The sequence below is a fragment of the Thalassolituus pacificus genome (assembly GCF_025318105.1).
GTDB lineage: Bacteria > Pseudomonadota > Gammaproteobacteria > Pseudomonadales > Oceanobacteraceae > Venatoribacter > Venatoribacter pacificus.
Genome location: NZ_JAOANI010000028.1, coordinates 577,227 through 633,955 on the forward strand (window position 1 = coordinate 577,227; position 56,729 = coordinate 633,955).

Sequence of the window (56,729 nt, forward strand, 5' to 3'; positions counted from 1 at the left end):
AACGCTTGTTTCGGTAACGGAACAGTTTGTAACGTTGACGGTGAAGGCGGTACTGGTATTGGTAAATTCGGTGGTAACGATACTGCCGATAACAGCGGTGTGATTAAGTATGTTCGTATTGCTGAAGCTGGCCGTGTAGCCGGTCCTAATAACGAAATCAACGGTCTGACTCTGCAGGGTGTTGGTTCTGGTACCACTCTGGAATACATCCAGATCCACAATAACCTGGATGATGGCATTGAGTGGTTTGGTGGCAACGTTAACCTGAAGCATGCTGTTCTGACCGGTAACGACGATGATGACATCGACTTCGATGAAGGTTATCAGGGTAACATGCAGTATGTACTGATTGTTAAAGATCAGTCTAAAGATAAGCCAAGTGGTTCTAACGATCCTCGCGGTGTTGAGGCAAACTCCAGTGGTGCGGATGCTGTATCGCAAACTACAGCTGCTCTGGCCAACTTCACCGTCGTTGGTGGTCCACTGAACAACAACGATACCTATGAAGTTGAAGTTAAGGGTGAAATGACCAAGATTGGCTATCAGCCAGGTCTGAAGCTGCGTGGTAAGGTGAACGTTGAGTTTGTAAATACTGTAGTAGCTAATTGGGACAAAAACTGTGCCGAAGCGGATGACGTGGTAGCTACCTTCACTCAGGTCGAGTCTGACTGTACTGCAGCCAACGTTCTGAAAACGAAGAACTCTCCAACTGTAACCGGTACTATTGCGTCTGATCTGACCATCAGCTTCGACAGCAAACTGGCGTACAGCTCTAACTCTACTGTTAACTCCATCAAGCCAACGGCTGTTGGTACTGGTAACGACAGCTTCTTCGAAGCAACCGACTACATCGGTGCTGTTGATCCGGATGCTGCTACCGCATGGTGGTCTGGCTGGACTCTGCCAAACACTGTACCAAGCCTGAATAACTGATTTCAGTTTCAGGTTAAAACGGCGCCTTCGGGCGCCGTTTTTTTATTTACGAATTAAATCTTCTCCGTCAGCCCTTCGTAATTCCGTTGTGGTTTCCGATAACACAGCGTTCGTCTCTTAATGGTTTGTTGTCATAAAAATGCAGCCTTTCTGTCATGTAATAGAACTGTCACAGAACTGCAGTATCTTGCGCTCTGAATTTGGGGAGTCTGCGTCACGCAGACGAATTGAGAACAAAACGGGTAATACACATATGCCGATGCAACTGCGAACTCGCAACCTTCTGGCGGCCGCCATGCTCAGCGCAGGCGTGGTAATGGGTGCTTCTGCCGCCACGGTAGACGGTGCTCTGGATCAGGGCGTTAATCGCGCCAACAAAGCACAACAATCACAGCAGAAAATTGATTCTGTTGATAACAGTATCCGCGCCTCGGAGCGTGAATACCGTGGTCTGGTCAAAGAGATTGACGGTCTGAATGTTTACGTTACTCAGCTTAATAAGCAGCTGAAAGCTCAGCAGGATGAGCTGGCCAGCATTGAAGCCAGTATTAAGAACGTTACCCTGGTTGAGCGTCAGATCACGCCGCTGATGCTGCGCATGATTGATGCCATCGATCAGTTTGTAGCTGCCGATGTGCCTTTCCTGGCCGAAGAGCGCAGCAAGCGCGTTGCCAACCTGAAAAATATGATGGGCCGTTCTGATGTAACCGTTGCGGAAAAATACCGCAAAGTTACTGAGGCGTATCAGGCTGAAGTGGATTACGGCCGTACCATCGAATCGTACCGTGGCACGCTGGATACTAATGGCCAGAGCCGTGAAGTGGACTTCCTGCGCGTAGGTCGTATCTCGCTGATGTATCAGTCACTGAATGGTCAGGAACTGGGCGTGTGGAACACTACGTCTAACCAGTGGGAAGCACTGGATGCATCATTCAAAAGCAAGCTGATGGCCGGCATCCGTATTGCCCGTGAACAGGCTGCACCGGATCTGATTAAAGTACCTGTCGCCGCGCCTTCTTCAGCACAGCAGGAGACCAAATAATGAAACTGCAATCTTTGTTTTTAAGCGCTGCTATGGTGCTGGGTCTGAATGTACACGTTCAGGCTGCGGAACCCGTCAGTGTTGATTCTCTGCTGAATCTGGTGAAGCAGGGTCAGGCCCGTGACGATAAAGAATTCAAGCAGCGTCTTGCACGTTTTAACCTGTCCAAAGCGGAACAGGAAAAAATGGTCGCCGATGCGCAGAATGAGCGCAGCCGTCTTGAACAGCTGAGCGCGCAGAAAGAAAAAGAATTTCAGCAGAACGAAACCGCAGTCGCCGAAGCGCAGGAACGCCTGAATAACCGTCTTGGCAGCCTGAAAGAATTGTTTGGTGTACTGCAGCAGGTGGCCGGCGATACCAAAGCGGTGTTTGAAGGTTCTGTTATCAGTTCTGAATTACCGGGCCGTGAACAATTCCTCACCGACCTGATTAAAACCGCCGGTTCTTCTTCCAAGTTGCCATCGATCGAAGAACTGGAACGCCTGTGGTTCGAAATGCAGCGTGAAATGACCTACAGCGGCCGTGTATCGACTTACAACGCGCAAGTGGTACTGCCAAGCGGTGACACCACCGAAGAGCAGGTTATCCGTGTTGGCGGCTTTAACGTGGTCGCCGATGGCAAATACCTGAACTGGGATCTGGAAGCTGGTCGTCTGGTGGAACTGGATAAGCAGCCAGGCAGCCGTTACACCGATCCTGCTGCCGAACTGGCCTCCGCCAGCGGTACCGACCTGACCGGCTTCTGGATTGATCCTTCACGCGGCCAGCTGCTGAAAATTATGGGACAGTCACCGGAACTGGGTGATCGCGTCGACCAGGGTGGTGTTGTGGGTTACATCATTATCGTTCTGGGCGCGATTGGTATTGCTCTGGCTCTGTGGCGCATGGTTGTGCTGTACAGCGAAGGTGCAAAAATCCGTGCGCAAATGGATAACGAAACCGCAAACGAAAATAACGCTCTGGGTCGTGTAATGGCAGTATTTAATGCCAATAAAAATGCTGATACCGAAACCCTGGAGCTGCATCTGGGTGAAGCCATCGCCGCTGAAATTCCACGTTTAACCCGCGCAATCGGCTGGATCAAAATTATCTCCGTGGTTGCGCCATTGCTGGGTCTGCTGGGTACGGTGACCGGTATGATCGACGTATTCGAAACCATGTCGCTGTTCGGCACCGGTGATCCGAAGCTGATGGCTGGCGGTATTTCTCAGGCGCTGGTCACCACTGTTCTGGGTCTGGTAGCGGCAATTCCTTGTGTGTTCCTGCATACCTTAACCAATAACCGCTCACGTGAGCTGATGATGATTCTGGAAGAGCGCGCCACCGGTATTCTGGCGCGCCAGTCAGAAAAGCAGACCAAACCTCAGGCAACAGCGGCGTAAATCATTATGTTCGGTGAATTGTACGAACCGGTATATCTGTTTATGGAACGTGGAGGCGATGTCCTCTACGCCATCTTCGGATTGATATTTATCCTCTGGTTACTGGTACTCGAACGCGCCGCTTATTTTATGTTCTCGTACCGTCCGGCTCTGGCCGCGGCGGTGCAGGAATGGGAAGCGCGCAGCGAGCGTCGTTCCTGGTATGCGCATCAGATCCGCCAGGATCTGATCAGCCAGCTGAACATTAATTTAAGCGCCAACATGAGCACCATCAAAATGGTGATTGGTCTGGCGCCTTTGTTCGGCCTGCTGGGAACCGTAACCGGCATGATTGAAGTATTTGATGTGATGGCTTTTCTGGGGAATGGCAGTCCGAAAGCCATGGCCTCCGGTATTTCCAAAGCCACCATTCCAACCATGGCCGGGATGGTCGGCGCACTGACCGGGGTATTTGCTCAGTCACTGCTCGATCGTTTTATCAAGCGTGAAAAAATTCGCCTTGAAGACCAGTTAACTTTTGACCACTAATTCAGGACAAACATTATGAGACGTGGTTTTTCTAATTTAACCCCGCAGGCAGAAGAAGGCGAAATCGACATCACGCCAATGCTCGACGTGGTTTTTATCATGCTGATCTTCTTTATCGTAACGGCCTCGTTCGTTAAAGAATCGGGCATCGAAGTGAATCGTCCGGATGCCAGTACCGCGCAATCCAAACCGCGCGCCAACATCTTAATTGCCATTAATGATCAGGGTGAAATCTGGATCAATAAACGCAAAGTCGATGAAAGCCAGGTACGCGCCAACATCGAACGCATGCACGCCGAAAACCCACAGGGCACCGTCGTGATTCAGGCCGATGAAGAAGCCAAAACCCGCCAGTTGGTCGCGGTAATGGATGCTGCCCGTCAGGCCGGAGTGTACGACGTCTCACTGGCGACTGAGGAGCGGTAATGATGCAATCCAGCTTGCTACGCTTCGGCGCTGCGCTGGCGGTTGCAGCCGTCGCCACCTTTGCGGTGTTCTGGATGATGCAAAGCCTGATCAGCACCGGTGGATCGGTGCTGAATGAGCAGGACTTCGGCCGCATTCAGAGCTTCGTAATGGATAAACCCGACGACGAAGTCCGCACCAAAGAGCGTAAGCCACAGAAGCCACCAACGCCGCCGGCCGAACCACCCAAGCCGGATATGCCGCGCCCGGATATGGCGCAGGCCAATACCGATGGCTTTGATATTGGCGGATTTGATCTCGGCGCCGACCTGAACGTCGATGCCGGTCTGAGTGGCGGCAGTGGTGATGGCGAATTTTTACCCATCGTAAAAGTCGCGCCGAATTATCCACGCCGTGCCGCCCAAAAAGGTATTGAAGGTTATGTGGTGGTGGAATTTACCGTAACCACACTGGGCACCGTAACCGAGCCACACGTAATCGAAGCCGATCCTCCGGGCATCTTTGATCGTGAAGCGATGGCCGCGGTGAGCAAATTTAAATACAAGCCTAAAATCGAAAACGGTAAGGCCGTTGAGGTTAACGGCGTACGCAACATTATCCGCTTTGAGCTGGATAAAAGTGGCAGGTAACAGGAGTCCGTTATGACCATTGCGATAAAACATCCCGTTGCTGTATTGATGACTGCGGTACTGGTATATGGCGCAACCCTGGTTGCGCCAATGACCGCTTGGTCTCAGACCAAACCGCAGGCAGAAGATCAGGCGCCGGCCGTGGAAAAGAAACGCGTGCGCCGCGCGCAGACTTTACGCCCGCATATTTATAAAAAGCTGGATGCTGCGCGTGCTCTGGCGGACGAAAAGAAATACAGCGAAGCACTCGATGCACTGAACGCGGTTGAAAAAATCAAACGCAACAGCTACGAGCAGGCGATGACACATAACATGTTCGCTTATGTGTACTTTAATCAGGAAGATTATAAAAACGCCATCGGTGCTTATAAGAATGTGGTAGAAACCAAGAACATTCCGGAAAGTCTGGAGCAGACCACGCTTTACAGCCTGGCCAAGCTCTATCTGATTCAGGAAGACTATAAAAATGCCCTGGTGCAGTTGAATAACTGGTTCGCGATGGTTGAAAAACCCAATGCCGAAGCCTTTATTCTGCGCGCACAAATGCAGTTTCAGCTGGAAAAATATCAGCAGGCTCTGCCGGATGTGAAAAAAGCCATCGCCATGACCAAAGAACAGGGCAACCAGCCAAAAGAAAACTGGTTGTTGCTGGAGCGTGCGGTGTATTACCAGAACAAAGATTTCAAAAATCTGGCGCGCTGTCTGCAGGATTTATCGACCCTGTATCCCAAGTCTCAGTATTGGGTACAGCTGGCAGCCGTTTACAGTGAACTTGGCCAGCCGCTGAAAGAACTGGCCGCGCTGGAAACGGCACATGAGCAAGGATTGCTGAACAAGGAAAGCGAGCTGGTGAATCTGGCGCAGGCATTACTGGGGCAGGAAATTCCATATAAAGCTGCCGCCATTCTTGAAGACGGTATGAAAGACAAAAAGATTGAAGCCAGTGCTAAAAATCTGTCTTTGCTGGGCGATGCCTGGATGCTGGCGAAAGAATACGATAAAGCCATTGTAGTCATGGCCAAAGCAGCTGAAGCCTCACAGGCTGGCAAGGATTTCTACAAGCTGGCGCAGATTCATACCGAGCGTCAGGAATGGAAACAGGCGCTGACTAATGTCGATAAAGCTCTGAAGCTGGGCGAACTGCAACAGCCATACTCTGCGCATATCCTTAAAGGTCTTATCCTGTTTAATCTGGATGATCTGCCGTACGCACGCGACAGTTTTGAAGAAGCGCAGAAGTTTGCCGAAGCAGAAAAGATGGCCGACCAGTGGTTGCGTTATATCGACGGCGAACAAAAGCGCCGTGAGTATATGGCGGCGAATAACTGATCCTGTTATTGCTTATTTAAAAGCCCCGGCCGGGTAATCCTGCCGGGGCTTTTTTTATCGAGCGTTTCAGGTATTTATCCTCTGGTTTTTCAATAAGCAGACATCCTTGTCCGACTACCGACTCAGTGATTAACCTTGCCCGGTAAGCTCAGATCACCCGAGGCAATATCCATGACATTCACTACGCACAGCAGTGGCGAATGCACACTCTGATTAACCCGTAAACCTGCGGTTACACCATCAAAATTTGCCTGTTCAACAACGGCCATATCAGCAAACGGGACACGAACCTCCACATGCTCGGCGGAGAAGACCGGGTCCCAGCCCGGGCTGTCGAGCAGAATTGGCAGACCCGGCCAGGTTGCCGGCAAACGCGGCTTAACACCTTCCGGAATATCGGCAACGCCCAGTGCACCTTTGCCACAGCGTTCATCGGGATGTAACACCACCCAATGACTGTGCCAGAGATTGCCGTCGTTGCCGGTATCGCCATCATTGTTTTCATCGTACAGCGGTGTGTCGTCAAAATCCGGATGGCTGGTTACCGCCAGAGCCAGAATACCGGCTTGTTTGTCAAAACCCACCTCGTAGCTGTCAATGGTTGTTGGCCAGACATAAGAAAATACATGGCTGCCGGCAAGCTGTCCGCTCGCCGTGGGAGTATTGTCTCCGGCATTACCGGATACCGCCATATGGAAGGTTGCGATGCTGCCTTCAGTGGTGATTTTGGTATGAATAATATCGAAAGGAGCCAGCTCAATATTTTTCTTTTCTGCCTGTATGCCGCCGTGATGGTGGCCGCCTGCACAGGCTGTGGCAGAAAATCCCGCCGCTATAAAGGCCAGCAACAGTGAATGATTAGCCATTATTGCGCTCCTTTTAAATCGTCTAATGAGGCTCCGAAATTGATATGGAGCACCTGACCGTTGAGCAGCAATGCGGGTACCGATTTTACGCCGGCTAATTCCGCAGCTGGGATTTCGGTGGGCTCTTCACCCAGATGGACGACTTTCAGATTCAGGCGCTGCTGATCCAGTGCGGCCAGCAGAGCCTGTTCTGCGCTGACACATACCGGACAACCGGCGTGATAAAAAATGGCGTTGTTCATTATCTCTCTCCAAAGTTAAGTATCGACTCGATACCTTTTAAACCCTAAGGGACGGGTTGCCCTGTTGTCAATAAAGTTTTTAGTCGATACTATGTGCCAATGATGACTGATCTGATTTACAACCACGTTGAACGGCTTGGGGAATTACTCCGGGTTGACGCACGCCAGTGCGGCGCAGAATTCGGCCTGTTGCCGGTTCAGCTGGAGGCGCTGCATTATCTGTCGATCTGCAATCGCTATTCGGATACGCCAATGGCGGTGAGTGAGTATCTGGGGCAGACCAAAGGCACTGTGTCACAGACGCTGAAAGTGCTGGAAAAAAAGGCATTGCTGCAAAAGGTTGCGGATACCGCGGATAAGCGCGTAACGCATCTGCGCGTGACTGAGGCGGGTCAGCAGCTGTTGCAGCAGCTGATTCCCTCTCCGATGTTTGCTAAAGCCTGTGCGCATTTATCAGTTGCTGAGCAGCAACAGGTCAGCGCCGCCCTGAAATTATTGCTGGCAGGATTTTTAAGCGCTAATCAGATGAAATCATTTGGTATATGCCGTTCGTGTCGCCATAACAGTGAGACAGAATACGGCTATTTCTGCAATCTGCTGCAACAGCCACTGTCAGCAGAAGATGCAGGACTGATTTGTAAGGAGCATGAACGGCAGTAGCGTTTTGCTCCCGCGTAATGGCTGCGGCAATTCCTTTGCCGCTGCATCACATACTTACTTCTTCTTCGGCGTCCACGCCCAGATCATGGTCGCTTTAACCGTTTCAGTGCCGCTGGCGTCGGTAATAACCACTGGCACTTCAATATCGCCTTTTTCGATATTTTTGACATAGTCGAGCTGCTCATCGCTGAAGCTGGCCACGGCTTTCATATCGCCGCTGGCACGCTTGAGGTATTCCAGTTGCATGGAACGGATAACGATGATGCGGTTATCGGGCACGCTCATGCCGGTCATAAAACCGGTGGCGGATTCGGCCAGCAGGCCCATGGCGGCGGCGTGTACGCTGCCGATATGGTTCTGCACTTTTTTCTTGTTGCGCATCACGATCACGCATTCCTGCGGGGTCAGCTTTTCAACGCGGGTTCCGGCGGTCCCGGCGAAGGGGATGACCCGTCCCATCATCAGAGACAGCGCTTTGGCGCGCCATGCCACTGGCAGTTTATTCACTTTGCTGACCACGGTTGTGAGTCGGTTAGGGCGGTTTGCGGTATTTGTGTTTGCCATAGCTGGGTTCTTCGGTGTTTGTTATAAAGGCGCGCAGTGTAGAGTGCCTGGCCTGTGTTGAATATGGCCGAAATGACGCGCAGCATCACGGCCAGCGCAGCGCTGAAGAGCGCCGTTTGGCTGATCGGCTGTAGAGGCTTAACGGACGGCACTGGCCGTCAGTGTCCTTTCTGAGTTGGTACCTTTGTGCTGTTATCTGCATTGCCATAAAACAAAAACAAAGCTGTAACATGGTGCCACTATGCTGCGGCGGTTCTATAACGATGCACTCACCGCTATTGAAGGAGATACCCATGAACAAAATGATGCTTCCTGTACTGCTGAGCAGTGTGGTCGCGGCTCAGGCGCTGGCCATGTCGAAAACCCCGGAGCCGCTGCCGGATGTTGGCACGGTGAACAAAACCGTGCGCTTTATTGCCATCGGTGACATGGGTACCGGTGACGATGGTCAGTACAAAGTGGCAGCAGCGCTGGAATCGGTGTGTGCCGAGCGCGGTTGTGATTTCGCCATCGGACTGGGCGATAACATTTATGAAGCCGGCGTCGATTCGGTATCGGATATTCAGTTTCAGACCAAATTTGAAGACCCGTATAAAAACCTCAACTTCCCGTTTTATATGACGCTGGGCAACCACGATAACTCCTGGTTATTCGGTGGTGATGGTCTGGATAACGATAAAGGCGATATTCAGGTGGATTATCACTACCAGCAGAACCGCCCAAGTAATAAGTGGCAGATGCCGGCACGTTATTACACCTTCTCCGCGCCGTTAAACGAAGAGCAGCCACTGGTTAACTTTTTCTCCCTCGATTCTAATCCGCTGGCCGCAGTCGGTGATGCCGATGCAGAATACTGGCAGCTGCCGTACAAAAAAACGCAGGCCAAATGGATTGATCGCGAGCTGAATAACGCTTCCGCACCATGGAAAATTGCCTTTGCCCATCATCCGTTTCTGTCCAACGGTAAGCACGGTAATGCCGGAATGTACGATGGTTTCCCCGGTGCTGGTGTGGTGTATTACGACATGCTGAAAGATCATGTCTGTAACAAAGTGGATGTGATGATTGCCGGTCACGATCACGAACTGCAATTCCTGAAACCAGTCGATAAATGCGGTAAAACCCTGCACATGGTGTCCGGTGCCGGTGGTAAGAGCCGCGAGTTCAAAGATACCGAACGCAACGCCGCTTACTGGCAGCAGGATAAAACGCTGGGCTTTTTCTATATCGAAATCGCTGGCGATGAATTCCGCGCAACCTCTTATACCGTTGATAAAGTCAGCGGTGAAGTGACCCGCGCCTTTGATAAAACCCTGACCCGTCAGTAAGCTTGCGTGTCGTGATAGCGGGCGTCAGTTAACCGTACGTCAGTGATCCGTCGCAGACACAAAAATCCGCTGCCACGCTTGTGGTAGCGGATTTTTTTTGCCTGTGTTGTTATGGACTGAGGATCGTACAGGCTACTGAACCGGCCTTATCTCACTGCGGAGAATGGATTATGGACACGATAGCAATCGACGAACTGAAAGTACTCATCACCGGCGGAGCCAGCGGTATTGGCGCGGCTACCGCCCGCCTGCTGGCGGCCGATGGTGCGCAGGTGGTTATTGCCGATGTGCAGGATAACTCCGGACAGGCATTGGCCAACGAACTGGGATCGCGGGTGCATTATCAGCACCTGGATGTGGCCAGCCCGGAAGATTGGGAAAGGGTCATCGCTTTTGCTGTGGCCGAATTTGGTGGTTTGAATGCACTGTTTAACAACGCTGGGATTGTTGGCTTTACCGGGTTGGAAAACAGTTCGCCGGAAGAATTTAAACGCGTAACCGATATTAATTTATACGGTGTTTTTCTCGGTATTCATTTTGTTACTCCGGTGTTGAAAAAGGCCGGAGGCGGGACGATTGTGAATACCTCGTCGACCGCGGGTTTGCAGGGCTATGGCGGCCTTGCGGGGTACGTTGCCAGTAAGTGGGGTGTACGCGGGCTGACCAAGGCCGCGGCGCTGGATCTGGCACCATATAATATTCGTGTTATGTCGTTGCATCCCGGACCGATTCGCACCTCAATGACCGATGGCTTGCCGGATAATATTGCAGCGGCTCAGCCGATTCCGCGTTTTGGCGAAGCGGTCGAAGTGGCACGTATGGCGCGCTTTATGTTTACCGAAGCAACCTACTCAACCGGCAGTGAATTTGTCATTGATGGCGGCGCCGTTACCGGGCAGGTATTATCCTGGGCGGACGAATAACTTTGTCATCGCCGGTTTCCGTCAGGAAATACGGTTGTATCCCCAGATAGGTATGCGGTTTAAAACAGTATGAAAATTACTCTGGAAATGTGGCGCACTTTTGTTGCGACGGCTGAGCAGGGCAGCACCATTAAAGCAGCAGAATATCTCTGCAAAAGCCAGTCGGCGGTGGTGCACAGTCTGAAAAAAATGGAATCTTTATTAAATCAGCCCTTATTTCAGGTTCAGGGGCGTCAGTCGCAGCTGACTCTGGCCGGGGAACAATTGCTGGTGCAGGCACGGGCTTTACTGGCCCGCGCCGAATCACTGGAAATAAAAGCCACCGACAGCGCTCTGGCACAGCGTCAGGATATCGCCCTGGCGGTGGATGTCCTGTTACCTCCGGCATATTGGTTACCGCGACTGGCGCAGTTCAGCGCAGAAATGCCACAGGTGTCGGTACAGATTTATGAAAGTGCGTTATCGGGTGCCGCGCAGCTGCTGGAACAGGGGCTGGTTGCTGTCGCCATCGCCAGTCAATTACCCCATGACATACTGAGTGAGCCTTTACTGGCGGTGCGTAAACACTGTGTCTGCGGTTTATCTCATCCGCTTGCGAGCGCCGGGCAACTCACTGACAGCGACCTTAAACAACACTGCCAGATCGTGTTGCGTGATAGTGGCAGCGCCAATCGCGACAGTGGCTGGCTGGCAGCACAGCAGCGTCTGACCCTTGATTCTGCAGCACTTGCTCAGCAGGCGGTAGAAGCCGGAGTGGGCTTTGCCTGGCTGCCGGAATATCTGATTACCGGGCAGATGCAGCGCCTTACTCTGGCAGCCGGCAATGAGCGGGAAGTGGCCTTGTATATCGGTCTGAACCCGGAGCTTGCACATCTGACTGCCGTTGCCCGATTGTATGAATTGCTGACCCAGACCCTACCCGCCGAATAAACATGCAAAAAACGGCGTATATTCAGCCGTTCTTTTCATTATTTTTTATTTTCCCCTGGCCGTAATCTGCTCTCCGTCCAATATCTGCAACAGGAGAGCAACAATGATCACAATCGATTTTTTCCACGATGCTGTTTGCGGCTGGTGCTATGTGCTCAGCCCACGTTTACGCCGCTGGGCGGATCATCCGCAGGTTCAGATCCGTCAGCGCTGTTTTGTATTGCAGCGCAATGAGCAGGAAATGATTGAGCGCTTTGGCTCAATGGCGTTGGCAAAAGCCGAAATTCTGCGCCACTGGCAGCAATGTCAGGCAGCTGCCGATGATCCGGCCCGTTTTAATACCGAGGGCATGCGCGCCAAGCCTTTTTCTTATCCGTCCGGTTGGCTGGCGGCACTGTTCGCCAAGGCCGCAGAAATAACCTACGGCACTGCTGCCCACTGGGATATGTTCGACGAAATTCAGCGTCGTCATCTGCTGCTGAATGAAAATATTGGCAGTGAAGACACTCTGATAGCCGCAGCCAATACGCTGGGATTTGACGGTAAGGCTCTGGCGGCACAGGTAAAAACGGAAGAGCTTCGCCTGCAGGTGGAAGATGATATAGCGCTGGCACGGCGACTGAATGTTCGTTCGATTCCAACCTTGCTGATTAATGGTAAAACGCTGGTTTCCAGCACGTTAACCAATGAGCAGTTAGAACAATTAATTGAACAGCAACTGGCGGAGGCCGCATGAAAAAATTACTGGTTTTATATTATTCAAGTTATGGCCATATCGAAACCATGGCACAGGCTGTCGCAGAAGGTGCCGGTAAAATTCAGGGGGTCGACGTCAGTCTGAAGCGTGTACCGGAAACCCTGAGTTCTGATATAGCGGAAAAAGCCGGTATTAAAATGCAGCAGGTCGGAGATGAAGCCAGCGTTGCCGAATTAGCCGACTATGACGGTATTATTTTTGGCACGCCAACCCGCTTCGGCAATATGGCAGCGCAGATGCGTAATTTTCTCGATCAGACCGGCATTCTGTGGATGCAGAATGCACTGGTGGGAAAACTGGCCAGTGTGTTTACCTCAACCGGCACCGGCGGTGGCAATGAAACCACGATACAGTCGTTTCATACCACGCTGCTGCATCACGGTATGTTGATTACCGGCCTGCCGTATACCGCCCCGGGATTAACGGATATCAGCGTGGTAAAAGGCGGCTCACCGCTGGGCGCTGCCTGTATAGCCGGTGCTGATGGCAGTCGTCAGCCGTCAGAGCTGGAGTTGAGTCTTGCCGCTTATCAGGGAGAATATATGGCGCGGACACTGTTGCGTTTGCAACCGGTTTAAACGTTATTAAAAAACATAAAAAAGCCCCGGGTAACGGGGCTTTTGGGCCTGCATTCTCTCTTTTGCAGAATTATTCCGCGGTTGCAATAAAACGGCTGTACAGTTCTGCGGTTTCAGCCGGAATTTCTACCATCGGTAAATGGCCGATGCCGGGGTAAATTTTTACCTGCGCTTGCGGTAATTTTTCTTTAAATACCTGCGCGGCAGAAACGTCCAGCACGCGATCTTCCTCTCCCCAGATAATCAGCGTTGGCATGGTGACTTTTTCGCTCAGCTGTTGTTCAAACTGGCTGGCTTCCAGTTCTTCGCGGGTAGCGAGCATATCGCTGAATATTTCGCGGTTAATACCTTCGCGGGCGATGGTTTTTCGCACAACCACCGGACGCAGCGGCCATGGCAGCAGTGGTGGTTCGCTCATGACGAAATTCCAGCGATATTCAAAACTTTCTTCGTCGGTGGCAATTAACGGATTTTTACCTTGCGCCAGTGCCTGCATATATTCGCTTTGTTCCGGTGCATCAACACCGGCGGCATCCATTAACGTCAGGCTCAGAATCTGTTGCGGGTAGCGGGTGGCATAAATAGCGCTGATCGCGCCGCCCATGGAGTTACCGGCAATGTGAAACTGGTTTACCCCGGCAATCGTCATCAGCTGGTGCAGGCGCTCGGCCTGACGGATTAAATTATAATCCTGATTTAGTGGTGCCGGTGTTTCACCATGGCCGGCCAGGTCAGGAATAATCAGGTGATAATCCTGCGGCAGTTCGGCGGCAAATTTCAGCCAGGTTTCTTTGTTGGCTGAAAATCCATGCAGCAACAGCACGGTTGGTCCTGTGCCCTGACGTTCCAGGTAGCTCATATTGACGTCGCCGGTATCCGCGGTTTTCAGTGTCAGGTCAACGGCGCTGCGGGCAAAATCAATGGCTTTGTCGTAAATTACTTCCTGTTGACCCGCAGAGCAGCCGCCGAGCAGCAAGGTGGCCAGTGTTGCTATGCTGGCAAGCCAGCGTGTTGAAGGTTGAGCGCGTGTGGACAATCGCAACATAAAAAAATACCTGTTGTTATTTATTATTGAAATGCTGACGAGTGGTCAGATCGTTTTGGCGTTGTGTTGCAGACACTGAATAAATTGCAGGGCATGCTGCAGGGCCTCATTAACCTGAGCCGGCGGCAGAACATGATGTGGCCGGCAGAGCAGCAGAATGCCATCTGCCCATTCAATGTGAAGGTGAGGATGCGCCAAAAGCCAATCGCAGACCTCCGGTTTCAGCAAAGCCCATAAACGTTCGCCATAACTGCTGTGTAATTGCCATTGACGCAGCAGCAGGGGTTTTTGCTGTTCCGATAAGGGTTCAAGTTTCTTGTGCTGGCTTTCGGAAAAAACGTCTTCCTGCAGCCAGCGTTTGCGACAGATGCTGAACGCACAGCCCTTGGGTATTGGGCAGGGCAGCAGAATGACGGTTTGCGTGGAAGCGCCACCGGCGGTAATCAGGCTGTAGTCGAACAGGTTAAGATAGCGGCTGTCATCGTCGTCCAGCCGCCCTTCGAGCAGGTGGCGGAAATTACGGAACTGACCAATATCGAGCAGTTGGAAGTGCGCATCACGGATGCGCTGGCTAATGGAGGCGTAGGGGCGATAGGCAAGCCCCAGCTGATCGGCCAGGCTGGATAATTCAGCGCCTCTGCTACCTCGGTCGACTAGCATCAGGGTCAGCAACAGACCGATAATAGCGGCAATTATGATCAGACTCAGTAATGGCGTCATGCTGGCGTTCACTCTGGGGCAGGCTGTGGCTTTCCGTGCGAGTGTAACACTCCTGTATGATGTGTGGGTGCCAGGGCTTGTTTGCCACGAACTCTGCGCTGCTGAGCATTATCAGAACCTGTTTAATGAATATGATCAGGCTATGAGACCATTTAAGGAGACTGTTTTGACTGCTGAATCCCCGGTTCTGTTTGACACCCTGACCACCCGTTCCGGCCATAAAATCGGTGTGCTGACCCTGAATGCGCCCAAAGCCATGAACGCTGTCGATCTGACCATGGTCAACCTGATCGACAAGCAACTGAAGCGCTGGGAAAAAAGCGACAAACTGGTCGCGGTGCTGATGCGCGGTGCCGGTGATAAAGCCTTTTGTGCCGGCGGTGATATCCGTCAGCTGTATGACAGCATGCAGGCCGAAGGCGAGGACCATTGCCGTTATGCCGACAATTTTTTCAGCGGCGAATATGGCAAAAACTACCGTGTTCACCTGTTTTCCAAGCCGCTGATTGCCTGGGGAAATGGCTTTGTCATGGGCGGTGGCTTAGGGCTGTTTATCGGCGCTAATCACCGCGTTGGTACTGAGACACTGAAGCTGGCCTGGCCGGAAGTCCGCATCGGTCTGTTCCCGGATGTTGCTGCCAGCTGGTATCTGTCACGCTTGCCGTATCCGGCCGGTCACTGGATGGGGTTATCCGGCAGCCATATGAATGCAGTGGATTGCAAAGATCTGAAGCTGACGCACTATTGCCTGACGCATGCGCAACAGGATGAGGTGCTGGCGCAGCTGCGTCAGCAGGACTGGAGCGATAACCAGGCCGCAAATAATCATACGGTACGCGCGCTGCTGCATGCTCTGGAAACGCCAGTGGTGGAGAGCATGCCAGTCAGTCAATTGCAGCCGGTGCAGGCCGAGCTGGATGAATTGTTCGCCTGTGATGACCTGAGCAAAATTGCCGCGCGCTTTGCGCAGCACCGCAGTGAGAATGTCTGGCTGCAGCAAGGGCTGGATAACTTTAAAGCCGGTTGTCCGGCAACTGCGCACCTGATTATGGAGCAGTTGCATCGTGGCAAGCAGATGAGTTTAAAAGAAGTGGTGCAGTGGGAGCTGGTGCTGGCCTATCAGTCGGTACGCCATCCGGACTTTGCCGAAGGCATTCGCGCGATGGTGGTGGATAAGGATTTTAAACCGCGCTGGCAACACGCTCATGTTGATGATGTTCCGGCCAGCTGGATTGAAGCGTTGATGCACTCTCCCTGGCCACAGGATAAACATCCGCTGGCCCATATCTGAGGCCAGCGCAGGTACTTATCAGCGCAGGGCGGTTTGGGTGGCTTCGGCTTCATCGTTCAGCTCCTGCCACTGCGTGACTTCTTCGTCGGCATCCAGACCCAGGCGCTGATAGGAACCCAGCTCGCCTCGGTTGATTTTGGCCAGTGGGTGGTCGGAGCCGTCGTAGCTCTGCAGAGTCGCCACCTGCACCAGATCGCAGTAATCGGCACTGTCAGCCTGATGCTGCAGATTCAGATACTCCTTCGGCACATTGACCAACTCCGGTGAAAACTCCCAACTGCGCAGAATATAGCTGCCCAGTGACGGGTGCAGTTTTTCCAGCACCATATCCAGCGAGAAACTGTCGTTGAGCAGATCGCTGTGATTTTCGGCATAGGCCAGAATCGGCAGCATACCAATCTGGTGTACCAATCCGGCGAGCATAGCCTGATCCGGCTGCAGCTTGGTGAAGTGGCGCGCCAGCACCTGAGCTGACGAAGCTATTTCCATGGCCCGTGCCCAGCATTCACGCATACGTTTATCGATAATGTCGTGGGTTGCCTGAAACATCTGCTCCATCGCCAGACCAATAGCCAGACTGCTGGTGAAATCGATGCCCAGGCGCGATATCGCCGTACTCAGGTCGGTGACCGGGCTGCTGGCACGGATTAACGGGCTGTTGGTGACTTTAATAATGCGGGCACTGAGCGCCGGGTCCTGAGCAATAATCTGGCTCAGCTGGGGAATGGTGGCGTTGGCGTCTTCGGCCACTTCGCGTACGCGCAGGGCAATTTCGGGCAGGGTAGGCAGCACCAGTTCGTCATTCTTGATCTGGGCTACGATATCGTCTTTTACCTGTTGTGCCAGGTTACTCATGGGCCGGCCTCTCATTGGTCCGGCCCATCTGGCCGGATCAGTCGTTTGTTTCTGCAGGGTCAGCAGCGTTTGCAGGGGCGTCGCTGTTATTCTGCTCAGTTGTGCTGTCAGTATAGGAAAGACGAGCGAGAGTGACGGGAATTTCCCCGGCTTTTATACCGTCTTCCGGCCAGTCGCTGTTCATCACCGCCAGGCCAATACGGCCGTACCAGGCGGCAATGTCGCCCAGCGTCTTACCCTGACTGTCCTGCAGAGGGGTCATCAGCGCGATTTCGCTGTCAGTGGTCGCGGTTACCGCAACCAGATTCTTTTTGCTTTTTCCCAGATATTGCAGGCGGGCGACGATTTCCTGGCCGGTATAGCAGCCTTTACGGAAGCTGATTCCGTCGTGAATATGCCAGTCAATAAACTGTGGCACCCAGGCCTCGCGGCTGGCCTCTTCGACCCAGACAATGCCTTCGGCCAGATCGGCCTGCCACCAACGGTATTCGTCCGTCAGTGCGGCCGCCTGTTGCAGTTGTTCGCTGGCTTTTGCTGTCGGTTGCCAATATTCCACCCGGCCATCGGGCCAGTGCAGGGTCAGGCTGTTATCGGCGCTGTTGTGCTGCAGTTGACGCTCGGGTAACTGGCTGGTGCTGTCGCTAACGGCAGAGGCGGGCAGGCTGGCGGTAATCAGCCAGTCGTCCAGATGCTCGGTCATGGTGACTTTAAAAAACACCGCGTAGCGTGCCAGATGCTGGCGCAATGTTGAAACCTGCGCCCGTGGCAGGCGCAGCCAGACGTTATCGCCATGGCGGGCGATAACAAAGTTCGCCACCATGCGTCCTTTGGCGGTGCAGCAGGCACCCAGCGACCAGAGCTCGTCGCTGAGGTTGGCCATATCGCAGGTCAGCTGTCCCTGCAAAAAGCGTTCGCTGTCCGGGCCGCTGATTTCCAGCAGCGCAAAAGCGGATAACCAGGTTAATCCGTGTGTGGCGCTGTTAGCGGGGATAAACCCCTGAGGGCCGGTCTGAGCAGGGATGACGATGGATTCTGTAGACATAGTGGTTACGGATCTTGTGTCGGTGATAACGAATATAACGCGCAGTTTACTACAAATCGGCGGTTCACTTAACGACGCAGATTGTGTGGCTATCGGCGTAATTCCTTCGCCGCATAGCAGTATCGGCATTCAGCTTTGATATACTGCGTTTTTATCGTTGCCGTGGCGGCCATCCGCTTGCTGGCAGCCGGGTGTTGTACCCGCCGCGGATTATTAAATGAGGAACTCTGAGTGTCTGACGAAATTGAAGCAAAACGCGTCCGCTGGCACAGCCGTCGTGGCATGCTGGAGCTGGATGTACTGTTGGTACCCTTTGCCGAGCAGGCTTTCACCAGTCTGAGCGCGGAAGATAAAGTCCGTTACCGCCAGTTACTGGAGCATGAAGACCCCGATCTGTTCACCTGGTTTATGGAATCCCAGACGCCGGATAATGCCGACATGGCGCGCATTGTAGAGCTGGTGCTGGAGCATGCCCGCAAGCGCTGAGTGGCTGCTGCAGCCATCGCGCCGGCAGCGCTGGCTGGATGGCGCTTTTCTGCTCATGGTCTTACTGCTGCTCGGTTGTCTGCTGTCGCCGCTAGGCTGGGCTATTTCCAGTGTCTTGCTGTTGTCGCTGATGCTGCTGGGCTGGCGTCGCTTTGCAGTACATAAAATTGGCTATGATCGCCGTGGCTGGTGGCTTGAGCAGCGTGGCCGCAAGCTTCGGGTGCGCTGGCGTTATGGCAGTGTGCGCCGCGCCGATGTGCTGATTCTGGAGTGGTCGTTCTGGCCCTGGCAGCGGCTGATGATCCGCCCGGACAGTGTTGGCAGGGCGGAAGATTACCGCCGCCTGACGGCAGCGTTGTATAACGATCTGCACTGATTACCAGTAGCAACGACCCGCTTCAGGCCGTTGCTTTTTACCCTTTCAAAGCAAGCATCTTTAGTCAGAGTTCGCCCAGTTCCTTCAGGTACTTAGGTGTCAGGACGGTGTCAAACGCGCGTGGCAGTGGGTGCGGATAATCGCGGCTGAAATGCAGACCCCGGCTTTCTTTACGCAACAGCGCTGAGCGGATAATGACATCCGCTACGTCCACCAGATTACGTAACTCAAGTAAGTCATTACTAACCCGGTAGTTACTGTAAAACTCCTGAATTTCCTGGCGCAGCATCTGCACCCGGTGCTGGGCGCGCACCAGGCGTTTGGTGGTGCGCACAATACCGACGTAATCCCACATAAAGCGCCGTAATTCGTCCCAGTTATGGGCAATCACCACATCTTCATCGGAATCTGTGACCTGGCTGGCATCCCAGGCCGGAGCCTGAGGTGCCGGTGTTTCACGGTCAATGTTGGCGGCGATATGAGCTGCCGCCGAGCGCGCAAACACCAGACACTCGAGCAGGGAGTTACTGGCCAGACGGTTGGCACCGTGCAGGCCGGTGCTGGCGGTTTCGCCAATGGCGTACAGATGTTCAATATCGGTACGGCCATGAATATTGGTGACTACGCCACCGCAGGTGTAATGCGCCGCCGGAACCACCGGAATGGGCTGGCGGGTGATGTCGATGCCCAGTTCCAGGCAGCGCTCATAAATAGTCGGGAAGTGCTCTTTAATAAAGTCGGCCGGCTTGTGGCTGATATCGAGGAACAGGCAATCGGCACCAATACGTTTCATTTCGTGGTCGATGGCGCGGGCGACGATATCGCGCGGGGCCAGCTCGGCACGCTTATCGAAACGCTGCATAAAACGTTGGCCATTGGGCAGCAGAAGTTTGCCGCCTTCACCGCGTACCGCTTCGGTAATCAGGAAGGATTTGGCCTGCGGGTGATACAGACAGGTCGGGTGGAACTGGTTGAATTCCATATTGGCGACGCGACAGCCCGCACGCCAGGCCATGGCGATGCCATCGCCGGAGGCACCATCGGGGTTGCTGGTGTACAGGTACACCTTGCTGGCGCCGCCGGTCGCCAGTACCACCGAACGGGCGGTAATGACGTCGACATCGCCGGTATCGTTATTGAGGAAATAGGCACCGATGCAGCCATGACCGCCACTGCCGAGTTTTTCGCGGGTGATCAGATCAATGGCGATGTAGTTCTGCAACAGCTTGAGATTGGGCTTTTCTTTCGCCCGCGCCAGCAGTGTATCGGAGATGGCATGGCCGGTGGCGTCGGCGGCGTGAATAATCCGTCGCGCGCTGTGGCCACCTTCGCGGGTCAGATGAAAATGATCCGGGCTGTCCTGGGTAAACGGCACGCCGATATCAATCAGCCACTGAATCGCGGCGGTGGAGTTTTCCACGGTAAAGCGCACGCTGGGCTCATGGCACAGACCGGCACCGGCGATCAGGGTGTCCTGCACGTGGGCTTCAACGCTGTCGTCTTCATCCAGCACAGCGGCCACGCCGCCCTGGGCCCAGCGGGTAGAGCCGGCATCCAGGCTGTCTTTGCTGATAATGGCTGCGTTGATATGGTCGGGCAGTGACAACCCCAGCGTCAGGCCGGCGGCACCGCTGCCAATAATAAGAACATCGAAAGAGAAAGATTGGCTCATGCTGTATTGTACGTATCAAAGTGGTGGGCACTATAATGCCGCCACGGTGGCAGATGCCAGTGCCGGACGGGCCATAACGGACGCTGTACGGGGAATAAGTTTCTGTCCGCCATCGGCCACATTTGCCGCCCATGATACACTCTGGCGGAACTAATCCGAATAAATCCCCTCTATCCTCCCAGAACCAGGTCGACACACTGGCATACAGGAGGCTGGGTAGATGAGCTTAGCAATGGCTGTAGAGACACAGCGCACGACAGCGGAAAACAGCATGACAGATCAACAACATACAGATCGACAACTGGTCGCCCGCGTACAAAAGGGTGACCGGCGAGCATTCGATCTGCTGGTCATCAAATATCAGCACCGCATTCTGGCGCTGGTCGGACGCTTTGTATCCGACTTTGCCGAAGCTCAGGACGTGACTCAGGAAGCCTTCATCAAAGCGTATCGCGCGCTGCCCGGCTTTCGTGGCGAAAGTCAGTTTTATACCTGGATGTACCGTATCGCGGTGAATACGGCGAAAAATTATCTGGTCAGCCGCGGGCGTAAAACACCGACCCGCGACATTGATCTGGAAGATGCCGAGTTTTTCGCCGACGAAGCTAACATGAAAGATATCGAAACCCCGGATGGTTTGTTGCAGCGCGACCAGCTGCAAAAAGTGGTGTTCGATGCCATTGAAGCTCTGCCGGAAGAATTGCGTATGGCGGTAACCCTGCGCGAGCTGGAAGGCATGAGTTACGAAGAAATCGCCGAGGTGATGGAATGTCCAATCGGCACTGTGCGGTCGCGGATTTTCCGCGCCCGTGAAGCCATTGACCGCAAAATGCAGCCGCTGCTGGCCGATACAGCCAGCGCCATCGCCTGACCGGGAGGATAGCAACCGATGAATGAACGTATAAACGAATCCTTATCCGCCCTGATGGACGGTGAAACCGACGAGTTGGAAGTTCGCCGCATACTTAATCAGCTGGAGCAGGACGACGAACTGCGCGGCACCTGGCAGCGTTATCAGATGATGGGCTCACTGATGCGCGGCGAACCGGCTGCTGCGGTGGATCTGTCGCGTGGCATTATGCAGGCGCTGGACGGTGAACCGATGGATGAAGTCAGTCGCCCTCAGCCGTTGGCGGCTAATGGCCATAAATTACGCTGGCTGGCCTCTGGTGCCGTGGCTGCATCAGTAACACTGGCTGTGCTGGTCGGCGTGCGTATGAACAGTGCAGAACCCGATGCTCTGGTTGCCGAACAACAAACGATGCAGCCTGCCGCCGTACAATTGGCTTCTGCTCCGGTTCAGACACTGTCAGAAACTGATGCGGCACAGCTTGAAGCCGCCCAGCGTAAGTTGCAGGAATACGTCCTGCAGCATACTGAGCAGGCCACCATGAGCGGTAGCCGTGCCGCCATTCCTTTCGCCCGCGTGGTGGATTTTCAGCAACCGGCTGAGGGCGGCAAATGAGGGCAGGCAGATTACTGCTTACCCTGAGCTTCAGCCTGCTGGCTCTGAATTTCAGTCTGTTTACTGCAGGCGCGCAGGCTGAAGAAGGAGCCCGGGGCTGGCTGGAACGCATGACCCAGGCTTTTCAACAACAAAATTACCGTGGCGTACTGATTTATGGCGATGGCCAGCAATGGCAAACGCTGGCTATTACCCACGGTATGCTTGATGGGGTGGAGCAGGAAAAGTTGCTGCACCTTACCGGCCTGCCGCGCGAAATGGTGCGTCATGGTCAGGATATTATTTGCATTCACCCCGGTGAACACTCCCCGCGTTTTAACAGTGAACTCAGCAATCCATTACACGGCTTCTCGCGGGTGATGGATGTTGAAGACCAGTACCATTTCACCTTAGGTGGCGTTGAACGCATTGCCGGTCGGTTTGCTCAGCGCCTGCAGGTGACTCCGGTGGACAATGACCGTTATGGCTATCAGTTGTGGCTGGATCAGAATACCGGTCTGCTGCTGCGTTCTGATCTGCTCAATAACCATCAACAGGTGCTGGAACGGTTTCAGTTTGCCCAAATTGAGATTGGCCTTGATCTGTCTGCGGCCGCTTTCGAGCCCGATGATCAGGGCCATAAGCTGACGCTTTATCCCGTTTCTCCCGATCAGCAAGCAATCAGTACTGAGGGTATTGGCTGGCTGCCGAACTGGATTCCGGCAGGTTTTCGTATTACCGCTGTAATTCAGGCCGGTTCTCCGCGGACGGCGGATGCTGACGCTGAACAGCACACCGCAGATACGCTGCCGGTGCGTCTGATGTACAGCGATGGGTTAGCGGCGTTTACCCTGTTTATCGATCCGGTAAACCAGGAACAGATGCCGGAAATCACCCGTCGCTGGGGCGCCACGGCGGCGGTTGTGCGCTACCGGGACCATACTGCAGGCGCTGCTGATGGCGACGGCAGCAGTCATGGCCGTTTACGGGTGACGGTGGTGGGCGAATTGCCCGCCGATACGATGATTCGTATCGCCACATCGATCGTGCCGGGTGCGCTTGCAGAACATCATGTCGATGCTGTAAACAGTGCGCTGTCGGTGACAGAGGAATAAACAGACGATGAGTCAGGAAATCGTTGAAGTCATAGAGCAGGGCGATGGTGGTATCTGGGTTGAAGCCGTCCAGCGCAGCGCCTGCAACAGCTGCAATGCCCGTTCTGGCTGTGGCCAGCACAGTATGAGCAAGCTGGGGCGACCAATGCGTCTGTGGGTTAACACCGAACAGAAACTTCAGCCTGGTCAGCAGGTGGTGCTCAGTCTGCCGCAAGGCAGTCTGGCGCTGAGTGCTCTGGTTATGTACGGCCTGCCATTGCTGGGGTTGATTGGCGGTGCAGTGGCCGGCCAATTGACGGGCAGCGATGGTTGGGCCGGTCTGGCCGCCATTGGCGGTTTAGGTGCGGGTTTTATGCTGGCCCGCCGGCTGGCAGAGCGTTATCAGTCGCAATGGCAACCGGCGTTAAAGCCGGGTTGTGAACGAATCCCTATGATCCACTCAGAACATGTTTGAGCAAGGAAAAACCATGACACAGATGATCCGTATGTTAGTGCTGCCTCTGCTGTTACTGGCCTCTGTGGCCCGGGCGGAGCTACCCGATTTCCGCGAGTTGGTGAAGGAAACCTCACCAGCGGTGGTTAATATCAGTACCGTGCAACATGTGCAGAGTAACGGCTTTCAGCAACGCTATGGCCTGCCGGAAGATGTGCCGGAAATTTTCCGCCACTTCTTTGGTGCGCCGGGGCAGGGTCCCCGTGGTGGCGGTGAACAGGAGCGGGCATCGCTCGGCTCCGGTTTTATCGTCTCCAAAGATGGCTACATCCTGACCAATAATCATGTGATCAAAGATGCTGACGAAATTGTTGTACGTCTTAATGATCGTCGTGAGCTGGAAGCCAAATTGATTGGTGCCGATGAAAGCTCCGATCTGGCCCTGCTGAAGGTCGAAGCCAAGAATCTGCCTATCGTGGAACTCGGCGATTCGGATGCGCTCGAAGTCGGCGAGTGGGTGGTCGCCATTGGTTCACCTTTTGGTTTTGATTACTCGGTGACGGCCGGTATTGTCAGCGCCAAAGGCCGCAGCCTGCCGAACGAAAATTATGTCCCCTTTATACAGACCGACGTGGCTATCAACCCCGGCAACTCCGGCGGCCCGCTGTTTAATCTGGATGGCAAAGTCGTGGGTATCAACTCCCAGATCTACACCCGTTCCGGCGGTTTTATGGGGGTGTCCTTTGCTATTCCCATCAATGTGGCCATGGATGTTGCTGATCAGCTGAAAGATAAAGGCAAAGTCAGCCGCGGCTGGCTGGGTGTGGTGATTCAGGAGGTCAGCAAAGATCTGGCGGAGTCCTTTGGTCTGGAAAAAGCAGCCGGTGCGCTGGTCGCACAGATTGTGCCTGGCAGTCCGGCGGAAGCGGCCGGCCTGAAAAATGGCGACATCATTACCCACTTCAACGGCAAGTCAATTTATCTGTCGTCCGATCTGCCGCATCAGGTCGGACGGGTGAAGCCGGGCAGCAGCGTTAAGCTGGACGTGGTGCGCAACGGTAAGCGTAAGAAAATCAACGTAACCATTGGTGTGCTGCCGGATGGCGATGGCGCGGAACTGGCACTGAACAATGCCAGTCCGAAAGAAAGCACCAGTAACCGTCTGGGTGTGGTGGTCAGCGAGCTTTCCGAAGCGCAGCGTAAAAGCGTCGGTGATGGCGTGGTCGTGCGTGATGTGAAACGTGGTCCGGCGGCGTTTGCTGGCCTGGTCAACGGTGACGTCATTACCATGATTGCCGGTGAACCGGTACGCAACATGGAAGAATTTGATCGTGTGGTGGCCGGTATCCCGGCTAATCGCAGTGTGCCGATGCGCATTGTGCGCCGCGGTGCGGCCATGTTTATCCCGCTGCGGATTACTGAGTAATTGCCATAAACGACGAAGCCCGGTTCTCACCGGGCTTCGTCGTTTATGGCTGTCAGCCAACATAACCTGCGCCAGATAGCGTACAAAATAGCCTTTACCCCGCCTTTCAAGTAAAATCGCCCACCATTTCAATTAACAACCGGGTTGTATTCTGTGAGCCAGCTGGACCACATTCGTAACTTTTCCATCATTGCCCATATCGACCACGGCAAATCCACTCTTTCAGATCGTTTTATTCAGGTATGTGGCGGCCTTTCCGACCGGGAAATGCAGGCGCAGGTACTGGATTCAATGGATATTGAGCGTGAGCGTGGCATTACCATCAAAGCCCAGAGCGTGACGCTGGACTATAAAGCCCGCAATGGTGAGGTTTACCAGCTGAACTTTATTGATACCCCGGGACACGTTGACTTCAGCTACGAAGTCAGCCGCTCGCTGTCGGCCTGTGAAGGGGCGTTGCTGGTGGTGGATGCCGCTCAGGGCGTTGAAGCCCAGTCGGTCGCCAACTGTTATACCGCCATTGAGCAGGGGCTGGAAGTTCGCCCGGTTCTGAACAAGATGGATCTGCCGCAGGCCGATCCGGATAAAGTGGCACAGGAAATCGAAGAGATTATCGGTCTGGATGCAACCGATGCCGTGCGTTGCAGCGCGAAAAGCGGTCTGAATATCGAAGATGTGCTGGAAGATCTGGTGGCTAATATCCCGCCGCCGGAAGGAGACCCGGATGCGCCGTTACAGGCGCTGATCATTGATTCCTGGTTCGATTCTTATCTGGGCGTTGTTTCCCTGATCCGGGTGAAGAACGGCAGCATCAAGAAAGGCGACAAAATCCGCATGAAATCCACCGGCCGCGACCACCTGGTGGACGGCATTGGTATCTTCACCCCCAAGATGACGGCAACCGGTGAGCTGGGAACCGGCGAAGTGGGTTATATGGTCGGCAGCATTAAAGACATTCATGGTGCGCCGGTGGGCGATACCATCGTCAGCACAAAATTCCCCGATGTGGATGCGCTGCCGGGCTTCCAGAAGGTAAAACCCCAGGTGTATGCCGGTTTATTCCCGGTGTCTTCCGATGATTTTGAAGCCTTCCGTGATGCGCTGGAAAAGCTGTCGCTGAACGATGCATCTTTGTTTTATGAGCCGGAAAATTCCGATGCTCTGGGCTTCGGTTTCCGTTGTGGCTTCCTCGGTATGCTGCACATGGAAATCATTCAGGAGCGTCTTGAGCGTGAATACGATCTTGACCTGATCACGACAGCACCGACGGTAATTTACGAGGTGCTGAACAGAAAAGGCGAAGTGCTGATGGTGGATAACCCGTCTAAGCTGCCTGATCCCGGCGTGATTGAAGAAATGCGCGAGCCGATTGCCGAATGCAATATTCTGGTGCCGCAAGAGTATCTGGGTAACGTGATTACGCTGTGTATCGAAAAGCGCGGTGTGCAGATTGATATGCAGTACACCGGGTCTCAGGTGGCGTTGAAATATGAAATTCCGCTGGCCGAAGTGGTGATGGATTTCTTTGACCGTCTGAAATCCGCCAGTCGTGGTTTCGCCTCGTTGGATTACAACTTTGTCCGCTTCCAGGAAGCACCATTGGTGCGTCTGGATGTGTTGGTGAATGGTGAGCGGGTGGATGCACTGGCGGTGATTATGCACCGTGATAACGTTCGCCGCCGTGGTGCGTCGCTGACCGAAAAAATGAAAGAACTGATTCCGCGGCAGATGTTCGACGTGGCGATTCAGGCTGCGATGGGCAATCAGGTCGTTGCCCGTACGACGGTTAAAGCGCTGCGTAAGAACGTAACCGCCAAATGTTATGGTGGTGACGTCAGCCGTAAGAAAAAACTGCTGCAGAAGCAGAAAGAAGGTAAAAAACGTATGAAACAAATCGGCAACGTGGAAATTCCACAGTCTGCCTTCCTCGCCGTTCTGAGAGTGGATGATTAATATGCGTCGTCAGCGTGGAATGTCTTTTATATCGGTATTGGTGGTCGTTTTTATTGCCATCGTTTTTGTTAAAGCGGCCATTACGTTAGTGCCAATGTATTGGCAGAACCAGATGCTGACGACCATCATCAATACGATGTACGAGTCCGGCGATGTCAAAAGCGATACCCGTCCGAATCAACTAAAAAAGCTGCTCGAAGAACGGCTCAGTAAGAACGATATCCGGATGGCTTTTGATGATCTTAATATTCATACCAGTAACCGTGGGCTTACCCTCGACTGGCCCTATGAACAACGCGGTACTCTGTTCGGTAATATCGACCTGGTTGTGCGTTTTTATCAACAGAAAGATTTTACTCAGTGAATAATCCCCTCGTTAAATTATCCCAGCGCCTGGGTTACAGCTTTCGCGATGAATCGCTGGTGATGCTGGCGCTTACACACCGCAGCAAAGGCATCAGCAATAATGAACGGCTGGAGTTTCTCGGTGATTCCATCCTCAATTTTGTCGTCGCCGACGATCTGTACCGCCGTTTTCCGCAGGCGAAAGAAGGCAAGCTGAGTCGTTTACGCGCGCGCATGGTAAAAGGCGAAACGCTGGCCATCATTGCCCGTGAGTTTGATCTTGGCGACTTTTTATTGCTGGGTTCCGGCGAATTAAAAAGCGGTGGGCACCGTCGTGATTCTATTCTGGCCGATACCGTAGAAGCGTTAATTGGCGCTATGTATCTCGACAGTGGCCTGGAAGCGGCACGCGAGCGTATTCTGTCCTGGTACGCGACCCGTCTGGATGCCTTAACGCTGGAAGACCCGATTAAAGATCCTAAAACCCGTTTGCAGGAATACCAGCAGGCACGTAAATCCAGCCTGCCCAAATATGACGTTATGAGTGTAGAAGGCCCGACCAATGAGCAGGTTTTCACCGTCGAATGCCGCATCCCTGAGCTGGATAACGCTATAGTCGCTCTGGGCAGCAGCCGTCGCGGTGCCGAACAAACCGCGGCCGCGCAGGTATTAACGATACTGGGCATTGATGATTCAGCAGAACTTGCGCATGACGCAGGAGAGGAAAAACAATGACGCAACGTACCGGCTATGTCGCCATCGTTGGCCGCCCGAATGTGGGCAAATCCACGCTGCTGAATCGTATTCTCGGGCAGAAATTATCCATCACCTCGCGTAAGCCGCAGACGACCCGCCACCAGATTCTGGGCATTAAAACCGAGGGTGATGTGCAGGTGGTATATGTCGATACTCCGGGAATGCATAAGCATCAGGAAAAGGCGATTAACCGCTATATGAACAAAGCGGCCACCACGGCGGTAAAAGACGTCGACCTGATCCTGATGCTGGTTGACCGTACGCGCTGGACCGAAGAAGACGAAATGGTTCTGCAGGCGGTTAAATCGCAGCGTGCACCGGTAGTGCTGGTGGTGAATAAAGTCGATTTTGTGCGTGAAAAAGAAGAATTGCTGCCCGTGCTGCAGCAACTCAGCAGCCGTCATAATTTTGATCAGATTATTCCGGTCAGCGCCAAGACCGGCCATAACATTGAGCGACTGGAAAACCTGATTGAAAGCTATCTGCCGGAAAACCAATACTTCTTTCCGGAAGATCAGATTACCGACCGCAGCTCGCGTTTCCTGGCGGCTGAACTGGTGCGTGAAAAAATCATGCGCCAGCTGGGCGATGAACTGCCCTACGCCATGACGGTTGAAATCGAAGAGTTTGTGCACACCGGTACGCTGATCGAAATCAGCGCGCTGATTCTGGTGGAGCGTGCCTCGCAAAAAGCCATTGTGATTGGTGATGGTGGTTATCGTATCAAGCAGATTGGTCAGGATGCCCGTAAAGATATGGAGCTGCTGTTCGACTGCAAAGTCATGCTTAAGCTGTGGGTTAAAGTCAAAGCGGGCTGGTCCGACGACGAGCGCGCACTGCGCAGTCTGGGTTACGACGACCGCATCGGCTAGCCATGAAAACGCTGTTTGTATTGCAGCGTCAGCCCCTGCGCGAGCAGGAATGGCTGCTGGATATTTTCAGCGCCGGGCAGGGGCGGCTGAGTGTGGTGGCTGGCCGCACGCAACCCGCTGCCGATTTACACCAGCGCTATCAGGGCGACTGGGCTCATGCCGAAGACTGGCCACAACTGCGCGGACTGCGCAGTCTGCAGACCTATTCCCTGCAAGGCCGTAACCTGTATTGCGGTCTGTACCTCGCCGAATTACTGGTGCGCCTGCTGCCGCGCCATGAAGCTCAGCCAGAGCTGTTTCTTACCTACGCCAAAACCCTCGAAGGCCTGCAAAACACCGAATTACCGGACCCCTGGTTGCGGCTGTTCGAATACCAGTTACTGCAGGCACTGGGTTATGGTTTTTCCTGGCAGCAGGATCGTGAGGGACGCCCGATTACCGCCGAGGAGTCCTACCGCTTTATTGCCCGCGAAGGTTTTGTACGGTCGGATGCGGCCGTGATCAGCCCAATAAAACCGCCATCGTTACCCGGTGAGTATTTACTCGAGCTTGGACAAGGCCGGGCTCAGCGGCCACAATGCTGGGCGGCGGCCAAACAGGTGTTACGCTGCGCACTGGAAGACCTGCTGGAGCGGCCACTGGTCAGCCGTGAGCTGTTTCAATCCGGAATGTAACTCAGCCCAATCTCTAAAAGCCCATTCAGACAAGAGGGAAGTCCCCGTGAAAAATGCTCAACGCGTCCTGCTGGGCGTCAATATCGACCACGTTGCCACCTTGCGTCAGGCGCGCGGCACCATTTATCCGGACCCGGTTCAGGCCGCATTTCTGGCCGAAGAAGCCGGTGCAGACGGCATCACCATTCACCCGCGTGAAGATCGCCGCCATATTCAGACGCGTGACGTCTATGTGCTGGCGGAAACCTTATCCACGCGCATGAATCTGGAAATGGCCGTGACCGAGGCCATGCTCGAGCTGGCTGAAGAAATCTGCCCGCCCTGTACCTGTCTGGTGCCGGAAAAACGCGAAGAGCTGACCACCGAAGGCGGTCTGGATGTAATTGGTCAGGAAGCTCATATCCGTGCAGCGGTGGCGCGACTGCAAGCCATTAACAGTGAAGTGTCGTTGTTTATCGACCCGGATTTCTCCCAGATTGATGCCACTCTGCGCGTTGGCGCACCGGTGATTGAACTGCATACCGGACGCTACGCCGATGCCAAAACGGAAGCAGAGCAGCAGCTTGAGCTGAAGCGTATTCAGGACGCTGCTGCCTATGCGCACGAGCGCGGTCTGATTGTGAACGCCGGTCACGGTCTGCATTATCACAATGTCGAAGCGATTGCGGCGATCCCCAGCATGAATGAGCTTAACATCGGCCACGCCATTGTTGCGCGGGCACTGTTCGTTGGCCTGAAAGAAGCGGTGCGCGAAATGCGTGACCTGCTGGCTGCGGCAACAAACCGCGGTTGATGGTGGTTGATCATGACGCAGGCTGAAGCCTTTCAGCAGGTGCCGGGGGTGATCGCCATCGGCACCGATCTGCTCGATAGCCGTCGCATCGAACAGGCGCTGGCGCGTCACGGTGAGCGCTTTGTGCAGCGTATTCTGACCCCTGCGGAGCAGGCGTTGTATCGCTCGCGGGCCAATCCGCTCAACTTTCTGGCCAAGCAATATGCGGCCAAAGAAGCACTGGCCAAAGCACTGGGCACCGGTATTGCCAAAGGCGTGGGGTTTCAGCAGCTGCAAGTGCTGCGCGATGATCTGGGCGCGCCGCACGTGCTGTTGCAGGGTGCCGCCGCCGAGCGCTTACAGGCTCTGGGCGGGCAGCGGGCGTTGGTGAGTTTGTCGGATGAGGGTGAGTGGATTCAGGCCTTTGCTTTGCTGAGCTAGCGTCAGGCGTTGCTGACCAGAGTATGATCCGCCCGCTCGGCGGCCACGGTGATCAGTGTGGCTGACCAGTCATTGCTTTGCGCCCATTGTTGCAGGTTGGCAACATCTTCCACCAGTTGCCGCATCAATGCCGGTAACTCATTCTGTTTGTTGGCTTTCAAGGCTGTTTCAAAGGTTTCCAGAGTGCTGCGCAGACAAGGAACACCGCAGTAGCGTGTAGCGCCGTGAACCCGGTGCACACGTTCGAGCAGATTTTCCATATCCTCTTCTTCCCAGGCATCGACAATGTGCTGCATATCGTTGTGCAGCGAGTCGAGCAGCATGCGGAACATATCCTGGGCCAGATCGACTTTATGATTGGCGTGGCGCAGGGCTGTGGCGGCATCAAAGACCCACTCGCACTGGCTTTTCGATGGCGCTGGTGTTTCTGCCACTGCAGCTTGGCTGAGCGAACGATAACCGGTCCAGCGTTCAACGCAGGCCGACAGCTGTTCCTGACTGATGGGTTTGGTCTGGTAGTCGTTCATGCCGGCTTTAATCAATGCTTCTTTTTCATCGGCCATGGCATGAGCGGTGAGCGCGATAATCGGCAGTGAGCCTCGGCCCGGCAGCATGCGGATTTGCTCGGTGGCTTCCAGGCCATTCATGCCTGGCATCTGAATATCCATAAAAACCATATCGACAGCTTGCAGCTGCACGATATCAATGGCATCGCGACCATTGCTGGCGGCAATGACCCGGATTCCCAGTTCCTGTAATAACGTCACCACCAGTTTCAGGTTGGCGCTGTTATCGTCCACCGCCAGTACGCAGGGGGGCTCGCGTAAAGGGAGGGTTCCTGGCGCTGCCGGATTGTGATCAGAGGCTTCGCTGGTGTCCTTGCCAAGAGCACGGCGCAGCGCCTGATACAAGCGCTGATGCAGAAATGGCTGACTGATACTGAGGCTGGCGCCCTGTTGTTTGAGCTGGTCGAGATGCTCGTGGCTGACACTGTCGATCAGCGTGATCAGTGGCAGCTGATATTGCGTTAACTGCTGCATAAACAGCCGTTGTTGCGGGTCGTTAATGTGTTGACGGCTGACGGCAACAATCAGCGCCTGCAGGTTGTGTTCGTTATTGGTCAGCAATTCCAGCAGCTGCTGGCGGTTCTCACAGTCGTGATGTTCGACCTGCCATTGATTGAGCAGCGCGCCGGTATTCATCCGGTTGAGTAACGAGGGTTCCAGCAGGGCGACCTGATAGCCACTTAACGCTGGCGGCTGGTTGGTTACCTGCGTCTCGGCTACACCGACTTTGATATGGAAACTGAACGTCGAGCCACGGCCCTCATGGCTGCTGACCAGAATTTCACCGTGCATGGCTTCAACCAATGCGCGGGAGATAATCAGTCCCAGCCCGGTGCCGCCAAACTGGCGTGCGGTGCTGGCATCCGCCTGGGTAAAGGCGGTAAATATTTTGCTGATCTGGGCGTCGGTCATGCCGATACCGGAATCCTGAATTTCAAACTTGATGCTGGCGCGGTTATCGCCCTGGTTAATCAGCGATGCACGCACACTGACGTTGCCGCGTTCGGTAAATTTAATAGCGTTGTTGATCAGGTTGGTCAGCACCTGCTTCAGACGTAACGGGTCGCCTTCAACCTGCAGCGGTACGTCAGAATAAATCAGATGGTTCAGTTCCAGGCCTTTGTTAAAGGCTTCGGGGGCCAGTACCGTGAGTACGTCTTCCACAACGTCACGCAGATTGAAGCTGGTGTGTTCAATAATGAGTTTACCGGCATCAATCTTAGACAGATCAAGGATATCGTTGATGATGTTCAGCAGATCGCCGGAGGACTTACGGATGGTATCCAGATAGTCGGCCTGGCGCTCATCAACCCGGGTGCGCACCAGCAGGTCACTGAAACCGATAATGCCATTAAGCGGGGTGCGGATTTCATGGCTGACGTTGGCCAGAAACTCGGATTTCATGCGGCTGGCTTCCAGTGCTTCTTTACGGCCGATGGCCAGCTCCCGGTTACGGATCTCCATTTCATCCAGGGTTTCCTGCAGATCCTGTGTTGCCTGCTCCAGATTGTGTTGGTGTTCTGTATTGACGCGTTGCAACGCGCTGGCCATCGCATTGATACCGGAAGCCAGTTGCTGGAATTCGCCACCACTGTTGATATGAACACGGCTTTCGAGCTTGCCGTCTTCTAAATCGCCAATGGCTTTAACAATGTTGCTCATCGGTTCCGACACCTGACGGCTGAGGCGGATAGCAACAAAGGTACAGGTCAGCAGAGCCAGCAGGATGACGCTCAGAGAGGAGGCAATATGCTGATAGCGCATCAGCTGGGTATTGGCATTCGACAGCTCCAGCTCGGCCCAGCCCAGCAGTTTGATCTGGCGGCTTTCCTCAGCATAAAACTGATCAGACAGCTGGTCAGGAATGACCAGGTTCTGGGCAAAAATCGGCGCGCGGACACGCACCGAGCCTTCGGTGCGCAGCAGTTGTAGCTGGTTATCCTGCAGCTCGGCTGAGCCAATACGTTCGGTCAGCATCTTCGGGCCGGAGTGGGCAAGGATCTCTACATCCTGGTTATAAATACTGACCGAGCGGACGTCTTTTTCTTCCAGCATATTGTTGGCGATGTTTTGCAGGATGCCGACATTGCCGGTCATGACACCGTATTCGCAGGTAGGAGCCAGCTGTTTGGCCATCGCCAGTGAACGCTGATCGAGTAAGTCATTCAGGTCGCGCGCACGCTCGGCCATAAAGAAAATACCCAGCACCACCGAGACGATAACGCCGGGCAGTAAGGCCAGAAACAGAATACGGCTCTGGATGGTCCAGTTTTTCATGCACACAACTTAAAGAAAGATAAAGCCGTAGAGTAAAGGGCGCGCCGGATGGGTGCAATCGCAGCCTTCAATGCGGCTTGTTGGTCTGCACTGCGATATAACGAAATCACCAATTGATATTACGTTCAGGTGAGGTGCAAAGGTAAACTACGCGCTCTTTGGTTATAAGTAGAGATCGCCGTGACCGATATTCAGTACCCGACCATCGCCGATTGTGTGGGCAATACACCGCTGGTGCGTCTGCAGCGTCTGTTGCCAGCCGACAGCAGCAACACCATTCTGCTCAAGCTGGAAGGTAATAATCCGGCCGGATCGGTAAAAGATCGCCCGGCATTATCGATGATTGAGTGTGCGCAGCAGCGCGGTGATATTCAGCCCGGTGATACCTTAATTGAAGCCACCAGTGGCAATACCGGTATCGCGCTGGCGATGGCGGCTGCCATTAAAGGCTACCGCATGATTCTGATTATGCCTGACAGCGCCACCATGGAACGGCGCTGGGCGATGGAGGCCTATGGTGCTGAGTTGATCCTGGTCGACAGCGGCATGGAAGGCGCGCGCGATCTGGCGTTGGCGATGGAGGCCCGTGGTGAAGGCAAGGTGCTGAATCAGTTCGGCAACGGCGACAACCCTGAAGCGCATTATCACAGCACCGGGCCGGAAATCTGGGCGCAGACCGGCGGGCGCATCACCCACTTTGTCAGCTCGATGGGTACCACGGGAACCATTATGGGAACCTCGCGTTACCTGAAGGAACAGAATCCGGCAGTACAGATTGTTGGTCTGCAGCCGGCGGATGGTGCCGCCATTCCCGGAATCCGTCGCTGGCCGGTGGAATATCTGCCGACTATCTATGATGCCCGTCAGGTGGATCTGGTGATGGATATCAGCCAACAGGAAGCCGAACACTGCATGCGTGAGCTGGCACGGCGCGAAGGTATCTTCTGCGGCGTTTCTTCTGGCGGATCGGTGGCCGGTGCTTTGCGTCTGGCACAAACGCTGGAAAACGCGACCATCGTGGCCATTATCTGTGACCGCGGTGACCGTTACCTGTCTTCCGGTGTTTTCGCCCCGCAGGCCTGATCGTGTTTGTCGGTGGCTGCTGCATATCAGCCACCGGACGCTGTATTTGTTCCTTCTCAGCCCTTGAATATCCCCCACTTTGCCCCAATCTTGTGCGCCAGATGCCACGTCGTGCTGCTGTGCATGATACTGGCTGGTCATTAAAGGAGTGCCTGGTGAAACCAGCAGATAAACAACGGCGCCTGACGCTGTCGGTGGATAACCTGACCTCGGAAGGGGAAGGGGTGGCGCGGCTGGGTCGCGATGTCTATTTCGTTCCCGGTGCTTTGCCCGGCGAAGAAGCCGAAGTGGTGCTCGATGGCCGCCGCCGCAAGGTGTGGCAGACCCGTTTGCTGAACCTGATCAAAACCTCCCCCGATCGCGTAACCCCCGACTGTCCGCATTACCAACGTTGTGGTGGCTGTGACCTGCAGCACCTGGCCTATGACGCGCAGGTGGCTTTTAAGCAGGAACGCGTGGCGCGTGAGCTGAGCCGTCAGGGCGTTGAGGTGCCAGAGTGGTCGGCGCCGATTGTGGCGGAGCCCTGGCACTATCGCCGCAAAGCGCGCCTCGGTGTGCGTTATAGCAAAGACAGCCGCGAGAACTTTGTTGGCTTCCGCGAAGCCTCGTCTGCGCATATCAGCAATGTTGACCGTTGTCTGGTGCTGCCCGAACACCCGGCCCTCGACTGGGCAGCCTGGCGTGAACAGATTAACCGCCTTGATGCTCGGGCAGTCATTACCCAGATTGAAGCCATTGCCGCCGATAACGCGCTGGCACTGGTATTGCGCATTCTGAAACCTTTATCGCCGGGCGATGAGAAAAAACTGTGCAGCTTTGCCGCCGGGCTCAATATGGATGGCCTGCTGCCGTTACAGCTGTGGCTGAAAAGCGAACGCGATGCGCCGGCGCAGCTGCTGTGGCCAGAACAGGCTGAGCCTTTGCATCATCAGGTTGATGATCTGGCACTGCGGCTGGAACTCAGCGACTTTGTGCAGGTCAATGGCGCGGTCAATCGTGCCATGGTGCAGCAGGCGCTGCACTGGCTGCAGCCCGGTGCTGATGAAGTGATCTGGGATCTGTTTGCCGGTCATGGCAACTTCAGTATGCCGCTGGCGAAACGCTCGCAGCAGGTACTGGCGGTGGAGGTAGAGCAAAGTATGGTAGACAGTCTGGCCGCACAGGCGTCCAATCTGGCCTTACCTTTGCAAGCGATTCAGGCCGATTTAAGCGGCGCGGGCGGATTGGCTGATTTGCCCGAGCCTGATGCCGTGCTGCTCGACCCGCCACGGGCGGGGGCCGCCGGCGTTATGAACGAACTTATTGCGCGTCGGGTACCACGTATTCTGTACGTATCCTGTGATGCGGCGACTCTGGCACGGGATCTTAATGTGCTGGCGGCGGCCGGTTATCAGGTCCGGCAGGCGGGAATCATGGATATGTTTCCGCAGACACACCATGTAGAAACCATGGTATTACTGGAAAGAAAGGCTAAACGTCATGGTTAAGGTCAGAGATGATCATCCGTTGTTACATGATGGATCGCTCGATGTTTCACGTTGGCTGGACAGTATCCAGCAGGCGTACGATGTAAAAGACCCGGAAACACTCGGGCGTGCCCTGACACTGGCCAAACAGTTGTCAGATGAAGCCATTGTGAACCGTACCTACTGGTCGATCGACAGTGTGCAGATGGGTATTGAGATGGCGCAGATTCTGCTCGATCTGCGTCTGGATACCGAATCGCTGGTGGCTGCCATTCTGTACCGTGCGGTGCGTGAAGGCCGGTTGGCGTTGCAACGGGTCGAGCGCGATTTCGGCGCCGAAGTGGCCAAGCTGATCGAAGGCGTGCTGCGCATGGCGGCGATCAGCGCAATCCAGAACTCCCGTGATGAAGTGGTGCTGGGCCAGCGTCAGGCGCAGGTTGAGAACCTGCGTAAAATGCTGGTGGCGATGATCGATGATGTACGTGTGGCGCTGATCAAGCTGGCTGAGCGGACCTCGGCCATCCGGGCGGTAAAAGATGGCCCGGAAGACAAACGCCGCAAGGTCGCCGAAGAAGTCTTCAATATCTACGCGCCGCTGGCCCATCGTCTGGGTATTGGTCATCTGAAGTGGGAGCTTGAGGATCTGGCGTTCCGCTATATGCAGCCGGAAGCCTATAAGAAGATTGCCGGCCTGCTGGATGAAAAGCGCCTTGCCCGTCAGGACTATATCGAAACCGTGGTACAGCGCCTGCGCGATGACCTGCTGGGTGCCGGTATCAAATGCGACGTCTACGGCCGCGCCAAACATATCTACAGCATCTGGCGGAAGATGAGCCGTAAGAATCTCGATTTCTCGCAGATTTACGATATCCGCGCGGTGCGTATTCTGGTGCCGGAGCTGCGTGATTGTTACGCCGCACTGGGGATTGTGCATACGCTCTGGCGTCATATTCCCAACGAGTTTGATGACTACATCGCGAATCCGAAAGAGAACGGTTACCGCTCGCTGCATACCGCGGTTGTGGGTCCGGAAGGCAAGGTGCTGGAAGTTCAGATCCGAACCCACAATATGCACGAAGATGCCGAGCTGGGCGTCTGTGCGCACTGGCTTTATAAGGGCACCGACACCAGCGCCAAAGATCAGGGCTATGAACAGAAAATCGCCTGGTTGCGGCAGGTACTAGAATGGCACGAAGAGCTGGACGATTTACCGGAGCTGGTGGGTGAGTTACGGGCTGACATCAACCCTGATCGTATCTACGTCTTTACACCGGAAGGTCATGTGGTCGATTTGCCGCCACGCGCTACACCGGTGGATTTTGCCTATCGCGTGCACACCGAAGTCGGTAATAAGTGCCGTGGTTCGAAAGTGAATGGCCGTATCGTACCGCTGACCTATTTGCTGAAAAATGGCGAACAGGTCGAGATTCTGACCAACGCCAATGCGCACCCGAGCCGCGACTGGCTGTATCCGGAATCCGGTTATATTCACACCACCCGTGCGCGCGCCAAAGTGGCGCACTGGTTTAAGCTGCAGGCGCGCGATCAGAATATCGATGAAGGCCGCCAGCTGGTATTGCGCGAACTGGATCGCCTTGATCTGGTAAACGAACCGCTGACCGATGTTGCCAAAGACATGAACATGAAGTCGGTCGACGATATGTTTGCTGCTGTGGGGGCCGGTGATCTGCGCGTCGGCCAGATTGTGCACACCGTGCTGAAAAAGTCCGATGCCGGCAACAGTCAGCAGGAGCTGCCGCTGTCGCGCAAACCGGAGCACGCAGAGCGTAATACCAAAGCGGACGACATTTATATCGACGGTGTCGGCAATCTGTTAACCCAGTTGGCTCAATGCTGCCAGCCGGTACCGGGTGACGATATCCGCGGTTATATCACCGTTGGCCGTGGTGTCACGGTGCATCGCAGTGATTGCGACAACCTGCTGCACCTTGAAGCGGTAGAGCCGCAACGCTTGTTGCAGGTGAGCTGGGGGAATAAGCCGAACAGCACGTATCCGGTGGATATGCTCATTCAGGCATACGACCGCACCGGTCTGCTGCGTGATGTCAGCTCGGTGCTGGCTAACGAACGCATCAATGTGATATCGGTGAATACCCAGTCCAATCAGGGCGAAAATACCGCCAATATGCAGCTGACCGTTGAAGTGGAAAGCCTGGAACGCTTTGCCCGGCTGATGAGTAAAATTGCTCAGCTGCCTAACGTCGTATCCGCCCGCCGGGTGCGTGGAGGTCATGGTTCATGAGTTACTGCCTTGATGACCTGCTGTATCTGATGCGCCGTTTGCGTGATCCGCAAACGGGTTGTCCCTGGGATCTGAAACAGGATTTCGCCACTATTCTGCCGCATACGCTGGAAGAAGCTTATGAAGTGGCTGATGCGATTGAGCGTCAGGACTGGCCTCATCTGGAAGAAGAGTTGGGGGATTTGTTATTTCAGGTGATCTTTTACGGCCAGATGGGGGACGAGCAACGGCAGTTTAATCTCAATTCGATCATTCACCGTCTGGTCGAAAAACTGATCCGTCGTCATCCTCATGTTTTCCCACAGGGAACGCTGCACAGCGAACGCGATCCGTCTGTCAGCCCGGAAGAAGCGGAAATTAATGCCAACTGGGATCGGATTAAGCAGCAGGAAAAAGCGCTCAAACCGGCGGCACAGAATACAACCGACGGGTTACTGGCCGATGTGCCGGTCACTTTGCCGGCACTTAACCGGGCCGTCAAACTGCAGAAAAAAGCATCCAGGGTCGGCTTTGATTGGCCGGATGTGCAGGGTGTGCTGGATAAAATCCGTGAAGAGCTGGCTGAGGTCGAGGCAGAAATTGCCGGAGCCGATCCAGAACGTCTCGAACACGAAGTAGGCGACCTGTTATTTGCAGTCAGTAATCTGGCGCGGCACTTAAAGGTCGATGCCGAAGTGGCACTGCGCGGTACCAACACCCGTTTTTGCTCACGTTTTGCGGTGGTGGAAGCGCAGGTTGAGCAGCTCGGCGGCTGGGACAAAGCCAGTGCCGCTGAGATGGAAGCCGCCTGGCAACGTGCCAAACAGAAGGAGAACCACTGACGGCAGTACTGCTTAGTGCTTGCCTTTTTGCAGGCTGTTCAGATGTTTACGGGTCAGTTGCAGAAATTGCGGCGTTGGCCCGATATCTTCAAACACCGGATAACCTTCCTCATCCTGAGCAACCACTTTATCGCCGGCTACATACGGAAAGCCGCTGGTCAGGTCGGATAATGCAGCACTGACCAAATCACGCAGAATGCGCTCTTTGCTGCTGCCGGGAAACATTTCGGCCAGAGCCTCCAGCCGTGCGGCGTCTTTGACGTTTAACGGTAACTCATAGTGGGTGGCGCTCAGCGGCTCGCCAAATTCTTTTTCCCAGTGGCGTAATAATTCAGAAGCTTTCATCGGATGTCCTTTTTCTCTGGCTGTTTAATCAGAATAGAATGAAAAAAACACTCCGGCCTGCCATTAAACAAAGTGTTACCAAAATCCTGTTAAAGCCGCGTTGAGTAACTCTGTTCTCTTGCTATCTGTCTGTTTTTCCGCACACTGAATAAAACGATCTGACAGGAGTGGTTATGAGCGCGACGGATGCTTTTGAATTGGATGCTTTGTTACGCGACAAAGTGAAACTGTTAGGCAACCTGCTGGGTAAAACCATCGAAAATCAGTACGGCAGCAGCATGCTTAAGCGTATTGAAGATATTCGTAAGCAGGCCAAAAAAGCCCGTAATGGTGATGATGCTGAACGCGACCGGTTACTGGCACTTTTGAAAACCATGCCGGATGATGCGCTGGTGCCGGTGGTGCGTGGTTTTAATCAGTTCCTTAATCTGGCCAATATTGCCGAGCAGCAGCACGGTGCCAGCTGGCGGCGCAGCGATTTTCTGCACGACGATGTCGAGCAAATGTTCAGCAGCCTGCTCGACCGCTTACAACAGAAAGGCATCGCCGGGCTGGATCTCAGCCAGAAAGTGGCCGATGTTAATATTGAGCTGGTGCTCACCGCTCATCCGACCGAAATTACCCGCCGTACCCTGATTCAGAAATACGATCTGATTGCCCGTTTGTTACAGCAGCGCGATGACCTGCGTGATGGTCATCCGCAATTACTGGAAATAGAGCAACAGCTGGCCTCGGTGGTGGAAGAAATCTGGCACAGCGATGAAATCCGCCAGGTACGGCCGACGGCGGTGGATGAAGCCAAGTGGGGCTTTGCGGTGATTGAAAATTCGCTCTGGTATGCGGTGCCACAATTATTACGCAACCTTGATGATGAACTGCGCCAGCGTGGCAGCAGCGCATTACCACTGACGGCGGCTCCGGTACGGTTTTCTTCGTGGATGGGCGGTGACCGTGACGGCAATCCGAATGTCACTTCTGCCGTTACCCGTGAGGTTTTATTTCTGGCACGCTGGATGGCGGCGGATTTATTCCTGCGTGATATCGAACAACTGGGCATGCAATTGTCGATGACCGCTGCTTCGGCAGAATTACGCCGCGCTTATCCGGAAAATCAGCACGAACCTTACCGTGCCTGTATGCATCAACTGCGTCATCGTCTCGAGCAGACCAAACTCTGGGCCGCAGCCAAAGCCCGTGGCGCAGACACTGAGTGTGAGCCATTACAGGAAGACGATGAATTACTGCAGCCATTAATGCTCTGTTATCACAGCCTGATTGAGCAGGGACTGGATACGGTCGCTAATGGTTTTCTGTTGGATACCCTGCGCCGGGTCGCCTGTTTTGGTTTGGCGTTGGTGAAACTCGATGTGCGCCAGGAATCGACCCGTCATGCCGATGTGCTGCAGGAAATCTGCGCCTTTTATAACTGGGGTGATTACAAAGCCTGGGATGAAGAAAAGAAACAACAGTTCCTGCTGAATGAACTCGCATCCCGCCGCCCGTTAATTCCAACGCGCTGGGCACCCAGTGCCGAGGCGCAGGAAGTGCTCGATACTATGAGTGTGCTGGCGACCCGCGCCGGTGATGGTGTGTCCTGTTACATTATTTCCATGGCCAGTGAGCCGTCGGATATTCTGGCGGTAGCCTTGTTATTACAGGCCAGTGGTGTGCGTGACCACATGCCGGTGGTGCCGTTATTTGAAACCCTCAGCGATCTTGAACAATCGGCACCGCGCATGGAAAAACTCTGGTCGGTGGATTGGTATCGGCAGTACTGCAAAGGCCATCAGCAAGTCATGATTGGCTATTCCGATTCGTCTAAGGATGCCGGCCAACTGGCTGCTGTCTGGGCGCAATACCGGGCGCAGGAAGCACTGTCAAAAACGGCACAGGATAAAGGCATTAAGCTGCGTTTATTTCATGGTCGTGGCGGCAGTGTTGGCCGCGGTGGCGGTCCTGCTCACCGGGCGATTTTATCGCAGCCGCCGGGGTCGGTATTAGGTGGCCTGCGGGTCACGGAACAGGGGGAAATGATCCGCTTTAAATTCGGCATGCCGGAGGTGGCGGTACGTAACCTCAAGGTTTACGTTTCTGCGGTATTGGAAGCGAATCTGTTACCGCCGGAAGCGGCACAACCGCAATGGCGTGAGCGTATGGAGCAACTGGCCAGCGCTGGCGTTAAATCTTACCGCGCCATGGTGCGCGATACGCCGGACTTTGTGCGTTATTTCCGCGCCGCAACGCCGGAACAGGAATTGGGTAAATTGTCATTAGGCAGTCGCCCGGCGCGCCGTAAAAGCGGTGGCGGCATTGAAACCCTGCGTGCGATCCCATGGATTTTTGCCTGGACGCAAATGCGCTTAATGCTGCCAGCCTGGCTAGGTTCGGATGAAGCTCTGGCACAGCCGGTTAATAATGGCGAGTTGCCGCAATTGCAATCGATGTATGCACAGTGGCCGTTTTTCCGCACCTATATTGATATGCTGGAAATGGTGATCTCGAAAGCCGATCCGGCCATTGCCCAGTATTATGAGGGGCGTCTGGTTGAGGCTGAACTGCAGCCGTTGGGCAGCCAGCTGCGTATCCGTTTACAAAAAATCCGCGATCTGGTTCTGGCGATTAAAGACCAGCAGAGTTTGTTACAGGATAATCTGGCCTTACAGCACTCCATGAGCGTACGTAATCCCTATACCGATCCGTTGCACTACCTGCAGGCCGAATTGCTTTATCGCGAACGGCAGGATCAGGATGTAGTCAGTAAAGAAGTAGAGCGGGCGTTAAAAGTGACGATGGCCGGTATTGCGGCCGGTATGCGCAATACGGGTTGATCCTTTCATTAGTATGGTTATGACATTCGTTCAGTTGCCATACGGTCTATACCAAAGTCGGGCGTTCAGCGCCCGGCTTTTTCATCACAATGACTTGAGCAAGAGCCCGGCTCGGAGTAAGGTTAGGCCTATTTTTTCCGTGACTGGTTGAAAAATAACCATTTTTTTGACTTGCCGGACAGTTTCTATTAACCACAAGGGGTATGCGCATGCGCGTAATTCTGTTGGGTGCGCCCGGTGCAGGTAAAGGCACACAGGCACAATTCATTTGCGAAAAGTTTGCTATTCCGCAAATTTCTACCGGCGATATGCTGCGTGCAGCGGTTAAAGCGGGCAGTGAATTAGGCCTGAAAGTAAAAGAAATCATGGAAACCGGTGGTCTGGTTTCTGATGAAATCATTATCGGATTGGTAAAAGAACGTATTCAGCAGGACGACTGTGTTAATGGTTTCCTGTTTGACGGTTTCCCACGCACCATTCCACAGGCTGAAGCCATGCTGGAAGCGGGCGTTGATATCGACCACGTGGTTGAAATTGATGTCGCGGATGAAGAAATTGTTAAGCGCCTGAGTGGTCGTCGTGTTCACCCGGGCTCAGGCCGCGTTTATCACGTTATTTACAACCCACCGAAAGTGGAAGGTAAAGACGATGACAGCGGTGAAGATCTGGTTCAGCGTGATGATGACCAGGAAGAAACTGTACGCAAACGTCTGTCTATTTATCATGATCAGACTGCGCCGCTGGTCAGCTTCTACAAAAAGCTGGAAGCTGACAAAGGTGCTAACGCACCTAGGTACAGCCACATCCAGGGTGTTGGTTCGCTGCAGGAAATTACTGCTCAGGTGCTCGACGCTCTGCAAGGTTGAGCATAACCTGAACCGTTTAAAAAAGGGCTTCGGCCCTTTTTTTATGCCTGCTCTGTCTGCGTTGCAGGGCTTTGTTATTTATCTGATCTGGCTTCTGCCCCTCTGGTTCAGGTTTTGTTTCTGGCGTCTGGGTTTTGGACAGTCGTTTTTGGAATGTCGGTCGGGCATTGCAGACTTCATCTGATATCAGCTATGAAGATACCTTGCTGTTGTCAGACCGCCTATTTCTCAGCCTGTGTTGATAGTGCTGTTAAGTCTGTTTTTAAGATTGTTGTTCTGCCAGGCCATTGCCAACCATTTCAGACATTTCAACCTTTGCCGGATTGGCAGATGATCCCGTTTTTCCTTTTGCTGAAACATTACGGCAGGCATGACATTGCCTGGCTCATCTTTTTGGCTATGTGCGGTTATTGTCGATGATGGCTGCGGAAATTTTATGGCGTCGTTGCGTTTTTTAATAGAATCAATCACTTAATGCCAGCGATATGCACCATTACGGTTCATGGATATTATCTGAAAACGGAATGTAGGGTCGTTTTGATGTGTTTTCGAATGATCAGACGGTTTAAAAAAGAATAGCCATTACCTTTTTTGAAGCGGGGATCCGTAAAACTACCAAGGGCACCTCTGAATAATTCTGCACAGCTTCGCGTGAGTGCTGCAGAGTGTGTGTGACAAAGTGTGGTTGGAGCAGATGGCGAGTTCTTTATTAAATCGACAACGCCGTCAAAACGCTTTGCAGCCACAACCCTTCGGGGCTTGCTGAAAAAAACAGCTCGGTGTTGCCACGTTTCAGCGTAACCCGTTATGCCTTCAATGTGCCGGTTTGATATGAACGTTTTCCGTAAGCCTCAGCAGGCACGGAATTATTCATAGGTGTTCAGGATGTATTCATAGGGGAGCAGGGATTAATGAACCCACTTTCAGTTTAATGACGGCTTTTGTTATTTCGCGCATTTAATCGAAAGGGGTTAAATGTTTGGCTGAAAGTATCATTTGGATACAAATAGCCAAGACCTTTACTGGTATATGGCGGTTATAAAAGCAAAACATTGAGTTAAATAGGCAAAAACAGGTCATAAATAGCATTATTGATTCATTATCTTTTGGTTTTCGATAATAAAGATACTATTATTGCCCCGTTAGCTTATGCACTTATATATTTTGTGCTAGCGTTACCCTACCTGATCAGGAAATATTAGAGGAATTCACCTATGGCCAGACCTAAAAAAGCTCCAGCTAAGCGCGGTCGCAAGCCTGCAGCTGCTAAAGCAGTTGCAGCAAAAACCGCAGCGGCAGTACCAGCGGTTGTTGCTTCTGCAGTAAAAGCATCTGATAAAGCCCATGCAGCGGTTGCCGCTCAGCAAGCTAAAGTCGATGCTGCTGCAACTAAAGCAACGGCTGCAAAAGAAAAAGCAACCGCTAAACCAACGCCTGCTGCCAAGCGTGCCGTTGCTGCAGCTAACGCTAAAGTAAAAGCAGAAAATACTAAGCTGCAGGCTCTTAAAGCGGAAGCCCGTACGGCTACCGTTGCTGTTAAAGCCGCACAAATCGAAGCCAAAGCAGAAGAAGTAACCGCGAAAGCGATTGCAGCTGTTGAATCTTTTGAAGCGTCACTGGTTGCTAAAGCAGAAGCTGATCTGGCGAAAGCGATGGCGACGTTTGAAGCTAAATGGCGTCAGATGCGTGGTAAGCAGGACAGTGCAAAAGTAAAAGCACATGCAGCCAAAGAACATGGCAAAGCCTCTGCAGCGGCTAAAAAACTGAAAGCCAAAGCAACCGCGACTGCAAAAGCGGCGACTGCTGCTGCTCCTAAAAAGCGTGGCCGTCCGGCTAAAGCAAGTACTGCGACCGCTGCTGCAACTGCCGCACCTAAGCGTCGTGGTCGTCCAGCGAAAGCTAAACCAGCCGCTGCCAGCGCTGCAGCTGCGCCTAAAAAGCGCGGCCGCCCAGCTAAAGCCAGCACTGCGACCGCTGCGGCAACTGCTGCACCTAAGCGTCGTGGCCGTCCGGCTAAGGCCAAACCAGCAGCCGCTGCTGCCGGTACTGCGCCTAAGCGTCGCGGTCGTCCGCCAAAAGCAGCAAGCTGATTGCTGTTTTAAAAACCCGGCTCTGCCGGGTTTTTTTTCGCCGGTCACTTTTGTTCTGCGCTAACGTCCTGTTGTGTAATGATCTGGCCGCAATAAAACAGATACTCTGCCTTGCTGTTCTTTTCCCCGTCTTAATTATCAGCGTCGCTGGCTGCTGGATGGCACTACCATGCCCTGTGGTATACTGCCGCGCTTGTTTGCAGCGGAACTTCCTATGTCTTGTTTACTGATTGTTGATGCATCGTCATCCCTTTGTTCGGTTGCACTGAGCCAGGGGGATGTCTCATGGTCGCAGTGTGAAGATCAGCCGCGGCGTCATGCTCAGCGTTTATTGCCGATGGTGGATGAAGTATTGTCTGCGGCCGGTATTAAAAAAGCCCAGTTACAGGGCATCGCTTATGGACGTGGACCCGGTTCGTTTACCGGTATTCGTATTGCCGCATCGGTATTACAGGGAATCGCGTTTGCGCTGGATCTGCCTGTCTGTGGTATTTCGTCTTTGCAGAGTGTGGCGCTGAAAGCATTGCAGAATACACAGGCCGATAATGTGATGGCCATTATGGATGCGCATATGGGCGAGGTGTTCTGGGGCCATTTCCAGCGTGATGGTGAACTTTGTCATCTTGTTGGCGCCGAACACGTCGGCAGTCCGGAGCAATGCTTGCAGGCTCTGGCAAATTTTGACGGCATCGCCGCCGGTGACGGCCTGACATTACCGGCATTCAGTGCTTGTGCGCAGGATTGGGCGACCGTTCAACCACAGGCGGATATTATGTTGTTGCTGGCACAGGCGGCCTGGCAGCGTGGTGAATTTGGCAGTGCCGAGCATCACCAGCCGGTTTATTTACGTGATTCTGTTGCCTGGAAAAAACTGGATGAGCAGCCGAGCTTGTTGCGCCGCGATTAGCACATACGGTCAATTCGGTGTGCTCCTGAAGGGCTGGTATACCGGAATAGGCTGCACGTCCCACACTCAGCGACTGTCTGAGCAACTTTTTAGCCAAAACAAGCCTGTTTAATTCGTGTTAACTGGCCCGGGCATTTTTTAAGGAAGAATTTTGTGGATCTGATTGAAATCATTGTATTGGCCGTACTTCAGGGTCTGACTGAATTTTTGCCCATTTCCAGTTCCGCTCATCTTATTCTGCCATCACAGGTTTTCGGTTGGCAGGATCAGGGGTTAGCATTTGATGTGGCTGTTCATGTTGGCACTCTGGCGGCCGTTATGTTCTATTTCCGTCACGATATGCAGCGTCTTATCAGCGCCTGGTTTAAAAGTGGCTGGAGCAGCAAACCCAGTGCGGATGCAAAGCTTGCCTGGTACGTGGGTCTGGCAACCATTCCTGCCGGCCTGGCCGGGGTATTATTGGGCAACTGGATTGAAGCCAATCTGCGCTCCGTTGAAGTCATTGCCTGGGCAACCATCGGCTTTGGTATTTTATTAGGCGTCGCGGATCAGCGGCGCGGTAACGGCATTAGTCTGGCCAGGATGACGCTGATGATGGCATTGGTGATTGGCCTGGCGCAGGCGCTGGCATTAATTCCCGGTACTTCACGTTCAGGTATCACCATGACGGCAGCACTGTTACTGGGCCTGCATCGTGTTGATGCTGCGCGCTTTTCTTTTTTGCTGTCTATTCCGTTAATTCTGGCTGCCGGTGGTTTAAAGACCATTGAACTCAGTCAGTCTTTATTGCCGGTAGATTGGACTTCGCTGGCATTAGGAGCGGCACTGTCTGCCATCAGCGCCTGGGTGTGCATCTATTACTTCCTGGCCTTTATTAATCGCATTGGCATGCTGCCCTTCGTTCTGTACCGCCTGGCTTTGGGCGGCGTATTACTGCTGTTCTTTGTCTGATGCATGGATAAGTCGTGGCTGAATTAATCAATCTGGTGCGCGAGTCTGACAGCGAAGCGCGTGCCTTGTGCGAACAATATGGGTTAATACCCGGCACAAAAGCCTTGCTGCAGCAGGACGGTTTTCACCTGTGCTTTGATTATGATGGTCTGAGCTTACGCCAGGGGAATAATCCACGCACCGCTGTGCGGGTTGATTTCTCTGCCGGTAAGGCGGCGCACCGGCGTAAATTTGGTGGTGGTCTGGGGCAGGATATTGCCAAGGCCGTTGGCGTAAGCGGGCAATATAAACCGTCGGTACTGGATGCAACGGCAGGCCTTGGGCGCGACAGTTTTGTGCTGGCGACGCTGGGCTGCCATGTCCGTGCGCATGAGCGTCAGCCGGTGGTGGCCGCGTTACTGGCCGACGGTCTGGCCCGTGGTGCTAATGATCCGGATATCGCGGAGATTATTGCCCGTATCCGCTTGTGCTTTGGCAGCAGTCACGATTTATTGGTCGCGGAATCCGACCCGCAGTTACAGCCGGATGTGGTGTATCTGGATCCGATGTTTGATCATGATCCGAAAGCGACCGCCCAGGTTAAAAAAGACATGCAGGCCTTTCGCGATATTGTCGGGCAGGATACCGACGCCGATGATCTGCTGGAACGTGCCCTTGCCTGTGCCCGTTGCCGGGTAGTGGTGAAGCGGGCGCGTAAGGCTGAGCCGCTGGCCGGTAAGAAAGCCACTTTTGCCTTAACCGGTAAAGCCAACCGCTTTGATGTCTATGTAAAAGCCAAAGTCGCGCCCTGGGAACCCCCGGCGGCTGAATAACAGACATAAAAAACCGGCCACGGCCGGTTTTTTATGCTCTTAGCAGGCTTAAACGCTGCGCAGAATACTCTGGCGCAGAGCACCGTCTAATACTTCTTCCAGAGCACTGGTCAGGGTGTCCAGTTCATTGCTGAAGGTCAGCTTGTCATCGCTGTTCTTAGCCAGTAATTGTTCACTGACCAGTTGCTGAATCAGTGTGCGGAACAGTGATTTATCGAAAAACTCCGGCGCATTAATGCCGTACAGCAAGCTGATGCGCTGAGCCAGTAACGTGCATTGTTCTTCCAGTTCTTTAGCGCTGAGTTCGCCCGAGCCTTTGCGGCTGAGTACACTCAGGGTGAGGAAATAACGCTCCAGTGTTTGCATCACGTTAGCGGCCAGACCTTCCAGCAGAGCAAATTCATTACTGCTGGCCGGTGTGGCGTGATAGCCCTTATCGTTCAGGTGCAGATAGCCACACTCGACCAGAGTGTCCAGCCAGCGCTGCACTTCACTGCTTAATTCACTGCTGTTCCAGTGCAGGAATAATTCAGCCTGCAGGTAAGGGTAGAAGCTGGCCACCATCTCCTGTACCTGTTCACCACTGTAGCGCTGGTTGTTAACAAACAAACAGGCGAGCAATGACGGCAGGGCGATTAAATGCAGTACGTTGTTGCGGTAATAGGTCAGGGTTACGGCCTGACGGTCGCTGGTCTGAATTAAATCGCCCAGCGGGTGTTTGGAGCGTGATACAGCATCCAGTTTCTCTGCGTAAGCCAGCCATTCGGTGCCATTACCGTCGGGCAGCGCGGTCAGCTTACTGTAGGGGTTCTGTGCCAGCAGATTGCGGTACGACTCCATCTGCACAATCAGTTGTTGCTCATCCATGGCCTGACGCGGAGCCGACAAAATAGCCAGCGCAATCAGGTTGATCGGATTAACCGAAGCAGCACCGTTAATGCCGGTGACCACTTCTTTGGCCAGCTGATCGACCACTGTCGGCGCCCAGTCCGGACGGTAATCACAGGCACTGTAATCTTCAGCGCGCCATTGTGGACGTTGCTGGTTAAGGAATTCGGTGAAATAAATCGGCTCACCAAAGGTAACGTTTACCTTACCAAAAGAGCGCTTGAACGAACGCAGAGTGCCGACAACGCCGACCAGACTTTCTTTTTTCTTCTGTTGGCCACGCAGCTCACCCAGATAGCTGTTGGCTTCGAAGACTTTTTCATAGCCGGTATACACCGGTACAAAGATGATGGGTTTGCGTGAATCGCGCAGATAGCTGCGCAGGGTCATCGCCAGCATGCCGGCCTTGGGGTTCAGCGTACGGCCAGTTCGTGAGCGTCCACCTTCGACAAAATACTCGGTAGCGTAGCCGCCGGAAAATACCGAATGCAGGTATTCATCAAATACTGCGGCGTAGAGTTTATTGTCGCGGAAGGTGCGGCGCATAAAGAAGGCACCACCGCGACGCAGAATCGGCCCGACAACCGGCATGTTCAGGTTAATGCCGGCGGCAATCTGTGGCAGCTGTAAGCCATGGTGATAGAGTACATAAGACAGCAGCAGGTAATCAATATGACTGCGGTGGCAGGGGACGTAAATGATTTCGTTATCTTTGCTGATGTCTTTCAGGTTTTCGATGTTGTGCAGCGAAATACCGTCGTAAATTTTATTCCATACCCAGGTCAGTAATACATCCAGAAAGCGCACATTGGTGTAGGAAATGTTCGAAGCAATTTCGTCAGCGTATTTCAGCGCTTTCTGTTGCGCCTTGGCTTTACTGATTCCCTGAGTGGCCACTTCTTCTTCAATAGCTTTCAGTACCTGCGGTTTGTGCGGAATCTGATGCACCAGTGTGCGGCGGTGGGATAAATCCGGCCCCAATACGGAAGCGGAAACCTGACGGTTATGCACACGCAGTACGCGTGCTACTTTACGCGCCAACATTTCCGGCGATTTACCGGGCTCGTACAATTCACGCAGAGACATCGGACGGCTGAAATGAACAAAGGTATTACGGCCATTGAGCAAAATAGCCATCAAGGTAAATAGACGGCCACCAAGAGTGCCGCTGTTTTGCAGCCAGATGCGCAGGAATGAACCTTCTTTTTCCGGTGCACGGCCCCAGAATACCCGCACAGGAACCACCTGAATATCGCGCTCATCCTGTTCCGCCAGCCATTCGGCCTGACGCACCAGCTGTTTGGCCACAATCGGCGTGCCCTGTTTGCGAAACGGTGTACCAGCGCGGCGATAAATATTAAAAAAGGGTTTGCCTGGCAGGCGGCGTTCAATCCGGTCCTGGTGTGGACTGCCCCAGCCCAGTTTTTTCACTTCGGCATCAATTACCAGTTGTTCCGCATGGGACGGGTAAAGCATGGCATAGATGATTGGCTTGTCAGGGTCGAGGTTGAAGTCTTTAATGTCCGGCCCGATGATTTGGGTTTTGATAACGCCATACAGCCATTTTTGTTGCCAGCGAAACAGGGTGCTGCGAATTTTTTTAATGATGTTCATAGTTACTCTCTGGTGTGTCTGCGGGTCGTGACGCACCCGCGCTGTAAATGCCTGCGGAGTTTACCTTGCAAGCTTGCCGGTTTAAACGGTCTGATTACTCCGCAACAGCAGGAATCGCCTGTCGTTTGCGCAGTGAGCGGGTTTTGTAATGCCGCCGCCAGAGTAAATACAGGTCTTTTACCGACAGATATCGGGTCGCCGGCAGATGGCAGGAAACTAAATTTTATCTTAGTGGTCTGGTTTTAACCTTTTTACTGTTGTGATACGCGCCGGATGTCAGCTCATCCGGATGCGGCAGATAGGGAGTCAAAATGATCGAAGTTCAACATCTGACCAAGCGTTTCGGCAGTTTTACTGCGGTAAACGATCTCTCTTTTGAAGTCCGGCCCGGCGAAGTGCTGGGTTTTCTCGGACCGAATGGCGCCGGTAAATCGACCACCATGAAAATGCTGACGGGCTTTCTGCCTGTAACCTCCGGCAGCGTGCGTATTGGCGGGCATGATGTCGCACAGGATCCGGTCGCGGTTAAACGTCAGATGGGTTATTTGCCGGAGGGGGCTCCCAGTTACGGCGACATGACCGTTCTCGCCTTCTTACGCTTTATTGGCGAAATTCGTGGTTATCACGGTGCGCAATTGCGCCAGCGCCTGCTGAAGGTGGTCGACCAGGTAGGGCTGCAGCAGGTACTTAAGCAGCCGGTGCATACCTTATCCAAAGGGTATAAGCGTCGGGTCGGGTTGGCTCAGACGCTGCTGCACGATCCGGCCATTATGATTCTGGATGAGCCAACCGACGGCCTTGACCCGAATCAGAAACAGCAGGTTCGCCAACTGATCGCCAATCTGGCTGAAGATAAAATGGTGATTATTTCCACTCATATTCTCGAAGAAGTCTCAGCGGTTTGCTCGCGCGCGATGATTATTGCCGCAGGTGAAAAAGTCGCCGACGGTACCCCGGCCGAACTGGAGGCCCGCTCGCGTTATCATCAGGCCATTTCGGTGCGTTTTCAGCAACCGGTCAATGCTGCGGCGGCTTTTGCTGCGCTGGCCGAAATCAGTGAAGTCGACGAGCTGGAACAAGGACAAAGTTACCTCTTATTCCCGCAGCCGGGCGCGCGTCCGTATCACGCGGTCAATGCCCTGATCGAACAACAGGGTTGGGAAGTGGACACGCTGCATATTGAGCGTGGCCGCCTGGATGATGTTTTCCGTCAGCTGACCGGAGTCTGATACTGCCATGAACACATTATTTACCATTTGTAAGCGCGAATTCTCGGCCTATTTTTCTACGCCGGTTGCGTACGTTTTTATTTTAATATTTCTGGTCATGTCCGGCGTTTTTACCTTTTATCTGGGTAACTTTTATCAACGCGGACAGGCCGATTTATTGCCTTTTTTTAATTTCCATCCCTGGCTGTATTTGTTTTTTATGCCGGCTGTGGCAATGGGATTATGGTCGCAGGAGCGCCAGTTGGGCACCATTGAATTACTGATGACGCTGCCTGTTACGCTGTGGCAGGCCGTACTGGGTAAATTTCTCGCTGCGTGGTTTTTTGCCGGCCTGGCGTTGCTGTTAACCATACCGCTGTGGATTACCGTTAATTATCTTGGCACACCGGATAACGGTGTGATTCTGGCCAGTTATCTTGGTAGTTGGTTAATGGCCGGTGCGTTTATTGCGGTGGGCTCCTGCATGTCGGCCCTCAGCCGTAATCAGATTGTCGCCTTTATTCTGACCGTGGTGGTGTGCTTTGTGTTGATGCTCAGTGGTTTTCCGCTGGTGCTGGATGTGTTCCGTGGCTGGGCCGGAGAAGGGCTGCTGGATTTAATTGCCAGTCTGAGTTTTCTGACGCATTTTGAAGCGCTGTCACGTGGCGTTGTCGACATCCGCGATTTGCTCTATTTCGTGCTGGTGATCGTGGTGTGGCTGGTGGCTACCACTCAGGTTTTAACCGTTAAAAAATCCGTATAAACAGGGCAGGAGACCGATATGAAATTCAAACTGTTTTCGCTTCTGGCGCTGTTGCTGGGGTTTATTGGCGGCGCGTTTTTACTGAACCAGCTGGGCAGTGGCGCACGTCTCGATTTAACCGAACAGAAACTCTACACGCTGTCAGTAGGAACGCGGAATATTCTGGCACAGCTAAACCACCCGGTTGAACTGGAGCTGTATTTTTCGCAAAAGGCCAGTGCCGATCTGGTAAAGGTGCGCGCTTATGAGCAGCGTGTGCGGGAATTACTGGACGAATATGTGATGCTGTCTGGCGGTAAACTCAGCCTGAAGGTGGTTGATCCGGCGCCGTTCTCGGAAGAAGAAGATCAGGCCACAGCCTATGGGCTGCAGGCCGTGCCGGTATCGGTCAGTGGCGATAATTTGTATTTTGGCCTGGTAGCCAAAGCTCAATTACCGCTGGCGGAGCCTGCTGCTGAGCCGCAAGACGAGAATGATGTGCACAGCGACGATAGCAGCGCAGCTGAGCACAATGATACTGCGCCGGATAAGGCAGCCGCTGAGCAGGCGGTCGCCACACAAGAGCATGTTGCTAAGCTGCCCTTTTTACAGCCCGACCGTGAAGCTTTTCTTGAGTATGAAATTACTCAGCTGATTTATCAGGTGCAGCAAACCCAACCGGTGGTGATCGGTTTACTCAGTGGTCTGGATGTGCGCGGAGGCTTTAATCCACAAACCGGCCGTCCGGCGCCGGCCTGGATGGCGATTGATCAGCTTGATGGCCCCTACGAAATACGCTCACTGACGGCCGGACTGGATCATATCGACGACGATATCGATCTGCTGCTACTGGTGCAGCCACCGGAGTTAACCGATACCGCACTGTACGCTATTGACCAGTTTGCGTTAAAAGGCGGTCGCGTACTGGCGTTTCTGGATCCGGTGGCTGAAACGGCACCTAATGGTGGCCTGATGGGGATGGGCGACAGCGGCTCGGCCAGCAGCCTGAATACCTTGCTGAAGAGCTGGGGGGTAGGCTGGAATCCGGACCAGGTTGTACTGGATGCGACCAATGCGCTGGTGGTTAATCAGGGGCCGGGTCGTCCGCCGCTGCGCCACTTTGGTTTGCTTGCACTGCATCCGGAAAGCCTGAATGCCGATGATGTGGTTACCGCGCAGCTGGAAGCCATCAACCTCAGCAGTGTTGGTCATTTTACTGCGCTGGAAGATGCGACCAGTAGCGTAGAACCCTGGCTGTACAGCAGCCACGATTCGATGCTGACTGATGCCAATCGCTTGCGTATGGGCGGCGATTTAATGGCGCTGCAACGGGATTTTGTGCCCGCCAACGAAGAGTTTAATCTGGCCGTGCGTGTGCAGGGCAAGGCGGCATCGGCTTTTCCGGACGGCGTTGATGGCAAGAAAGCGGATGGTCATCTGGCCACGACCGATCATCTGGCGGTAACCCTGGTGGCGGATACCGATGTGCTGTCTGACCGTTTGTGGGTACAGGTGCAGAACTTCTTTGGTCAACGTATTGCCTCGCCCTGGGCGGATAACGGCGCCTTATTGGTGAATCTGGCCGATCATCTGGGCGGCAGTGCCGACCTGATCAGCCTGCGTGCCCGCGGGCAATACAGCCGTCCGTTTGAGCGCGTGAATACTTTACGCCGCGATGCCGAACAACAATTTCTGGCCAGCGAGCAGCGTTTGCAGCAGGAGCTGGAAGATACCGAGCAACAGCTGAGCGCTCTGCAAGAGCAGCGCGACGGTGATAGCGGTGTGCTGACGCTGTCGGCGGAACAGCAGGCCGCACTGGAGCAGTTTCAGCAGAAGAAAGTGGAAATCCGCAAAGAACTGCGCAATGTTCAGCATGAACTGGATAAAGACATCGAAGCGCTGGGCATGCGCCTGAAAGTGCTGAATATCGTTATCTTGCCGTTACTGTTTACTTTGCTGCTGTGGGGCGTGGTTGTCTGGCGCCGCCGCCGGCAAAGCCTCTGATCATTTGATCAATGGTGCTAATAAAGAAGCCGGGTCGAGCCCGGCTTTTTTATGCTCACCTTTACTGCCCCTCGATGGGGTATCAGTAATGCGGCGGCGGCGGTTCATCGCCGACGGCTTCACCGCCGGAGGGGTTTTGCTGCAGTTGTTCCAGTTTGCGGTGCATCAGCTGCATGGCTTGTTTGGCCAGCAGAAACTCCTGATTCAGGGTCACCATGTGGTCGTTCAGGCCATCGATGGTGTCTTCCAGAAAGGCAATGCGCATCTCCATTTCGTCAATGCGTTGCTGGGCCTGCTGCGGTTTATCGGACGCCGGTGACTGTTGGCTCATAGGTGTGTTTATACCCTTTAGCTATCGTGTTGATTTTTTTAATGAATTGGGCTTTCATAGCCTTCTTGTCAAAGGCCTGCGGGCCAACGATTTTTACAGCTGTGATATTAACGAGTGATACGAGAGAACGCATGGGTAAATTGATATTACGTAAAATTATTGTAGCGCTGGTGTTCGCTGCGATTGTTCCTTTCATTGTTGTCGGCATTTTTACTTCGCTGGTAACAGGTCTGCAATTCACCGACGGCACGGCGCTGACAGCCGATAATCTGATGAACGTTGCCGGTATGACCGAGCTGCTGTTAGCCATTGCGGTGCTTACGCTGGTGACCAGTCTGCTGTCTGCTCAGTTGGTTCCTTCCCGCCGTCGTCGTTTCCGTTCCAGCGGTACCGTGGTGGAAAGCGATGTGGAAGACGGTCGTGAGCGTGGCATGGTTAAGTGGTTTAACGTGAAAAAAGGCTTTGGCTTTATCACCTGGGATCAGGGCGAAGATGTGTTCGTACATTTCCGTTCTATCCGCGGTCAGGGGCATCGCTCATTGACTGAAGGTCAGCGTGTGAAGTTCACTGTGGTGCGTGGTCAGAAAGGCCCGCAGGCAGAGGATGTATCAGCGGTTCGCTGAGTTTTGATCCAGACACAAAAAAAGCGGCCATTGCCGCTTTTTTTGTGTCTGCCGTTTGGCGTTTTCAGGCCTTGCGGCTCGGTACGGTAAGCGCTGTATCGTGCACATCGGCCTGATGCAGATCGAGTTCATCGCAGCCCTGAGGCTCGGCGAACCATTGCAGAATCAGAGTGAAGTAGTGCCAGAGCAGTGTCATAACGAGTCCTCCCGCGTTGTCTTATCTGAGTGTAGACAGAGCGCGAGAGGATGCCAGACGGCAACGCTGAGTGAATCAGTCTTTGGCGAGCAGGGCTTTCAGCAGGCGCGGGTTACTCACCACCAGGTTGGCCGGAGCGCGCAGCAGTGGCTGGCCACTGACTTCGGACAGTAAACAACCGGCTTCGGAAGCCAGCAGGCCGGCAGCGTTCAGAGCAAACTCATCAACATTGCTCAGCAGAGCGCCCTGGAAGCGGTCGGCGGCTACGTAGCAGATAGACAGGGCGTTGGAGCCGATGTTGCGCAGGTCAAAGCTCTTGGACATCAGGCGCTGTAAACGCTGCAGCTGATCGAAAGCCGCTTCGTTGTTGCCCATTGGCTGGGTGTAGCCGACGATGGCGTCGCTCAGGCTGTTGATGCTACCACTGCGGATACGGCGGTTGTTGAGCTGGGCACCACGGCCACGGGACGCAGTGAACTCGTCGCCGTTGATCGGGTTAAGTACGACGGAGTGTTCGGCTTTACCGTTTTGCATGCAGCAGACGATAATGGCAAAAGACGGGATACCTACGCGGAAGTTGGAGATGTCGTCGATAACGCACACCTGCCACACGGGCTGATTTTTCTGCTCGCCATTATGTCCGGTTTCACGGCCATAGAAGTTGTGTTCAGGCAGGGCTTTTTTCAGCTCAAAAATGATGCCTTTTTCCAGACCGATGGTGCAGTCTGCTACAAATTTAGCTTTTTCCTGATCCGTGCTTTTGTACGAATCGAAGCGGTCCAGGCGACGGACCAGATCTTGACCAGCATTACGCGCGGCGCGCAACGCCAAGTTCACCATGGGTTGCATAGGGATCGCTATCTCTTAAAGTTAAAGAACATTTTTTGGGCGCGGGATTATATCAGCACCTGACTGGTTAGCGAAGCCCGTTTTGCGTTACACTTCGTGCCCCTTATTTTGTGCGGGCGCAGTAGCCTGAAGTGAGTTGGCCGGAAGCCGCGTTACCGGGTCAC

Annotated in this window: 57 protein-coding genes (1 of these 57 only partly in view); 42 read left to right on the top strand and 15 right to left on the bottom strand. The window is 53.8% G+C overall.

The genetic code is table 11. From position 1 onward, the window contains the following. From NYR02_RS17325 to NYR02_RS17355, 7 genes are all read left to right on the top strand, one after another. Positions 1-933, top strand: the 3' portion of a protein-coding gene (locus tag NYR02_RS17325) for a hypothetical protein (RefSeq protein WP_260977607.1). The gene continues 474 nt to the left of window position 1, outside the view; only the last 933 of its 1,407 coding nucleotides appear in the window; its start codon lies beyond the left edge, outside the window; the stop codon is at positions 931-933. Positions 934-1,192: 259 nt separating this feature from the next. Next, positions 1,193-1,975, top strand: coding sequence for a DUF3450 domain-containing protein (locus tag NYR02_RS17330; protein WP_260977608.1), 783 nt, complete (start codon positions 1,193-1,195; stop codon positions 1,973-1,975). Further along, complete coding sequence (locus NYR02_RS17335; protein WP_260977609.1) at positions 1,975-3,357, top strand: MotA/TolQ/ExbB proton channel family protein; 1,383 nt, start codon at positions 1,975-1,977, stop codon at positions 3,355-3,357. The genes NYR02_RS17330 and NYR02_RS17335 overlap by 1 nt, the downstream gene beginning before the upstream one ends. A 6-nt stretch (positions 3,358-3,363) precedes the next feature. After that, positions 3,364-3,885, top strand: coding sequence for a MotA/TolQ/ExbB proton channel family protein (locus tag NYR02_RS17340; protein WP_260977610.1), 522 nt, complete (start codon positions 3,364-3,366; stop codon positions 3,883-3,885). 15 nt (positions 3,886-3,900) lie between these two features. Next, positions 3,901-4,311 (top strand): ExbD/TolR family protein, encoded by a 411-nt coding sequence (locus NYR02_RS17345; RefSeq protein ID WP_260977611.1) that lies wholly within the window; start codon positions 3,901-3,903, stop codon positions 4,309-4,311. Then, entirely contained in the window at positions 4,311-4,940 is a 630-nt protein-coding gene (locus NYR02_RS17350) for an energy transducer TonB (protein ID WP_260977612.1), read from the top strand. The genes NYR02_RS17345 and NYR02_RS17350 overlap by 1 nt, the downstream gene beginning before the upstream one ends. 12 nt (positions 4,941-4,952) lie before the next feature. Further along, positions 4,953-6,269 carry a CDC27 family protein gene (locus tag NYR02_RS17355; RefSeq protein ID WP_260977613.1) on the top strand — a complete coding sequence of 439 codons (1,317 nt, stop codon included), beginning with the start codon at positions 4,953-4,955 and terminating at the stop codon, positions 6,267-6,269. Between the two features lie 122 nt (positions 6,270-6,391). On the opposite strand, the gene NYR02_RS17360 is transcribed toward NYR02_RS17355, so the two are convergent. Together NYR02_RS17360 and NYR02_RS17365 are read right to left on the bottom strand one after the other, a co-directional pair. Further along, a complete protein-coding gene (locus NYR02_RS17360; protein WP_260977614.1) occupies positions 6,392-7,135 on the bottom strand; it encodes a hypothetical protein in 744 nt (247 codons plus the stop codon). Then, positions 7,135-7,377 (bottom strand): thioredoxin family protein, encoded by a 243-nt coding sequence (locus NYR02_RS17365; protein ID WP_260977615.1) that lies wholly within the window; start codon positions 7,375-7,377, stop codon positions 7,135-7,137. The genes NYR02_RS17360 and NYR02_RS17365 overlap by 1 nt, the downstream gene beginning before the upstream one ends. 102 nt (positions 7,378-7,479) lie before the next feature. Between NYR02_RS17365 and NYR02_RS17370 the strand changes: the two genes are divergently transcribed. Further along, the gene (locus NYR02_RS17370) at positions 7,480-8,037 is read left to right on the top strand and encodes a MarR family winged helix-turn-helix transcriptional regulator (RefSeq protein WP_260977616.1); all 558 of its coding nucleotides are present in this window, start codon (positions 7,480-7,482) and stop codon (positions 8,035-8,037) included. Positions 8,038-8,091: 54 nt separating this feature from the next. Here the strand turns inward: NYR02_RS17370 and NYR02_RS17375 are convergent, their stop codons facing one another. Continuing rightward, positions 8,092-8,601: a DUF4442 domain-containing protein gene (locus NYR02_RS17375; RefSeq protein WP_260977617.1), complete on the bottom strand. Its 510-nt coding sequence runs from the start codon at positions 8,599-8,601 to the stop codon at positions 8,092-8,094. Positions 8,602-8,894: 293 nt separating this feature from the next. Between NYR02_RS17375 and NYR02_RS17380 the strand changes: the two genes are divergently transcribed. The 5 genes from NYR02_RS17380 to wrbA all read left to right on the top strand — a co-directional run bounded on the left by NYR02_RS17380 (position 8,895) and on the right by wrbA (position 13,117). After that, positions 8,895-9,929, top strand: coding sequence for a metallophosphoesterase (locus NYR02_RS17380; RefSeq protein ID WP_260977618.1), 1,035 nt, complete (start codon positions 8,895-8,897; stop codon positions 9,927-9,929). Positions 9,930-10,099: 170 nt separating this feature from the next. Continuing rightward, positions 10,100-10,852, top strand: a complete 753-nt coding sequence (locus NYR02_RS17385) for an SDR family oxidoreductase (RefSeq protein WP_260977619.1) — start codon at positions 10,100-10,102, stop codon at positions 10,850-10,852. 69 nt (positions 10,853-10,921) lie between these two features. Beyond that, positions 10,922-11,782 (top strand): LysR family transcriptional regulator, encoded by an 861-nt coding sequence (locus NYR02_RS17390; RefSeq protein WP_260977620.1) that lies wholly within the window; start codon positions 10,922-10,924, stop codon positions 11,780-11,782. A gap of 103 nt (positions 11,783-11,885) precedes the next feature. Beyond that, positions 11,886-12,518, top strand: coding sequence for a DsbA family oxidoreductase (locus tag NYR02_RS17395; protein ID WP_260977621.1), 633 nt, complete (start codon positions 11,886-11,888; stop codon positions 12,516-12,518). Continuing rightward, complete coding sequence (gene wrbA / locus NYR02_RS17400; RefSeq protein ID WP_260977622.1) at positions 12,515-13,117, top strand: NAD(P)H:quinone oxidoreductase; 603 nt, start codon at positions 12,515-12,517, stop codon at positions 13,115-13,117. Before NYR02_RS17395 ends, wrbA begins: the two co-directional genes overlap by 4 nt. A 70-nt stretch (positions 13,118-13,187) precedes the next feature. Here wrbA and NYR02_RS17405 read toward each other — a convergent pair whose 3' ends face one another. Together NYR02_RS17405 and NYR02_RS17410 are read right to left on the bottom strand one after the other, a co-directional pair. Further along, positions 13,188-14,162 (bottom strand): alpha/beta fold hydrolase, encoded by a 975-nt coding sequence (locus NYR02_RS17405; RefSeq protein WP_260977623.1) that lies wholly within the window; start codon positions 14,160-14,162, stop codon positions 13,188-13,190. A gap of 45 nt (positions 14,163-14,207) precedes the next feature. Continuing rightward, positions 14,208-14,882, bottom strand: a complete 675-nt coding sequence (locus NYR02_RS17410; protein WP_260977624.1) for a hypothetical protein — start codon at positions 14,880-14,882, stop codon at positions 14,208-14,210. A 166-nt stretch (positions 14,883-15,048) separates the two neighbouring features. Here NYR02_RS17410 and NYR02_RS17415 point away from each other — a divergent pair, with 166 nt between their 5' ends. Next, positions 15,049-16,173 (top strand): enoyl-CoA hydratase/isomerase family protein, encoded by a 1,125-nt coding sequence (locus NYR02_RS17415; RefSeq protein WP_260977625.1) that lies wholly within the window; start codon positions 15,049-15,051, stop codon positions 16,171-16,173. Positions 16,174-16,191: 18 nt separating this feature from the next. On the opposite strand, the gene NYR02_RS17420 is transcribed toward NYR02_RS17415, so the two are convergent. Both NYR02_RS17420 and ygfZ read right to left on the bottom strand, forming a co-directional pair. Further along, a complete protein-coding gene (locus tag NYR02_RS17420; RefSeq protein WP_260977626.1) occupies positions 16,192-17,028 on the bottom strand; it encodes an HDOD domain-containing protein in 837 nt (278 codons plus the stop codon). Between the two features lie 37 nt (positions 17,029-17,065). After that, positions 17,066-18,070, bottom strand: a complete 1,005-nt coding sequence (gene ygfZ, locus NYR02_RS17425; RefSeq protein WP_260977627.1) for a CAF17-like 4Fe-4S cluster assembly/insertion protein YgfZ — start codon at positions 18,068-18,070, stop codon at positions 17,066-17,068. Between the two features lie 231 nt (positions 18,071-18,301). Between ygfZ and NYR02_RS17430 the strand changes: the two genes are divergently transcribed. Next, positions 18,302-18,556, top strand: coding sequence for an FAD assembly factor SdhE (locus NYR02_RS17430; protein ID WP_260977628.1), 255 nt, complete (start codon positions 18,302-18,304; stop codon positions 18,554-18,556). Next, positions 18,540-18,932: a hypothetical protein gene (locus NYR02_RS17435; protein WP_260977629.1), complete on the top strand. Its 393-nt coding sequence runs from the start codon at positions 18,540-18,542 to the stop codon at positions 18,930-18,932. The genes NYR02_RS17430 and NYR02_RS17435 overlap by 17 nt, the downstream gene beginning before the upstream one ends. A 64-nt stretch (positions 18,933-18,996) precedes the next feature. Here the strand turns inward: NYR02_RS17435 and nadB are convergent, their stop codons facing one another. Beyond that, entirely contained in the window at positions 18,997-20,604 is a 1,608-nt protein-coding gene (gene nadB / locus NYR02_RS17440; protein WP_260977630.1) for an L-aspartate oxidase, read from the bottom strand. 271 nt (positions 20,605-20,875) lie between these two features. On the opposite strand from nadB, the gene rpoE reads away from it, so the two are divergent. The 12 genes from rpoE to acpS all read left to right on the top strand — a co-directional run bounded on the left by rpoE (position 20,876) and on the right by acpS (position 30,835). Then, positions 20,876-21,475 (top strand): RNA polymerase sigma factor RpoE, encoded by a 600-nt coding sequence (gene rpoE, locus NYR02_RS17445; protein WP_260977631.1) that lies wholly within the window; start codon positions 20,876-20,878, stop codon positions 21,473-21,475. A gap of 18 nt (positions 21,476-21,493) precedes the next feature. Continuing rightward, entirely contained in the window at positions 21,494-22,069 is a 576-nt protein-coding gene (locus tag NYR02_RS17450; RefSeq protein WP_260977632.1) for a sigma-E factor negative regulatory protein, read from the top strand. Continuing rightward, positions 22,066-23,163 (top strand): MucB/RseB C-terminal domain-containing protein, encoded by a 1,098-nt coding sequence (locus NYR02_RS17455; RefSeq protein ID WP_260977633.1) that lies wholly within the window; start codon positions 22,066-22,068, stop codon positions 23,161-23,163. The genes NYR02_RS17450 and NYR02_RS17455 overlap by 4 nt, the downstream gene beginning before the upstream one ends. Before the next feature lie 7 nt (positions 23,164-23,170). Continuing rightward, on the top strand, positions 23,171-23,617 hold the full coding sequence (locus NYR02_RS17460; RefSeq protein WP_260977634.1) for a SoxR reducing system RseC family protein: 447 nt from the start codon (positions 23,171-23,173) through the stop codon (positions 23,615-23,617). Positions 23,618-23,639: 22 nt separating this feature from the next. Next, entirely contained in the window at positions 23,640-25,022 is a 1,383-nt protein-coding gene (locus NYR02_RS17465) for a DegQ family serine endoprotease (protein WP_270049678.1), read from the top strand. A gap of 153 nt (positions 25,023-25,175) precedes the next feature. Beyond that, positions 25,176-26,975, top strand: coding sequence for a translation elongation factor 4 (gene lepA / locus NYR02_RS17470; RefSeq protein WP_260977636.1), 1,800 nt, complete (start codon positions 25,176-25,178; stop codon positions 26,973-26,975). A 1-nt stretch (position 26,976) separates the two neighbouring features. Continuing rightward, positions 26,977-27,339: a DUF4845 domain-containing protein gene (locus NYR02_RS17475; RefSeq protein WP_260977637.1), complete on the top strand. Its 363-nt coding sequence runs from the start codon at positions 26,977-26,979 to the stop codon at positions 27,337-27,339. Further along, positions 27,336-28,055, top strand: a complete 720-nt coding sequence (gene rnc, locus NYR02_RS17480) for a ribonuclease III (protein WP_260977638.1) — start codon at positions 27,336-27,338, stop codon at positions 28,053-28,055. The genes NYR02_RS17475 and rnc overlap by 4 nt, the downstream gene beginning before the upstream one ends. Continuing rightward, complete coding sequence (gene era / locus NYR02_RS17485) at positions 28,052-28,948, top strand: GTPase Era (RefSeq protein ID WP_260977639.1); 897 nt, start codon at positions 28,052-28,054, stop codon at positions 28,946-28,948. The genes rnc and era overlap by 4 nt, the downstream gene beginning before the upstream one ends. Before the next feature lie 2 nt (positions 28,949-28,950). After that, entirely contained in the window at positions 28,951-29,622 is a 672-nt protein-coding gene (gene recO / locus NYR02_RS17490) for a DNA repair protein RecO (protein WP_260977640.1), read from the top strand. Positions 29,623-29,668: 46 nt separating this feature from the next. Then, the gene (gene pdxJ, locus NYR02_RS17495) at positions 29,669-30,415 is read left to right on the top strand and encodes a pyridoxine 5'-phosphate synthase (RefSeq protein WP_260977641.1); all 747 of its coding nucleotides are present in this window, start codon (positions 29,669-29,671) and stop codon (positions 30,413-30,415) included. Positions 30,416-30,427: 12 nt separating this feature from the next. Then, the gene (gene acpS, locus NYR02_RS17500; RefSeq protein WP_260977642.1) at positions 30,428-30,835 is read left to right on the top strand and encodes a holo-ACP synthase; all 408 of its coding nucleotides are present in this window, start codon (positions 30,428-30,430) and stop codon (positions 30,833-30,835) included. A gap of 2 nt (positions 30,836-30,837) precedes the next feature. Here the strand turns inward: acpS and NYR02_RS17505 are convergent, their stop codons facing one another. After that, complete coding sequence (locus NYR02_RS17505) at positions 30,838-33,678, bottom strand: response regulator (RefSeq protein WP_260977643.1); 2,841 nt, start codon at positions 33,676-33,678, stop codon at positions 30,838-30,840. A gap of 189 nt (positions 33,679-33,867) precedes the next feature. Between NYR02_RS17505 and cysM the strand changes: the two genes are divergently transcribed. The 4 genes from cysM (at position 33,868) to mazG (ending at position 39,311) form a co-directional block, all read left to right on the top strand. Beyond that, positions 33,868-34,761, top strand: a complete 894-nt coding sequence (cysM, locus tag NYR02_RS17510) for a cysteine synthase CysM (protein WP_260977703.1) — start codon at positions 33,868-33,870, stop codon at positions 34,759-34,761. 155 nt (positions 34,762-34,916) lie between these two features. After that, positions 34,917-36,248 carry a 23S rRNA (uracil(1939)-C(5))-methyltransferase RlmD gene (gene rlmD / locus NYR02_RS17515; RefSeq protein WP_260977644.1) on the top strand — a complete coding sequence of 444 codons (1,332 nt, stop codon included), beginning with the start codon at positions 34,917-34,919 and terminating at the stop codon, positions 36,246-36,248. Continuing rightward, positions 36,241-38,490, top strand: coding sequence for a GTP diphosphokinase (gene relA, locus NYR02_RS17520; protein WP_260977645.1), 2,250 nt, complete (start codon positions 36,241-36,243; stop codon positions 38,488-38,490). The genes rlmD and relA overlap by 8 nt, the downstream gene beginning before the upstream one ends. Next, the gene (gene mazG / locus NYR02_RS17525; protein ID WP_260977646.1) at positions 38,487-39,311 is read left to right on the top strand and encodes a nucleoside triphosphate pyrophosphohydrolase; all 825 of its coding nucleotides are present in this window, start codon (positions 38,487-38,489) and stop codon (positions 39,309-39,311) included. Before relA ends, mazG begins: the two co-directional genes overlap by 4 nt. A gap of 12 nt (positions 39,312-39,323) precedes the next feature. Here mazG and NYR02_RS17530 read toward each other — a convergent pair whose 3' ends face one another. Next, complete coding sequence (locus tag NYR02_RS17530; protein WP_260977647.1) at positions 39,324-39,656, bottom strand: hypothetical protein; 333 nt, start codon at positions 39,654-39,656, stop codon at positions 39,324-39,326. Between the two features lie 173 nt (positions 39,657-39,829). Between NYR02_RS17530 and ppc the strand changes: the two genes are divergently transcribed. Both ppc and adk read left to right on the top strand, forming a co-directional pair. Further along, the gene (gene ppc, locus NYR02_RS17535; RefSeq protein WP_260977648.1) at positions 39,830-42,484 is read left to right on the top strand and encodes a phosphoenolpyruvate carboxylase; all 2,655 of its coding nucleotides are present in this window, start codon (positions 39,830-39,832) and stop codon (positions 42,482-42,484) included. Positions 42,485-42,693: 209 nt separating this feature from the next. After that, a complete protein-coding gene (gene adk, locus NYR02_RS17540) occupies positions 42,694-43,350 on the top strand; it encodes an adenylate kinase (protein ID WP_260977649.1) in 657 nt (218 codons plus the stop codon). 228 nt (positions 43,351-43,578) lie between these two features. Here adk and NYR02_RS17545 read toward each other — a convergent pair whose 3' ends face one another. After that, positions 43,579-43,821 carry a hypothetical protein gene (locus tag NYR02_RS17545; protein ID WP_260977650.1) on the bottom strand — a complete coding sequence of 81 codons (243 nt, stop codon included), beginning with the start codon at positions 43,819-43,821 and terminating at the stop codon, positions 43,579-43,581. 743 nt (positions 43,822-44,564) lie between these two features. Between NYR02_RS17545 and NYR02_RS17550 the strand changes: the two genes are divergently transcribed. The 4 genes from NYR02_RS17550 (at position 44,565) to NYR02_RS17565 (ending at position 48,110) form a co-directional block, all read left to right on the top strand. Next, positions 44,565-45,440: a hypothetical protein gene (locus NYR02_RS17550; protein ID WP_260977651.1), complete on the top strand. Its 876-nt coding sequence runs from the start codon at positions 44,565-44,567 to the stop codon at positions 45,438-45,440. 214 nt (positions 45,441-45,654) lie between these two features. Continuing rightward, positions 45,655-46,347: a tRNA (adenosine(37)-N6)-threonylcarbamoyltransferase complex dimerization subunit type 1 TsaB gene (gene tsaB, locus NYR02_RS17555; protein WP_260977652.1), complete on the top strand. Its 693-nt coding sequence runs from the start codon at positions 45,655-45,657 to the stop codon at positions 46,345-46,347. Positions 46,348-46,500: 153 nt separating this feature from the next. Further along, positions 46,501-47,298 carry an undecaprenyl-diphosphate phosphatase gene (locus NYR02_RS17560; RefSeq protein WP_260977653.1) on the top strand — a complete coding sequence of 266 codons (798 nt, stop codon included), beginning with the start codon at positions 46,501-46,503 and terminating at the stop codon, positions 47,296-47,298. A gap of 14 nt (positions 47,299-47,312) precedes the next feature. Continuing rightward, positions 47,313-48,110: a class I SAM-dependent methyltransferase gene (locus tag NYR02_RS17565; protein ID WP_260977654.1), complete on the top strand. Its 798-nt coding sequence runs from the start codon at positions 47,313-47,315 to the stop codon at positions 48,108-48,110. A gap of 48 nt (positions 48,111-48,158) precedes the next feature. Here NYR02_RS17565 and plsB read toward each other — a convergent pair whose 3' ends face one another. Beyond that, positions 48,159-50,612 carry a glycerol-3-phosphate 1-O-acyltransferase PlsB gene (plsB, locus tag NYR02_RS17570; RefSeq protein ID WP_260977655.1) on the bottom strand — a complete coding sequence of 818 codons (2,454 nt, stop codon included), beginning with the start codon at positions 50,610-50,612 and terminating at the stop codon, positions 48,159-48,161. 311 nt (positions 50,613-50,923) lie between these two features. Between plsB and NYR02_RS17575 the strand changes: the two genes are divergently transcribed. The 3 genes from NYR02_RS17575 to NYR02_RS17585 are packed head-to-tail and all read left to right on the top strand — an operon-like array spanning position 50,924 to position 54,566. Beyond that, positions 50,924-51,841, top strand: coding sequence for an ABC transporter ATP-binding protein (locus tag NYR02_RS17575; RefSeq protein ID WP_260977656.1), 918 nt, complete (start codon positions 50,924-50,926; stop codon positions 51,839-51,841). 7 nt (positions 51,842-51,848) lie between these two features. Further along, positions 51,849-52,583 (top strand): ABC transporter permease subunit, encoded by a 735-nt coding sequence (locus NYR02_RS17580; protein WP_260977657.1) that lies wholly within the window; start codon positions 51,849-51,851, stop codon positions 52,581-52,583. An 18-nt stretch (positions 52,584-52,601) separates the two neighbouring features. Beyond that, entirely contained in the window at positions 52,602-54,566 is a 1,965-nt protein-coding gene (locus NYR02_RS17585) for a Gldg family protein (protein ID WP_260977658.1), read from the top strand. A gap of 82 nt (positions 54,567-54,648) precedes the next feature. Here the strand turns inward: NYR02_RS17585 and NYR02_RS17590 are convergent, their stop codons facing one another. Continuing rightward, complete coding sequence (locus NYR02_RS17590; protein WP_260977659.1) at positions 54,649-54,897, bottom strand: SlyX family protein; 249 nt, start codon at positions 54,895-54,897, stop codon at positions 54,649-54,651. Between the two features lie 131 nt (positions 54,898-55,028). On the opposite strand from NYR02_RS17590, the gene NYR02_RS19470 reads away from it, so the two are divergent. Further along, complete coding sequence (locus NYR02_RS19470) at positions 55,029-55,520, top strand: cold-shock protein (RefSeq protein ID WP_270049655.1); 492 nt, start codon at positions 55,029-55,031, stop codon at positions 55,518-55,520. 64 nt (positions 55,521-55,584) lie between these two features. Here NYR02_RS19470 and NYR02_RS17600 read toward each other — a convergent pair whose 3' ends face one another. Both NYR02_RS17600 and NYR02_RS17605 read right to left on the bottom strand, forming a co-directional pair. Next, positions 55,585-55,716 carry a hypothetical protein gene (locus tag NYR02_RS17600; RefSeq protein ID WP_260977660.1) on the bottom strand — a complete coding sequence of 44 codons (132 nt, stop codon included), beginning with the start codon at positions 55,714-55,716 and terminating at the stop codon, positions 55,585-55,587. A 75-nt stretch (positions 55,717-55,791) separates the two neighbouring features. Beyond that, positions 55,792-56,565: an inositol monophosphatase family protein gene (locus tag NYR02_RS17605; protein ID WP_260977661.1), complete on the bottom strand. Its 774-nt coding sequence runs from the start codon at positions 56,563-56,565 to the stop codon at positions 55,792-55,794. Positions 56,566-56,729 lie beyond the last annotated feature (164 nt).

Bases quoted from the DNA above. Each gene is read 5' to 3' on its own strand.
- recO (WP_260977640.1), top strand. From the start codon at position 28,951: ATGAAAACGCTGTTTGTATTGCAGCGTCAGCCCCTGCGCGAGCAGGAA.
- acpS (WP_260977642.1), top strand. From the start codon at position 30,428: ATGACGCAGGCTGAAGCCTTTCAGCAGGTGCCGGGGGTGATCGCCATC.
- NYR02_RS17390 (WP_260977620.1), top strand. From the start codon at position 10,922: ATGAAAATTACTCTGGAAATGTGGCGCACTTTTGTTGCGACGGCTGAG.
- NYR02_RS17605 (WP_260977661.1), bottom strand. From the start codon at position 56,565: ATGCAACCCATGGTGAACTTGGCGTTGCGCGCCGCGCGTAATGCTGGT.
- NYR02_RS17370 (WP_260977616.1), top strand. From the start codon at position 7,480: ATGACTGATCTGATTTACAACCACGTTGAACGGCTTGGGGAATTACTC.
- NYR02_RS17375 (WP_260977617.1), bottom strand. From the start codon at position 8,601: ATGGCAAACACAAATACCGCAAACCGCCCTAACCGACTCACAACCGTG.
- relA (WP_260977645.1), top strand. From the start codon at position 36,241: ATGGTTAAGGTCAGAGATGATCATCCGTTGTTACATGATGGATCGCTC.
- NYR02_RS17580 (WP_260977657.1), top strand. From the start codon at position 51,849: ATGAACACATTATTTACCATTTGTAAGCGCGAATTCTCGGCCTATTTT.
- NYR02_RS17365 (WP_260977615.1), bottom strand. From the start codon at position 7,377: ATGAACAACGCCATTTTTTATCACGCCGGTTGTCCGGTATGTGTCAGC.
- NYR02_RS17385 (WP_260977619.1), top strand. From the start codon at position 10,100: ATGGACACGATAGCAATCGACGAACTGAAAGTACTCATCACCGGCGGA.
- NYR02_RS17380 (WP_260977618.1), top strand. From the start codon at position 8,895: ATGAACAAAATGATGCTTCCTGTACTGCTGAGCAGTGTGGTCGCGGCT.
- mazG (WP_260977646.1), top strand. From the start codon at position 38,487: ATGAGTTACTGCCTTGATGACCTGCTGTATCTGATGCGCCGTTTGCGT.
- NYR02_RS17345 (WP_260977611.1), top strand. From the start codon at position 3,901: ATGAGACGTGGTTTTTCTAATTTAACCCCGCAGGCAGAAGAAGGCGAA.
- era (WP_260977639.1), top strand. From the start codon at position 28,052: ATGACGCAACGTACCGGCTATGTCGCCATCGTTGGCCGCCCGAATGTG.
- NYR02_RS17420 (WP_260977626.1), bottom strand. From the start codon at position 17,028: ATGAGTAACCTGGCACAACAGGTAAAAGACGATATCGTAGCCCAGATC.
- NYR02_RS17460 (WP_260977634.1), top strand. From the start codon at position 23,171: ATGAGTCAGGAAATCGTTGAAGTCATAGAGCAGGGCGATGGTGGTATC.
- NYR02_RS17455 (WP_260977633.1), top strand. From the start codon at position 22,066: ATGAGGGCAGGCAGATTACTGCTTACCCTGAGCTTCAGCCTGCTGGCT.
- NYR02_RS19470 (WP_270049655.1), top strand. From the start codon at position 55,029: ATGGGTAAATTGATATTACGTAAAATTATTGTAGCGCTGGTGTTCGCT.
- NYR02_RS17505 (WP_260977643.1), bottom strand. From the start codon at position 33,678: ATGAAAAACTGGACCATCCAGAGCCGTATTCTGTTTCTGGCCTTACTG.
- NYR02_RS17585 (WP_260977658.1), top strand. From the start codon at position 52,602: ATGAAATTCAAACTGTTTTCGCTTCTGGCGCTGTTGCTGGGGTTTATT.
- NYR02_RS17355 (WP_260977613.1), top strand. From the start codon at position 4,953: ATGACCATTGCGATAAAACATCCCGTTGCTGTATTGATGACTGCGGTA.
- nadB (WP_260977630.1), bottom strand. From the start codon at position 20,604: ATGAGCCAATCTTTCTCTTTCGATGTTCTTATTATTGGCAGCGGTGCC.
- NYR02_RS17405 (WP_260977623.1), bottom strand. From the start codon at position 14,162: ATGTTGCGATTGTCCACACGCGCTCAACCTTCAACACGCTGGCTTGCC.
- NYR02_RS17335 (WP_260977609.1), top strand. From the start codon at position 1,975: ATGAAACTGCAATCTTTGTTTTTAAGCGCTGCTATGGTGCTGGGTCTG.
- NYR02_RS17600 (WP_260977660.1), bottom strand. From the start codon at position 55,716: ATGACACTGCTCTGGCACTACTTCACTCTGATTCTGCAATGGTTCGCC.
- NYR02_RS17530 (WP_260977647.1), bottom strand. From the start codon at position 39,656: ATGAAAGCTTCTGAATTATTACGCCACTGGGAAAAAGAATTTGGCGAG.
- rpoE (WP_260977631.1), top strand. From the start codon at position 20,876: ATGACAGATCAACAACATACAGATCGACAACTGGTCGCCCGCGTACAA.
- NYR02_RS17465 (WP_270049678.1), top strand. From the start codon at position 23,640: ATGATCCGTATGTTAGTGCTGCCTCTGCTGTTACTGGCCTCTGTGGCC.
- NYR02_RS17575 (WP_260977656.1), top strand. From the start codon at position 50,924: ATGATCGAAGTTCAACATCTGACCAAGCGTTTCGGCAGTTTTACTGCG.
- NYR02_RS17350 (WP_260977612.1), top strand. From the start codon at position 4,311: ATGATGCAATCCAGCTTGCTACGCTTCGGCGCTGCGCTGGCGGTTGCA.
- NYR02_RS17330 (WP_260977608.1), top strand. From the start codon at position 1,193: ATGCAACTGCGAACTCGCAACCTTCTGGCGGCCGCCATGCTCAGCGCA.
- NYR02_RS17395 (WP_260977621.1), top strand. From the start codon at position 11,886: ATGATCACAATCGATTTTTTCCACGATGCTGTTTGCGGCTGGTGCTAT.
- NYR02_RS17340 (WP_260977610.1), top strand. From the start codon at position 3,364: ATGTTCGGTGAATTGTACGAACCGGTATATCTGTTTATGGAACGTGGA.
- plsB (WP_260977655.1), bottom strand. From the start codon at position 50,612: ATGAACATCATTAAAAAAATTCGCAGCACCCTGTTTCGCTGGCAACAA.
- ppc (WP_260977648.1), top strand. From the start codon at position 39,830: ATGAGCGCGACGGATGCTTTTGAATTGGATGCTTTGTTACGCGACAAA.
- NYR02_RS17410 (WP_260977624.1), bottom strand. From the start codon at position 14,882: ATGACGCCATTACTGAGTCTGATCATAATTGCCGCTATTATCGGTCTG.
- tsaB (WP_260977652.1), top strand. From the start codon at position 45,655: ATGTCTTGTTTACTGATTGTTGATGCATCGTCATCCCTTTGTTCGGTT.
- NYR02_RS17435 (WP_260977629.1), top strand. From the start codon at position 18,540: ATGCCCGCAAGCGCTGAGTGGCTGCTGCAGCCATCGCGCCGGCAGCGC.
- NYR02_RS17550 (WP_260977651.1), top strand. From the start codon at position 44,565: ATGGCCAGACCTAAAAAAGCTCCAGCTAAGCGCGGTCGCAAGCCTGCA.
- NYR02_RS17360 (WP_260977614.1), bottom strand. From the start codon at position 7,135: ATGGCTAATCATTCACTGTTGCTGGCCTTTATAGCGGCGGGATTTTCT.
- ygfZ (WP_260977627.1), bottom strand. From the start codon at position 18,070: ATGTCTACAGAATCCATCGTCATCCCTGCTCAGACCGGCCCTCAGGGG.
- wrbA (WP_260977622.1), top strand. From the start codon at position 12,515: ATGAAAAAATTACTGGTTTTATATTATTCAAGTTATGGCCATATCGAA.
- adk (WP_260977649.1), top strand. From the start codon at position 42,694: ATGCGCGTAATTCTGTTGGGTGCGCCCGGTGCAGGTAAAGGCACACAG.
- NYR02_RS17450 (WP_260977632.1), top strand. From the start codon at position 21,494: ATGAATGAACGTATAAACGAATCCTTATCCGCCCTGATGGACGGTGAA.
- NYR02_RS17590 (WP_260977659.1), bottom strand. From the start codon at position 54,897: ATGAGCCAACAGTCACCGGCGTCCGATAAACCGCAGCAGGCCCAGCAA.
- NYR02_RS17475 (WP_260977637.1), top strand. From the start codon at position 26,977: ATGCGTCGTCAGCGTGGAATGTCTTTTATATCGGTATTGGTGGTCGTT.